Origin of the sequence: Bartonella pachyuromydis (assembly GCF_039543065.1) — a bacterium.
Taxonomy (GTDB): Bacteria; Pseudomonadota; Alphaproteobacteria; order Rhizobiales; family Rhizobiaceae; genus Bartonella; species Bartonella pachyuromydis.
This window is the reverse complement of the sequence record NZ_BAABJA010000004.1, coordinates 57,672-115,342: the sequence shown is the minus strand read 5'-3', so window position 1 is coordinate 115,342 and position 57,671 is coordinate 57,672. Positions and strand designations below refer to the sequence as shown.

43 protein-coding genes, 1 tRNA gene and 1 other RNA gene (2 of these 45 cut by a window edge) are annotated in these 57,671 nt (G+C 38.0%); 13 read left to right on the top strand and 32 right to left on the bottom strand.

Going from position 1 to position 57,671, the window contains the following annotated elements; all coding sequences use genetic code 11:
- The 24 genes from ligA to ettA form a co-directional block, all read right to left on the bottom strand.
- Positions 1-2,086 carry the 5' portion of an NAD-dependent DNA ligase LigA gene (ligA, locus tag ABD917_RS04390; RefSeq protein WP_345118889.1) on the bottom strand. Its footprint begins 65 nt before the window's first position, so the window shows 2,086 of its 2,151 coding nt (coding positions 1-2,086); it begins with the start codon at positions 2,084-2,086; the stop codon falls past the left edge of the window.
- Positions 2,087-2,210: 124 nt separating this feature from the next.
- Entirely contained in the window at positions 2,211-3,872 is a 1,662-nt protein-coding gene (recN, locus tag ABD917_RS04385; RefSeq protein WP_345118888.1) for a DNA repair protein RecN, read from the bottom strand.
- Between the two features lie 6 nt (positions 3,873-3,878).
- Positions 3,879-4,772: an outer membrane protein assembly factor BamD gene (locus ABD917_RS04380; RefSeq protein ID WP_345118887.1), complete on the bottom strand. Its 894-nt coding sequence runs from the start codon at positions 4,770-4,772 to the stop codon at positions 3,879-3,881.
- 170 nt (positions 4,773-4,942) lie between these two features.
- Positions 4,943-5,815, bottom strand: a complete 873-nt coding sequence (gene lpxC, locus ABD917_RS04375) for a UDP-3-O-acyl-N-acetylglucosamine deacetylase (RefSeq protein WP_345118886.1) — start codon at positions 5,813-5,815, stop codon at positions 4,943-4,945.
- Positions 5,816-6,028: 213 nt separating this feature from the next.
- Positions 6,029-7,798: a cell division protein FtsZ gene (gene ftsZ, locus ABD917_RS04370; protein WP_345118885.1), complete on the bottom strand. Its 1,770-nt coding sequence runs from the start codon at positions 7,796-7,798 to the stop codon at positions 6,029-6,031.
- A gap of 70 nt (positions 7,799-7,868) precedes the next feature.
- Complete coding sequence (ftsA, locus tag ABD917_RS04365) at positions 7,869-9,170, bottom strand: cell division protein FtsA (protein WP_345118883.1); 1,302 nt, start codon at positions 9,168-9,170, stop codon at positions 7,869-7,871.
- Positions 9,167-10,078: a cell division protein FtsQ/DivIB gene (locus ABD917_RS04360; RefSeq protein ID WP_345118882.1), complete on the bottom strand. Its 912-nt coding sequence runs from the start codon at positions 10,076-10,078 to the stop codon at positions 9,167-9,169. Before ABD917_RS04360 ends, ftsA begins: the two co-directional genes overlap by 4 nt.
- Positions 10,066-10,986, bottom strand: a complete 921-nt coding sequence (locus tag ABD917_RS04355) for a D-alanine--D-alanine ligase (RefSeq protein ID WP_345118881.1) — start codon at positions 10,984-10,986, stop codon at positions 10,066-10,068. The genes ABD917_RS04360 and ABD917_RS04355 overlap by 13 nt, the downstream gene beginning before the upstream one ends.
- 241 nt (positions 10,987-11,227) lie before the next feature.
- Complete coding sequence (gene murB, locus ABD917_RS04350; protein WP_345118880.1) at positions 11,228-12,205, bottom strand: UDP-N-acetylmuramate dehydrogenase; 978 nt, start codon at positions 12,203-12,205, stop codon at positions 11,228-11,230.
- A complete protein-coding gene (gene murC, locus ABD917_RS04345; RefSeq protein ID WP_345118879.1) occupies positions 12,183-13,610 on the bottom strand; it encodes a UDP-N-acetylmuramate--L-alanine ligase in 1,428 nt (475 codons plus the stop codon). The genes murB and murC overlap by 23 nt, the downstream gene beginning before the upstream one ends.
- A complete protein-coding gene (gene murG / locus ABD917_RS04340) occupies positions 13,594-14,730 on the bottom strand; it encodes an undecaprenyldiphospho-muramoylpentapeptide beta-N-acetylglucosaminyltransferase (protein ID WP_345118878.1) in 1,137 nt (378 codons plus the stop codon). Before murG ends, murC begins: the two co-directional genes overlap by 17 nt.
- Complete coding sequence (locus ABD917_RS04335; RefSeq protein WP_345118941.1) at positions 14,723-15,877, bottom strand: FtsW/RodA/SpoVE family cell cycle protein; 1,155 nt, start codon at positions 15,875-15,877, stop codon at positions 14,723-14,725. Before ABD917_RS04335 ends, murG begins: the two co-directional genes overlap by 8 nt.
- Positions 15,878-16,010: 133 nt before the next feature.
- Complete coding sequence (gene murD / locus ABD917_RS04330; RefSeq protein ID WP_345118877.1) at positions 16,011-17,411, bottom strand: UDP-N-acetylmuramoyl-L-alanine--D-glutamate ligase; 1,401 nt, start codon at positions 17,409-17,411, stop codon at positions 16,011-16,013.
- 4 nt (positions 17,412-17,415) lie between these two features.
- Complete coding sequence (gene mraY, locus ABD917_RS04325) at positions 17,416-18,486, bottom strand: phospho-N-acetylmuramoyl-pentapeptide-transferase (RefSeq protein WP_345118876.1); 1,071 nt, start codon at positions 18,484-18,486, stop codon at positions 17,416-17,418.
- Positions 18,487-18,502: 16 nt separating this feature from the next.
- The gene (locus ABD917_RS04320) at positions 18,503-19,930 is read right to left on the bottom strand and encodes a UDP-N-acetylmuramoylalanyl-D-glutamyl-2,6-diaminopimelate--D-alanyl-D-alanine ligase (RefSeq protein ID WP_345118875.1); all 1,428 of its coding nucleotides are present in this window, start codon (positions 19,928-19,930) and stop codon (positions 18,503-18,505) included.
- Positions 19,927-21,378, bottom strand: a complete 1,452-nt coding sequence (locus ABD917_RS04315; RefSeq protein WP_345118874.1) for a UDP-N-acetylmuramoyl-L-alanyl-D-glutamate--2,6-diaminopimelate ligase — start codon at positions 21,376-21,378, stop codon at positions 19,927-19,929. Before ABD917_RS04315 ends, ABD917_RS04320 begins: the two co-directional genes overlap by 4 nt.
- A gap of 23 nt (positions 21,379-21,401) precedes the next feature.
- Positions 21,402-23,144, bottom strand: a complete 1,743-nt coding sequence (locus ABD917_RS04310; protein ID WP_345118873.1) for a peptidoglycan D,D-transpeptidase FtsI family protein — start codon at positions 23,142-23,144, stop codon at positions 21,402-21,404.
- On the bottom strand, positions 23,144-23,548 hold the full coding sequence (gene ftsL / locus ABD917_RS04305; RefSeq protein ID WP_345118872.1) for a cell division protein FtsL: 405 nt from the start codon (positions 23,546-23,548) through the stop codon (positions 23,144-23,146). The genes ABD917_RS04310 and ftsL overlap by 1 nt, the downstream gene beginning before the upstream one ends.
- Entirely contained in the window at positions 23,545-24,591 is a 1,047-nt protein-coding gene (rsmH, locus tag ABD917_RS04300; protein WP_425548546.1) for a 16S rRNA (cytosine(1402)-N(4))-methyltransferase RsmH, read from the bottom strand. Before rsmH ends, ftsL begins: the two co-directional genes overlap by 4 nt.
- Before the next feature lie 229 nt (positions 24,592-24,820).
- An RNA gene (gene rnpB / locus ABD917_RS04295) (RNase P RNA component class A) lies at positions 24,821-25,211 on the bottom strand.
- A gap of 86 nt (positions 25,212-25,297) precedes the next feature.
- Positions 25,298-25,807 (bottom strand): lytic transglycosylase domain-containing protein, encoded by a 510-nt coding sequence (locus ABD917_RS04290; RefSeq protein WP_345118870.1) that lies wholly within the window; start codon positions 25,805-25,807, stop codon positions 25,298-25,300.
- Between the two features lie 905 nt (positions 25,808-26,712).
- On the bottom strand, positions 26,713-27,108 hold the full coding sequence (locus ABD917_RS04285) for a hypothetical protein (protein WP_425548547.1): 396 nt from the start codon (positions 27,106-27,108) through the stop codon (positions 26,713-26,715).
- 1,558 nt (positions 27,109-28,666) lie between these two features.
- Positions 28,667-29,602 carry a methyltransferase domain-containing protein gene (locus ABD917_RS04280; protein ID WP_345118869.1) on the bottom strand — a complete coding sequence of 312 codons (936 nt, stop codon included), beginning with the start codon at positions 29,600-29,602 and terminating at the stop codon, positions 28,667-28,669.
- A 424-nt stretch (positions 29,603-30,026) separates the two neighbouring features.
- Complete coding sequence (ettA, locus tag ABD917_RS04275) at positions 30,027-31,676, bottom strand: energy-dependent translational throttle protein EttA (RefSeq protein ID WP_345118868.1); 1,650 nt, start codon at positions 31,674-31,676, stop codon at positions 30,027-30,029.
- A 162-nt stretch (positions 31,677-31,838) separates the two neighbouring features.
- On the opposite strand from ettA, the gene ABD917_RS04270 reads away from it, so the two are divergent.
- Positions 31,839-32,375 (top strand): hypothetical protein, encoded by a 537-nt coding sequence (locus ABD917_RS04270; protein ID WP_345118867.1) that lies wholly within the window; start codon positions 31,839-31,841, stop codon positions 32,373-32,375.
- Positions 32,376-32,422: 47 nt separating this feature from the next.
- Positions 32,423-33,031, top strand: coding sequence for a bifunctional nicotinamidase/pyrazinamidase (gene pncA / locus ABD917_RS04265; RefSeq protein WP_345118866.1), 609 nt, complete (start codon positions 32,423-32,425; stop codon positions 33,029-33,031).
- Positions 33,032-33,073: 42 nt separating this feature from the next.
- Here the strand turns inward: pncA and ABD917_RS04260 are convergent, their stop codons facing one another.
- Positions 33,074-34,126, bottom strand: coding sequence for a DUF475 domain-containing protein (locus tag ABD917_RS04260; protein WP_345118865.1), 1,053 nt, complete (start codon positions 34,124-34,126; stop codon positions 33,074-33,076).
- A 349-nt stretch (positions 34,127-34,475) separates the two neighbouring features.
- Between ABD917_RS04260 and ABD917_RS04255 the strand changes: the two genes are divergently transcribed.
- Positions 34,476-35,015: a helix-turn-helix domain-containing protein gene (locus ABD917_RS04255; RefSeq protein ID WP_345118864.1), complete on the top strand. Its 540-nt coding sequence runs from the start codon at positions 34,476-34,478 to the stop codon at positions 35,013-35,015.
- A 410-nt stretch (positions 35,016-35,425) separates the two neighbouring features.
- Positions 35,426-35,605, top strand: coding sequence for a YegP family protein (locus tag ABD917_RS04250; RefSeq protein WP_019218905.1), 180 nt, complete (start codon positions 35,426-35,428; stop codon positions 35,603-35,605).
- Between the two features lie 1,211 nt (positions 35,606-36,816).
- Here ABD917_RS04250 and ABD917_RS04245 read toward each other — a convergent pair.
- On the bottom strand, positions 36,817-37,131 hold the full coding sequence (locus ABD917_RS04245; RefSeq protein ID WP_345118863.1) for a hypothetical protein: 315 nt from the start codon (positions 37,129-37,131) through the stop codon (positions 36,817-36,819).
- Positions 37,132-37,270: 139 nt separating this feature from the next.
- The gene (locus ABD917_RS04240) at positions 37,271-37,993 is read right to left on the bottom strand and encodes a hypothetical protein (RefSeq protein WP_345118862.1); all 723 of its coding nucleotides are present in this window, start codon (positions 37,991-37,993) and stop codon (positions 37,271-37,273) included.
- 470 nt (positions 37,994-38,463) lie between these two features.
- Between ABD917_RS04240 and ABD917_RS04235 the strand changes: the two genes are divergently transcribed.
- Positions 38,464-38,778: a helix-turn-helix domain-containing protein gene (locus ABD917_RS04235; protein ID WP_273719838.1), complete on the top strand. Its 315-nt coding sequence runs from the start codon at positions 38,464-38,466 to the stop codon at positions 38,776-38,778.
- Here ABD917_RS04235 and ABD917_RS04230 read toward each other — a convergent pair.
- Positions 38,702-38,884 (bottom strand): hypothetical protein, encoded by a 183-nt coding sequence (locus tag ABD917_RS04230; RefSeq protein WP_345118860.1) that lies wholly within the window; start codon positions 38,882-38,884, stop codon positions 38,702-38,704. The genes ABD917_RS04235 and ABD917_RS04230 overlap by 77 nt on opposite strands.
- Positions 38,885-39,950: 1,066 nt before the next feature.
- Positions 39,951-40,027: transfer RNA gene (locus ABD917_RS04225), tRNA-Ile, on the bottom strand.
- Between the two features lie 171 nt (positions 40,028-40,198).
- Here ABD917_RS04225 and ABD917_RS04220 point away from each other — a divergent pair.
- A complete protein-coding gene (locus tag ABD917_RS04220; RefSeq protein WP_345118859.1) occupies positions 40,199-40,942 on the top strand; it encodes an SIMPL domain-containing protein in 744 nt (247 codons plus the stop codon).
- Between the two features lie 38 nt (positions 40,943-40,980).
- Here ABD917_RS04220 and ABD917_RS04215 read toward each other — a convergent pair whose 3' ends face one another.
- The 3 genes from ABD917_RS04215 to dnaG all read right to left on the bottom strand — a co-directional run bounded on the left by ABD917_RS04215 (position 40,981) and on the right by dnaG (position 46,364).
- A complete protein-coding gene (locus ABD917_RS04215; protein ID WP_345118858.1) occupies positions 40,981-41,442 on the bottom strand; it encodes a YcgN family cysteine cluster protein in 462 nt (153 codons plus the stop codon).
- 631 nt (positions 41,443-42,073) lie between these two features.
- Positions 42,074-44,086 (bottom strand): RNA polymerase sigma factor RpoD, encoded by a 2,013-nt coding sequence (gene rpoD / locus ABD917_RS04210; RefSeq protein ID WP_345118857.1) that lies wholly within the window; start codon positions 44,084-44,086, stop codon positions 42,074-42,076.
- A gap of 340 nt (positions 44,087-44,426) precedes the next feature.
- Positions 44,427-46,364, bottom strand: a complete 1,938-nt coding sequence (gene dnaG, locus ABD917_RS04205) for a DNA primase (protein ID WP_345118856.1) — start codon at positions 46,362-46,364, stop codon at positions 44,427-44,429.
- A gap of 131 nt (positions 46,365-46,495) precedes the next feature.
- On the opposite strand from dnaG, the gene ABD917_RS04200 reads away from it, so the two are divergent.
- The 7 genes from ABD917_RS04200 to carB all read left to right on the top strand — a co-directional run.
- A complete protein-coding gene (locus ABD917_RS04200; RefSeq protein ID WP_345118855.1) occupies positions 46,496-47,713 on the top strand; it encodes a mechanosensitive ion channel family protein in 1,218 nt (405 codons plus the stop codon).
- Between the two features lie 69 nt (positions 47,714-47,782).
- Positions 47,783-49,474, top strand: a complete 1,692-nt coding sequence (locus ABD917_RS04195; protein ID WP_345118854.1) for a Na/Pi cotransporter family protein — start codon at positions 47,783-47,785, stop codon at positions 49,472-49,474.
- Between the two features lie 639 nt (positions 49,475-50,113).
- Positions 50,114-50,365, top strand: coding sequence for a GlsB/YeaQ/YmgE family stress response membrane protein (locus ABD917_RS04190; RefSeq protein WP_345118853.1), 252 nt, complete (start codon positions 50,114-50,116; stop codon positions 50,363-50,365).
- A gap of 832 nt (positions 50,366-51,197) precedes the next feature.
- Complete coding sequence (gene ubiC, locus ABD917_RS04185; protein ID WP_345118852.1) at positions 51,198-51,713, top strand: chorismate lyase; 516 nt, start codon at positions 51,198-51,200, stop codon at positions 51,711-51,713.
- 1,419 nt (positions 51,714-53,132) lie between these two features.
- Positions 53,133-54,329, top strand: coding sequence for a glutamine-hydrolyzing carbamoyl-phosphate synthase small subunit (gene carA / locus ABD917_RS04180; RefSeq protein ID WP_345118851.1), 1,197 nt, complete (start codon positions 53,133-53,135; stop codon positions 54,327-54,329).
- Positions 54,330-55,386: 1,057 nt separating this feature from the next.
- Entirely contained in the window at positions 55,387-56,226 is an 840-nt protein-coding gene (locus tag ABD917_RS04175) for a DUF1460 domain-containing protein (RefSeq protein ID WP_345118939.1), read from the top strand.
- A gap of 591 nt (positions 56,227-56,817) precedes the next feature.
- A protein-coding gene (gene carB, locus ABD917_RS04170) for a carbamoyl-phosphate synthase large subunit (RefSeq protein WP_345118850.1) crosses the window boundary here: on the top strand, positions 56,818-57,671 show its beginning. The gene runs 2,632 nt beyond the window's last position; 854 of the gene's 3,486 nt are visible here — the first part of the coding sequence; it begins with the start codon at positions 56,818-56,820; its stop codon lies off the right edge, out of view.

Genomic DNA, 57,671 nt, shown 5'->3' with positions numbered 1-57,671 from the left:
TAGCCAATTTTGATCCTGCTCTAGGTCCAGCAACAAGAAGATCGGTTTTTTTAGAAAGAGATCCAGAGGTCTTTGCCCCTAATCTTTCTGCCAATGCTTTTGCTTCATCGCGTGACATACGTGCCAGAGTTCCAGTAAAAACAATAACCTTTCCTGCCACGGGTGAGGAATCTGTTAAAAGAGGCTCTTCATCAAGAGGCGTTACTTCTTGAAGCAAGACAGACAAAACCTCGCGATTATGTGCTTCCTCATAAAAATCAACAATTGCGCTGCCTACCTGTGGTCCAATTCCTTCAATATTGGTAAGTTCCAACCAAGCTTCATTCTCTTGTTCATTCTTCTTCTCACAGGATATGATTGCTGCTCTTACCGCTGTCTCAAAAGCCTTATAATTTTGGTAAGCACGTGCAAGACGACGCGCATTAACCTCTCCAACATGACGAATTCCTAAGGCAAATAAAAAACGGCTTAAAGAAATTTCCCGCCGCGCATTAATGGCATCATAAAGTTTACGTACTGAAACAGTACCAAAGCCTTCCATATTTTCCAAACGTACCAGAGAATTTTCTTGGCGCCGTTGTAAAGTAAAAATATCAGCTGGTGTCTGAATACGAAGCGTCTCATCTTGAACATGAAAGAAAAACTCCACCTGTTTTTTTCCAAGTCCCTCAATATCAAAGGCATTGCGCGAAACAAAATGACGAATACGCTCAATCGCTTGTGCTGGACAAATAAGCCCCCCCGTACACCGACGCACAGCTTCTCCTATCTCACGAACAGCATGACTCCCACAAGCTGGACAGATATGAGGAAAAACAAAAGCAGAAGAGTCTTTAGGGCGCTTTTCAGCAACAATATCAACAATTTGAGGAATCACATCACCAGCACGCTGTACGATCACCCTATCGCCTATACGGATATCACGCCCTTCACGAAGGGGTTCTCCTTTATGGCCAATGCCCTTAATATAATCTTCATTATGTAAACTTGCATTGGTAACCACTACACCACCAACAGTAATAGGAGCAAGACGTGCAACGGGGGTTAAAGCTCCCGTGCGACCAACTTGAATATCAATACCCTCTAAAAGAGTCATAGCTTTTTCTGCTGGAAATTTATGCGCTATTGCCCAACGTGGCGAACGAGAGACAAAACCCAAACGCATTTGCAGCATCAAATCATTAATCTTATAAACGATCCCATCAATATCATAGCTTAGAGAATGACGGCGTTCTTCGATATCATGATAATAGGAAATGATCTCTTCTACTGTCTTAAAAACTTTTGTAAAGGGATTGATGACAAAACCATATTCTTTGAGCTTTTCCATCATCTCCATTTGCGTTTTCGCAAACACTTCATTCACTTCGCCACAAGCATAAGCAAAAAATTGCAACTTTCTGCTGGCAGTTATCCGTGAGTCAAGCTGACGCAGTGAACCAGCTGCTGCGTTTCTAGGATTAGCAAAAACCAATTTTCCCCTTTCTTGTTGATTCATATTCAGTGCTTGGAAATCCTCGCGCCGCATATAAACTTCACCACGAACCTCAAGAATATCAGGAAAATTTCCTTGCAAAACTTGCGGAATATCAGAAATCGTTCGTGCATTTGCCGTGACATTTTCACCAACAGTTCCATCACCACGTGTTGCAGCACACACAAGCCGTCCCTTTTCATAGCGCAAAGATAAAGATAAACCATCAATCTTTGGCTCTGCTGTTATTTCCAAGATTTGTGTTTCTGGCAACCGTAAAAAGCGACGAACACGCTCAATAAACTCACTGACATCTTCAGAACTAAAGGCATTATCAAGTGAGAGCATTGGCTGTGCATGAACAGATTTTTCAAACTTTTCAGAAACCAGTGCTCCAACTTTATGTGAAGGAGAATCGGCACGAATGAGTTCAGGAAAGAGAGCTTCAATTTCTGCATTACGCTGGCGCAAAGCATCATATTCTGCATCAGAAATTTCAGGTTGGTCATCACGATTATAAAGCACATCATGACGTGCAATCTCTTTTGCTAACCACTCCAACTCACTTTCTGCTTCAAAAGCAGTAAGGTTTTTAATTTCATCCTTATTCATAATAATCTATACTAAATGATGGGCGATACCCATAAGAATCTTAATTCTTTTTCTCAAACAAAATCCCCATAAATACATGCTCTCTCACAAATTAATGGATAAGCAATATTTTATTGCTCAATCTTTATGCGAGAAGTTTTTGAGCAGCTGCACGCGCCTCTTCAGTAATCTGTTCTCCAGCCAACATACGGGCAATTTCTTCTGCACGCTCATGCTCTTCCATTTTATGAACAGCTGTCACAAAACAACCTTTATCACCATTTTCAACCTTTGAAATAAGAAAATGACTATGCGCTTTTGATGCAACTTGGGGTGCATGTGTAATAGCAAAAACCTGAATTCTTTCCGATAAACGCTGTAATCGTTGCCCAATAGCAGCGGCAACAGCTCCTCCAACGCCTGTATCAATTTCATCAAAAATCAGTGTAGGTGCCGATCCACGATCGGATAATACAACTTTTAATGCCAATAAAAAACGAGACAACTCACCACCAGAAGCAACACTCAACATCGGCCCTGCACGTGTTCCAGGATTGGTCCGAACAAAATATTCAACGCGGTCTATTCCTTCTGCACTTCGTCTTTCAACATCACTTTGCATTTCAACAATAAATTCGGCCTTTTCTAATTTCAATGCTGGCAGCTCAGCCATAACGCTTTCAGACAAATGCTTTGCTACTTCTTGACGTTTCATTGATAAAGCTTGTGCTAATGTATCATAATTTCTCTTTGCTTGGCCCGCCTCATCTTCCAAATGCACTAATGTGGTCTGAGCCTCTTCAAAATCAGCCAGTTCAGCATTCATTTTATCGCGCAACTGCACCAATTCATCGGCAGAAACCTGATATTTACGCGCAAAACCACGAAGAGAAAAAAGACGCTCTTCTATCCGTTCCAATTCATCCTGTTCAAAATCCAATGCCCGCACCGCCGCCTCAATTCCTTCTTGTGCCGTTGAAAGTGCACACAATGCCTCATCAATAGATTTTACCACAGGTATGATAAGTTCTTGCGCCTCAGGGATCTTTCTCTCCAAACGCCTCACCAAATTAGAAAGGACCGGAATTGGTGATTTTTGACCACTTAAAAGGTCATCAGCTTCCTTAATATCCGTGGCTATTCTTTCTAATTTAAGCATATCTGCACGACGAAGAGAAAGAGCAGCCTCTTCACCAACTTGAAAATCAAGCTTTTCAAGTTCTTCCACACAAGAGCGAAGATACTCAACCTCACGCGTTGCATTTTCTACTTTAAGACGCTGTTGTTGCAAACGCTCTTCACATTCATGCCACACCCGATAACATTGACGCACATTTTCCGTCTCATCCTCAACCCCACCAAAAGCGTCTAATAATTGACGATGTGTGGCAACATCAACAAGCGCGCGATCATCATGTTGTCCATGGATTTCAACCAACTGACGGCCAACACTACGCACAAAAGAAACACTTGCTACTTGATCATTGATAAAGACACGACTACGACCATCTCTTGATTGCACACGGCGTAAAATAATATCGCCTTCATCATCAAAACCATTTTCACGAATAAACCGACGCACAGGATGCACAACAGGGACATCAAAGACAGCTGTCACCTGCCCGTGAACGGCACCATGACGTACCAGAGAAGCATCACCACGTCCCCCCAGAGCCAGCGACAGAGCATCCAGTAAAATAGATTTTCCAGCACCGGTTTCTCCAGTTAAAACAGACAAACCAGCTGTAAAATGAATATCGAGCGTTTCGATCAAAACAATATTATGAACCGAAAGCTGTATTAACATAGAGAATCAACGTACCCTATTTTTTTCACCACCTAAAGCACGTGAGATCCAAGAAGATTTATGCTCCTGTGGTGATATACTGTTCTTGTGCAACAAATTATAAGAAAATTTATACCACTCACTTTTGGGATAATTACGTCCTAAAATAGCCGCTGCTGTCTGCGCTTCTTCTGTTAAACCAAGAGCAAGATTAACTTCCGTTAAGCGAAAAAGTGCTTCTTCAACTTGATTTGTATCGGAATACTCCTCAACAACTGTACGAAATCTTCTACTTGCCGCAAGATAACGCCGTCCTTCTTCATAATAACGACCAACCTGCATCTCTTTACCAGCCAATTGCTCTCGTCCAAAACGTATTTTATCTTGAGCATCCTTGACATATTCAGAATTCGGATAACGCTCTATGAGAAGCTGCATAGCAGCAATAGCGCGTTTTGTATCGCGTTGGTCCCGTGTAACATCAGGTATCCGACGGAAAGAAGAAAGACCTATAATGTAATAAGCATAAGCAGAATCATCCGCCCCTGGATAAAGAGTAATATAGCGCTGAGCCATATTAATTGAATCATCATATTTGCCGAGTCTATAATTAGTAAAAGCCCCCATCACTAAAGCTTTACGCCCAAAATCCGTATAAGCATACTGTTTTTCAATGGTAAGAAACTTCTTAGATGCATCGCTAAGTTTTCCACTCTCAAGACTTGCGAGTGCCTGATTATAGAGGACATCTGGTGGATCCATTTTTAAAACATACGCAGATGGATCAAGGGTATTTTTCTCTTTAAATAAACAACCCGCTAACAGGCAGGTACTCCCCAAAAGCATCACTCCCAATACCTTGGGTACAACGTTAGATTTCCTATATGCCATATTTTCAATACATACATGAGATTTTATCATAATCCTTCCGGCCTCCAGAGAATGTCACCTTGTCGCAAAAATTATTTATTAAAAATTTTTATACCATACCAATTTAAAATCTACTAACCAATTTAATAGTTTAAAATGAATCATCCCCTTAAAAATCAAACAAACTTTAAGGAAATCTTTTCACTTTACTTAGCCTCACCCTATAAGTAACCTTTTTCGTAGCATGATTCGTCTGCCAAAACAGCTTTCACCAATTGCGAATTCATCCTATGTCCACTACAATAGGAGCGAAATAGTCCAATAAAAGGCGCGCCAAGTAAAGCAGTATCACCAATCGCATCAAGCGTTTTGTGCCGCACACATTCATTTTTCCAATAAGGACCATCTAAATTCATGATTTTGTCATCAACACCGATGACAAGGGAATTTTCCAAAGATGCACCTATCCCTTTGCCAGAAAGCCATAATTTTTCTACGTCTTTGATAAAACCAAAAGTGCGTGCACGTGACAACTCATCTCGAAACCCTTTTGCGGTAAGATCAAAGCTGAAGTGTTGTTTCCCAATAACAGAAGAAGGAAAAGAGATCGTTATATCAAAACGACGCCCATCAAATGGCAAAAATTCTACCATATCATAAGCCCCTTCAATCCGCAGTGGCTTTTTTATAATGAAATATGAACGCAAAGCACCCTGCTCTACAATGCCAACTTCTTCAAAAGCTTTACAATATTGCCAAGAAGAACCATCCAAAATAGGTATCTCATGATTCGACACTTCAATAATAAGATTATCCAAATTATAAGCAACGATTGCAGCCATCAAATGTTCAATGGTTTCAATTCTAAACTCTCCATGCCCAAGCACTGTTGATAATTCAGTCGCTCCTGTTTGCGATGCATGTGCTCGAAATATTTGTTCTTTTCCCTCTAATCCACAACGCTTAAAAACAATACCATTGCCCACATCAGCTGGACAAATCTTCACCACAGATAAACACCCGCTATGAACACCATACCCCTTAAAGGTCACCGCTTTTTTAAGAGTAGACTGATATTTTTGTACCAACGTCATTACATCACTTTATAAATATTTTTTACATTTCTAAAGACTATTTATAAAAGGATAAAAATGATATTCATAGCAAATAATAAACCCGCCTGTTACTAAGCGGGTTCATAAAAAAGAGTATCTTCCTCAAAACATAGTATATTCTATTCCATAAAGCTTTTACACTTCATCACAGAAGCAAAAAATTCCTCTTTTCCTCTCGTCATTTTTTGTCGACTAATTGACCTGACGACGCAAAAATGCTGGTATCTCCAACTGATCTTCTTCATTTATAAAATTACGTTGATCTTGCGGCACATGAGAATGCAACCCACCAGAACGACGTGGAATATAAACAGACGCATCTTGAGAAAGCGCCTGAGAATTTTTATTATAAACCTGTGTTTCTTGCTGCTGAGAAGATTTTACAGCAGGTTCCAGTCTAGCCTCTGGCTCAGCTTCCTCACGATGTGTTAAACTTTGTTTCAAACGCTGCCAAAGATTGCGAGGTCCCTGTTCGCTAGCCCCTGATCTCTCATGTTGACTATGCGCAACAGGAGGGAAATCCTTTAACTCAGGCATACGCATAGGTGAACGTACCTGCGTTTGTTGCGGCTGTTTTTGTTGCACTTGCTTCTCTTTCTGCTGTACAATATCTGCCATCCCATCAAGAACAGGTGCTGTTGCCTCCATGCTCACTGGTGCAACCATAGATGGCTGAGAACCACGACTTACTTGCACACGTGGTGCATTCGACATCTGTCCATGTACAGCACTTGCTCCATAAGAAGAAACGTTTGCACCCCGTGCGACAGAAGCATCTGTAGGCTGCGCAAAAATCTGACTTTTAGGACGAAACTGTTCTCCTGTTGATTTACCTTTTTCTATTTCAAGTGCTTCTATCACTTCTACCATTGACTCAGAACGCAAGGGAGGTGACTGAACATGAAAAGAACTCTGCGCCATTCCAAGATCATTTTTGCGAATTGGAGCTGCTGGTCTATGATTTTGAGGATGAGAAGGTTGGATCACATCACTCATCTCGCGATCAATACCCGTTGCAACTACAGATACACGAATAACACCCTCTAAAGACTCATCATCAATAGCTCCAAAGATAACATTTGCATCGGCATCCACTTCTTCACGAATACGATTAGCAGCCTCATCAACTTCAAAGAGTGTCATATCACGACCACCTGTAATAGAAATGAGTAAGCCACGAGCACCACGCATAGAAGTATCATCCAACAGTGGATTGGCAATAGCAGCTTCAGCAGCATTCAAAGCACGACCTTCACCAGACGCCTCACCAGTTCCCATCATTGCTCGTCCCATTTCATGCATAACAGAACGAACATCAGCAAAATCAAGGTTAATAAGTCCCTCTTTAATCATAAGGTCGGTAATGGAAGCAACACCAGAATAAAGCACTTGATCAGCCATAGCAAAAGCATCAGCAAAAGTTGTCTTTTCATCAGCAATACGGAACAGATTTTGATTAGGAATAACAATTAATGTATCAACAGACTTCTGTAATTCTTCAATACCAGCCTCTGCCGTTTTCATACGGCGTGCACCTTCAAACTGAAATGGTTTTGTTACCACACCAACGGTCAAAATACCTTTTTCACGTGCAGCACGAGCCACAACAGGCGCCGCCCCAGTTCCAGTACCTCCACCCATACCAGCCGTAATGAAAACCATATGAGAGTCTGCCAAATGGTCAATAATTTCATCAATACATTCTTCTGCAGCCGCTTGCCCTACTTCTGGCAAAGCACCGGCCCCTAAACCTTCTGTGACTGCCGCCCCAAGTTGGATAACACGTTCAGCCTTTGACATAGCCAAAGCCTGCGCATCTGTATTTGCCACAACAAAATCAACTCCCTGAAGACCCGCATTAATCATATTATTCACGGCATTTCCGCCGCCACCTCCAACACCAAAAACGGTAATGCGTGGCTTTAATTCCGCGATATCTGGCCGATGCAGATTAATCGTCATTTCATTTTCCTTCCCATAAAACACCGCCAGCCCAAGCGATGAAATTTAACTTCCTTTATTACAAACTTAACTAAAAACTCTCACGCAACCACTGACCAACACGCTGAAAATACCCACGCGTGCCCACCGATGAATAATTCACTGCAGCCTTCATTGTTTTTTCTTCAAACCCCACCAATTGTGGGTAAATTAACAATCCAACAGCAGATGTAAACGCCGCCCCTTTTGCAAGAGAAGGAAGCCTCGAAATACCCAAAGGCCGCCCGATACGAACATTTCTTCCCAGTATAGTACGTGCCATCTCTGGCAATCCTGTTAATTGGCTTGCTCCGCCAGTTAAAATGACACGCTTGCCAATAATGTGAGCAAAACCAGAACGATTTAAACAATCACGTACCATCTCTAAGATTTCTTCAACACGTGCACGAATGATACGACCAAGAACAGCACGAGGATATTGTGTTTCACACTGTTCGCTCCCTATCTCCGCCACATTAATCATATGCCTCTCATCAGCACTTGAAAGAAGCGCTGAACCATAGACAACTTTTAAACGTTCTGCCTCTGTAAGAGACATAGAAAATCCACGCGCAACATCAAGAGTCACATGATGCCCACCAACTGCTAGTGCATCAGCATGGACAAATTTTCCCTCAAAAAATACTGAGAATGTTGTTGTTCCGCCACCAAAATCAATACAGGCTGCTCCTAAATGCGCCTCCTCATTCATCAACACGGCAAGACCACTTGCAAAGGGCGTTGCAACCATTGCTTCGACACTCAAATGCGCACGATTAATGCAAGTTTCCAAATTACGTAAAGGTGCAGTTTCCGCTGTCACCACATGCACATCCACGCCAAACGATTCCCCTGTCATTCCAACAGGATCAGAAATTCCTTTATCTCCATCCAACACATAAGAAACTGGAACTGAATGCATAATATGACGCTCAGCATCAAAAGCTTTACGCGAAACATCTGAAAATGCCACACGTACATCACGCTGCGTTACTTCACGTCCATTCAAATGCACCATGCCATTGATAAGAGCACTTTGTAATCGACTTGAAGAAAAATTGACAATGACTGAATCTACTACCAAACCAGCCATTTTTTCTGCTGCATCAACCGCCAGCCTTATAGATTGCTCTGCCGCCAACATATCCATCACAATACCAGATTTGATACCGCGTGAGCGTTGTACGCCAAAGCCTAAAATCTCCATAGAGTGTGTACGACCATGCAAATAATGCGCATGTTTCAAAGGACGCAAACAAGCAATAAGACAAACAATCTTACTTGAGCCGACATCAAGAACCGTCAAAAAACGCGTTTTACGTCCTCCCAGATGTTGTGGTCTGAGTAGTATCATAGGCTCCCTACCTTTCGTGCTTTTAAAATACGCTCTTCTTCTACTACAGCGGCACGACGACGCTCCAACGCTTCATCTGACAAAGAAACTGTAATGCGATCAGAAAGACGCAGATCAATCTTGAAAACATCACGAGAAAAAAGATCCTGTATTATACCTGTCTGAACCAAAGAAGAAAGTCTTTCAAGCGCGCCCTTTTCAGGCAACATAACGCGCACTCCATTATCCAAGACAAGGTCCCAACGCCGATCACCCACACGCACAAAAGCACGAACATGACTGTAAACTTCTGGATATACAGACAGCGCTTGAAGAAACATTTTAGCAGAATTTTGCGCTCCCTGACCAACGACAAGAGGCAAATTTCGAACATTTCCCCCTTTGAAGGGTACAATAACGCGACCTGTCTTATCAACAACATCCATCATACCATCATGTTGCCAAATTGCATAAGGTTCACGCTCCACAATAGAAATACGTATACGATTGGGATAAATCTTCTGAATATTAGCCGATTGAACCCAAGCTTGTTGCTCTAAAAGAGAACGTGCCCTATCAACATTAAAAGCAAATATGGATTGCGCAGGTTCAAGTTCTAAAATTTTTAAAACTTCCTGTTTTACTAAACGCTTATTACCACTTATATCGACATCGGCAACAAAAAAACCAACATCCGATACCGCTGCCTTCATCACCATACCCATCTGACCACTTGATGAAAGCCCGTAAAGCATTGTAACAAAGAAAAATAATATAACAGCAAAAGAACCAAAATGGCGTGGAACATGAACGTTAATAAAGAAAAACTCAAACATAAACCGAAGAAAGCGGCGATAAAGTCGTGGCAAAGCTGGCACTAACGGCACCTCCATCGGAATACTTCTTTTATTAACATTCAACGCATACATGACGCGTCCTCCACCATCCACTGAACAATATCGCCGTAAGTACGACCACTTGCTTTTGCAATATCAGGGACAAGAGAAGTCGATGTCATACCGGGCTGGGTATTAATTTCAAGCCAAACCAATTCTCCTGTTTCTTCATTAAAACGAAAATCAGAACGACTAACACCTCGACAACCTATAGCCTGATGTGCTGCTAAAGACATTCTTTGCACATTTTGGTAAATATTTGATGAAAGTTGCGCAGGACAAATATGAAGAGAACCACCAATTTTATATTTTGATTCATAATTATAGAATTGAAAGTGTGGATCAGGGAGAATTTCACAAACATCCAGCACTTCATTTCCCAAAACAGCACAAGTAAGTTCACGACCAGAAATATATTTTTCAACCATCACCTCATCTGCATAACTCCACTCAGTCGTTACAATATGACGTGGCGGTGCAGGCTCATTTTCCTTCACAATCACAACCCCAAAACTTGATCCTTCGCATACAGGCTTAACCACATAAGGAGGCTGCATAGGATGCTCACGCCCAATAGCAAAACGATTCATAACAACAGAAGGCGCAACACAAACCCCAACGTTTGCAGCAATAATTTTCGCACGCCCCTTATCCATCGCCAATGCAGATGCCATTACTCCAGAATGCGTATAGGGAATTTTTAAATATTCAAGAATACCTTGGATACAACCATCTTCACCAAACAACCCATGCAACGCATTGAACGCGATATCAGGTTGTAATTGTTCAAGAACAGAAGCGATATGGCCATCGACATCCACCCGACTTACACGATACCCTTGCGCTTCAAGAACATCAGCGCAAGCATTACCTGAAGATAAACTTACAGACCGTTCAGAAGAAATCCCTCCCATTAATACAGCTATATGCTCATCCTTCATAACAACTTGCCCTCTTATGTCTACTATATATAGACTACATAGAAATCACTAACACCATATACGGGAAATGCTAAGATTTATCCTTGCGAATCAATATCCTAGCATTTTACATAATGAATCAGACTGAAGCGCATGACGCAAGAGTTTCTTTGTTAATTTATTGATTCTTAATGGATTTTTTTCATTATCTCTTTGAAATGACTCAATTTTTTATTAGCAATTTTTTTATACACTGAATCAATTAATGAAATGGGTCAAAAGAGGAAATAATACGGCCTTGTTCAAATTGACCAATACGTTGTATTTCCCATTGTAAGAGGTGAGCTGAATGAGAAAAAACACGAGCACGCACTGTCTCTCCCAAAGCTTCAAGATCATACCCTGTTGCTTGCCCAGTATTGATCATAAAGTTACAGTGCATTTCACTCATCTGCGCTCCACCAATCTGCAAACCACGGCACCCTGCTTGATCAATAACACGCCATGCAGATGTATTTTCAGGATTTCTAAAAGTTGATCCACCTGTTTTTTCACGAATAGGCTGTACTGTTTCTCGATGCAGTGCAACTTCATCCATAGCAGCACGAATATTGTCGTGCTTACCTAGTTCACCTTCCAACAAAGCAGCCGTAAAAATAAGATCTTCAGGAACATCACAATGGCGATAAGAATAGTGCATATCCTTAAATTTTAAAATATGACGCTGTCCTCTACGATCCAATGCATAGACCTCTATGACACGAGCAGCTGTTTCAACACCATTAGCTCCTGCATTCATTTTAAGAGCCCCTCCAAGACCACCAGGAATACCGTAATAAAAATGAAAACCTGCAATCTCAGCTTCTAACGCTGCTGCTGCTAAATGTTTGTCGGCCGTAGCAGCCCCAACCAAAAAGCCCGTAGGAGAAACTTGCTGTATTTTCCCGAAACCTTTGGCCGAAAGACGAATAACAACACCAGGAATTCCTCCATCACGCACTAAAAGATTAGATCCAATCCCCACAATTGTTACAGGAATAGTTTCAGGCAAATTTTGCAGAAAAAAGATTAAATCCGCCTCATCGGCAGGCTGATAAAAAAGCTCTGCCTGTCCCCCAGTGCGAAACCATGTCACCTTACGCATATCCATATTTGGCGTAAGTTTTCCTTTTATTCCGCAAAGCAGCGGTTGTAATCGCGCTAACAGCGCCTCACCATCAATCTGTTGAAAGTTCATCATTTCCATCAAGTACCGCCAACTGATGAGGCAATGCACAAGCCCATTGGGTAATACTGCCAGCACCAAGAAAAACAACATAATCCCCCGACTGAGCAAATGTAGAGATAAGAGAAACCACATCTTCCAGACAATGAATCAAACGCACATCACGATGACCCGCCATTTTAATATGTTCTACCAATTCTCTAGCACCAAAACCAGCGATTGGCTCTTCACCAGCAGCATATACAGGCGCAATAAGCACTGTATCTGCATCATTAAAACAAGCAGCAAAATCATCAAATAAATGACACAAACGTGAATAACGATGGGGTTGTGCAATGGCAATTACGCGTCCTTTTGCACTCTCACGAGCAGCACGTAAAACAGCTTTTATTTCAACAGGATGGTGCCCATAATCATCAAATATTTCAATGCCATGCCAACTCCCTGTTTGCGTAAAACGCCGTTTTACTCCCGCAAATTCTGCTAAGCCCTTTTTTATAGATTCATCTGCAATACCAAGTTCATGAGCAATTGCAATTGCCGCCGTTGCATTAGAAACATTATGCTGCCCAGACATGGGCAAAATCAAATTTTTCAACTCAGTCTTTTTTCCTGTCTTGCGAGAACGAATAAGAACATCAAAATGCGTCTTTTGACCATCCATCGAAAGATTAAGAAAACGGACATCTGCTTGTGGATTAGCGCCATAAGTGATCACCCAACGATCATCAATACGACTAGCCAACGACTGAACCTCTGGATGGTCAAGACATAAAACAGCAAAACCATAAAAAGGAACATTTTCTACAAACTTCCGAAAAGCCTGACGCAGAGCCGCAAAATTTCCATAATGATCCAAATGCTCAGCATCAATATTGGTAATAACCGCAATATCAGCAGGCAATTTTAAAAATGTACCATCACTTTCATCGGCCTCAACAACCATCCAATCACCCTCCCCCATACGAGCATTGGTGCCATAAGCATTAATAATACCACCATTAATCACCACCGGATCAAAACGACCGGCATCAAGAAGTGCTGCTATCATTGATGTTGTTGTTGTTTTACCATGTGTACCTCCAACAGCAATTGCCCGACGAAAGCGCATAAGCTCTGCAAGCATTTCCGCACGCCTCACCAATGGCAAATGCCGCTCTTTTGCAGCAATATATTCAGGATTTGTTTTTTTAATGGCTGTAGAAAACACAACAACCTCTGCATTCCCTAAATTTTCAGGATGATGACCTATATGAATGGGAATACCTTTTTTCCGCAAACGTTCCACATTGGCACTATCAACTTGATCTGATCCTTGAACTTTATAACCAAAATTATGAAAAACCTCCGCAATTCCACTCATGCCAATACCACCGATTCCAACAAAATGGATAACTCCTATATTAAGCGGCATTTTCATCAAAAAACTCCTCTTTTATATCTGATACTGATCTCCCTGCAATCAATGCTTCCGCCATATCAGCAAGGCGAAGGGTTGCACGAGGTTGCCCAACTTTTTTTGCAGCAAGCGCTTGCTTTTCCAATAAGTACGGCGCACAACAGGCTTCTGTTAAAAGAGTAGCAAGTTTTTGTGCGTTCAAATCTTTTTCTGATACAATTTGAGCCCCCCCCACACGCGCAAGCAATGCTGCATTTGCTGCCTGATCGTGATCTAAAGCATGGGGATAGGGAATAAGCAAAGCAGGCCGACCAATAACAGCTATTTCACAAACAGATGAAGCACCGGCACGTGATAAAATGAAATGAGACCGCGCCATACGCTCAGCCATATCATCAAAAAAAGAGGCAACTTCTGCTTGCACACCCATCTCGTGATAGATTTTTATCAATTCTTCAGCTTCACCTCGAACTTGCTGAACAATTCGTAAACGTTTACGTATCTCTTCATCCAATAAAGCAATTGCTGCAGGGACAATTCGTGAAAAAGCAGAAGCTCCTTGGCTTCCACCAAAAACTAACAAATGAAAGGGCTCTTCATCCAAAGAAGGACGATAAGGGACTTCTGCTGCTTGAAGAACAGCTTCACGCACAGGATTTCCCGTCAAAAGTGTTTTATAAGCGTAAGGATTATTTTGCGACAACAAACCACCTGCTATTGTATACACAAAACGTGCCAACATCCGATTAGCACGCCCCATAACAGCATTTTGTTCATGAATAAATGTTACTCGCCTCATAAAGGCAGCAATAACAACAGGAGGAAAGCTAGGATACCCTCCAAATCCTCCCACCAGAACAGGATGCAATCTATAAAAAAGCACCAAAGACTGCTTCATTCCCTTCAACAGAGCCCAAAATGTTTTTATCAATGCAAAAGGATGGCGGCTTGTAAATGTTGCCGATGAAATAATATGTATGTGCTCTTTATCAAAGCAGCGTATAAAACATTGAGCCCTTCCATCCGTTGCCAAATGAACATCATATCCACGCTGTCTTAATTCAACAGCAAGAGCTTCGGCAGGGAAAAGATGCCCACCTGTACCACCAGCCACTAAAACAATAACTTTTTTATCAGTCATAAGCAGTATCCAAAACAGAAGGAGAAGAAAAAGCTGAAAGGCGAGCTTCTGGCCAGCGACGTGTTAAACCAAGCAAAATCCCCATTGAAAATGCAATTGCCACCATAGAGGAACCACCATAAGAAATAAACGGCAGTGTCATACCTTTGGGAGGTATCAAATGAAGATTAACGGCCATATTAATCGCTGATTGAAAGCCAATCATCATCGCTATGCCAGTAATACCAAGACGTATAAATGAATCACGCGTATTCATCGCTATATATAATGAACGTATAACGATAAAGCCAAAGAGCATCATAATAAAGAGACAAAGGATAATACCGTATTCTTCAGCAGCAACAGAAAACACAAAATCTGTATGACTATCAGGAATCATACGTTTTACCGTTCCCTCTCCCGGACCTTGCCCAAACCAGCCACCATTTAAAATAGCCTCACGTCCGACATCAACCTGAAAGGTATCACCTTCACCTGTCAAGAAACCATTGATCCGTTCGCGTACATGGTGAAGAGAAAAATAGGCAAAAACAATTCCTAGCAGTCCTAAAATAGCAAAGAGGAAAATAATACTAAGAGGCACACCAGCAACAAAAAACAAACCACCCCATGTTATACTGATTAAAAGTGTTTGACCAATATCAGGCTGGAGAACGAGAAGCACACAACAAAAAGCATAAAGTACTGTGGCAAGCGTATAGCCAAGAATACCTCTACGCCGTATCTGTTCTGAAAAAAGCCAAGAAGACATCACCACAAAAGCGGGCTTCATAAACTCTGAAGCCTGTATAGAGAATCCAAACAGAGGAATCCAGCGTCGTGCTCCTTTTAATTCTGGACCAAAGAATAAGGTTGCAATCATAAGAACAAGCGTTACAATGAGCAAAACAGCACATAAACGGCGAATATTACGAAGTGAAAAAAAAGAAACCGTAACCATCGTAAAAAACGCTGGAATACTAAAAATGATATGCCAACGAACAAAATAAAAATTATCAGCTATACCAATTTTTTTTGCGATGGTGGGACTTGCTGCAAAAGAAAGCATAATGCCAATCCCCATGAGAATCAAACAAGCAGCAAAGATAGAGCGATCAATCGTCCACCACCAATTCGCAATTGGATCTCTATCTGCACGCGTAACCATCATACCCACCTTATCTTTTTCACAATTCTCTTCAAAATGATATGGTTCCCTCACTCCTTGAGCACACACTTCAAAAACTGAATTACACGAAAAAAGATTCCGGAGTATTAACGTAAAAAAGCTTTTTAAAAATTCATGCTTCTTTTAACTGCATAACAAAAGAAACAAATGCTTCTCCGCGTTCTTCATAATTTTTAAATTGATCATAGCTTGCGCAAGCCGGTGAAAAAAGAACAACAACCTCTTTCGCCTTACACCGCATGGCATCAGCAGCAGCTTCACGCACTGCATTTTCTAAAGTTAAGCTCATTGAAAAAGGAAAAGAACATCCAATAACATCAACAAACTCTTCAGCTGCACTGCCAATTAAATAGGCTTTACGAATTTTATGAAAAAAACCTCTAAGAAAATCAATTCCACCTTCTTTTGCCTGCCCTCCAACAATCCAAAAAATATCCTGAAAAGCAGAAAGTGCGGGAGCAGATGCATCAGCATTAGTTGCCTTACTATCATTAATAAAGAGAACTGCCCCCATTTGACGCACCTGCTGCATACGATGAGGTAACCCTTGATAACTTGCTAAATGTTTATTCATATGTGAATCAGTTATTTTTAAAGTCTGCAATGCTGCTAGTGCCATAAGAGCATTTTGCGCATTATGACAACCGCGCAATACAGTCATAGATGCGAGATCTGCCAATATCTGGCGTTTTCCTTGACAAACAGAAAAGAGCTTCGTTCCATCCGCATAAAAACCATTTTCTAGCCAATGTTCCTTGGAAACTGCTTCAACATGATGACCTTCATCAAGCAATTGTTGATACAAAGCCTGACAGGGTTCATCATCCACTGAAATAAAAGCATGAGATGCTCTAGAAACCAGATGTCTTTTGGCTTGCACATAATGCGCAAAACTACCATGGCGATCAATATGATCAGGTGTTACATTCAATAAAAGCCCAATGGTCGGCTGAAGAGAGGGAGAAAGATCAATCTGAAACGATGAACATTCAATCACATAAATACGTTTTTTAACAAATGGCTTGAGCATCAATATTGCTGTTCCAATATTTCCACCCATCTGCACATCATAACCCATTTGTTCTAACAAATGCGCAAGCAAAGCTGTGGTTGTCGACTTCCCATTTGTGCCGGTAATAGCAATCAATGGAACATCTTCATCACAAAAACCATGATGCTGTAAAAAATGATGACGCGCACGCACAAATAATTCAATATCACCAATAATTTCTATATTCGCTTGACGTGCTTTTTCAACAACCCAATGAGGCTTAGGATAAGTTAAAGGAATGCCAGGGGCTAAAATCAATGCAACAAACTCCGACCAATCTTCATGATGAAGATCTCTCGTTGGAATATTTTGCTGAAAGGCTTCTTGTATGCTAGAAGGATTATCATCCCAAGCAATCACTTTTGCACCACCACGTATCAAGGCTTGTGCGGCAGCCAGTCCGGATCGCCCTAATCCAAACAGAGCAACTTTTCTTCCTTTATAACATGTAACAGAAATCAAAACTTTACCGCAATTTAAGTGTTGAAAGACCAATCAAAGCAAGAACAATCGAAATAATCCAAAAACGTATTACCACTTGGCTTTCCGTCCATCCCTTTTTCTCAAAATGATGGTGTATAGGGGCCATAAGAAACACGCGCTTTTTGGTTAATTTGAAATAACCAACCTGAATAACAACAGAAAAACCTTCTAAAACAAAAAGTCCACCAATAAGCGCCAAAACAATTTCATGCTTGGTTGCTACAGAAACACTGCCTAATAGTCCGCCAAGAGCCAACGAACCAGTATCCCCCATAAAAATAGCCGCAGGAGGTGCATTAAACCATAAAAAGCCAAGCCCCGCACCAACAACAGCACCCAATAAAACAGCTAATTCACCTGTTCCTGCAACATAACGAATTTGTAAATAATCAGCAAAATTAATATTACCAGAGAGATAAGCAATCAAAGCAAAAGATAAAGCAGCAACCATGACAGGAACGATAGCAAGCCCATCAAGACCATCTGTTAAATTAACCGCATTACCCGTTGCAACAACGACAATAGCAGAAAAAGGAATAAAAAACCAACTCAAGTTGATGAAATACTCTTTTACAAAGGGCAAAGCTAATCCCGGAGAGCCAACTTGTAAGAGTATAAAAGCAGCCAGTGCCGCAACAAGAAACTCTAAACTCAACCTTGCCTTACCAGAAAATCCTTTATGTGTTTGTTTTGTAACTTTAAGATAATCATCATAAAAACCAATGGCCCCAAAAGAAAGCATAACAAACAGCGACACCCAAAAATAAATATTTGATAAATTACACCACAAAAGCGCTGATACCACAATGCCCGTTAAAATCATCAACCCACCCATAGTAGGTGTTCCCGCCTTTTTAAAATGCGTCTGAGGTCCATCAGCGCGAATGGGCTGCCCTTTCCCCTGCCGTAATTTAAGAGAGGCAATAATACTCGGGCCAAACAAAAATACAATAAGCCCTGATGTAAGCATAGCTGCTATAGTGCGAAAAGTAATATAACGAAAAACATTGACTCCTGGAAGCCAATCACTAAGCAAAGATAAAAACAGCATCATGATACAAAAAACCTATCTAATTTGAGAGAGAAACCGTCTTATAGCGATCAAGCAGTGCCCTCACAATATCTGATGAATAAAGACTATTGGATGACTTAATCATAAGCAGATCTCCATTAGAAATTTCGGCAAAAATAAGCGGTACAATTTTTTCAACATTTTCAGCATAATAAACCTTCACAGATGCAGACAGATCAGAGGCTAAAGACTTCATTTCCTCACCAAATAAAAAAATGGGATTAGCACCAGAAAGATATACTGGCTTTACCAAATCACGATGAAGTCTTTCACTATAAGCACCCAACTCGAGCATATCACCCAAAATAGCAATGCGCCGACCACAATCCCCTAGCGGCCCTGTAGCAAGCAAATCAAGAGCCGCACGCATAGACGCAGGATTTGCATTATAACTCTCATCAATTAAAGAAAATTCGCCCCCACTTGGCAAAGCTAATCGATAACGAACACCACGCCCCTTTTGAAGAGAAAAACTGCTTAAAGAAAGCAAAATAGCTTCCAAATCAACACCAAGGGCATCACAAACAGCAATAACAGCCAAACTATTTTGTACAATATGCCGCCCAGGAGCTCCGATTTGAACTTCTCTCTCTTGCTCAAGAATACCGATAGTTACAGAGGAACTATCTGTTAGAAGACGTACCTCTCGAGCCTGATAATCTGCATTTTGTGTCTCACCAAAGCTTAAGATTTTTTTCACACTACATTGCTTTGCTTTTTGCACTAAATAAGAAAAGAAATCACTATCTGCATTTAAAATAGCAATCCCCTCCTTATCCAATCCTTCAAAAATTTCAGCTTTTGCATCGGAAATTTCCTCAAGATTTTTGAAGAACCCCATATGCGCCGCAGAAATATGCGTAATGAGAACAACATGTGGACGGACCAACTGAACCAAAGGACGGATTTCACCCTTATGATTCATACCAATTTCAAAGATACCATAATCACTCTCTTCAGGCATGCGCGCCAAAGTAAGCGGGACGCCCCAGTGATTATTCAAAGAAGCAGGATTAGCATGAACTTTCCCAACAGTTGTCAAAACTTGTTTGAGGGCTTCCTTTGTTGTTGTTTTTCCCACAGATCCTGTTACCGCAATAATTTTAGCCTTTGAGCGCTCGCGCGCAGCTTTCCCAAGTTTTTCTAAGGCTTGTAAAACATCAGCAACAACAATAAGCGGAGCAGATATTTTTTTCATATCTACCAAACGATTTTCCGCAACAATAAGAACGCCAGCACCTCGTTCATAAGCCTGCAGAGCAAAATCATGTCCATCAAGATGATGTCCCTTAATACAGAAAAAAATATCGCCTTCTTCTAAAGTACGACTATCGATAGAAACTCCAGAAAAAGTTTCTGGCAAACATCCTACTACATAGCCACCAATGGCGGCAACAAGTGATTGTTTATCCCATAAAATTGTCATTTGATTCGTTCCTGCAAAGCATCAATTACTTTCAATCTATCCGAAAAAGGATATGTCTTTTTCCCTATAATTTGACCATTCTCATGACCTTTTCCAGCAATGATTAATGTATCCCCTGCTTTCAAAAGCCCAACTGCATAAGTAATAGCTTCACCACGATCTGCTATTTCAATGGCTTTTGGAACTGCTTGTAAAATATCTTGGCGAATTTTTTCTGCTATTTCCGTGCGAGGATTATCATCCGTTACAATAACAATATCAGCTTTATTCTCTGCAATTTTTCCCATCAACGGTCTTTTTCCTTGATCACGATCACCACCGCAACCAAAAACAAGAATCAAACGTCCTTGTGTAAAGGGACGAACAGAAAGCAATACCTGTTCTAAAGCTTCCGGTTTATGTGCATAATCTATATAAACAGGGGCATTATTTTCTGTCTTTCCAACCAACTCTAACCGTCCAGGTGCACCCTGCAAACTTTCCAAAGAACGAAACACCTTATCGGGAGCAACACCTGTTGCAATTGCAAGTCCCGCCGCCATAAGCGCATTGGCCACTTGAAAATCTCCCGCTAAAGGTAAATCAAATGTATAGATATCGTTTTCCACACGACATTCAACACACTGTTTTGAACGTTGATGCTCAACACGATTAATAGTAATAAACTGCCCTTTACGCCCAACTGTTAAAACACGACGGCGTGCCTTCATAACAGTTTCAATCACCTTTTGCGAATAAATATCATCGGCAAAAATCAGAGCAGGAGCATCTTCGGGTAAAAGCGTATCAAACAGCCTCATTTTAGCACGTAAATAGTCCTCTACGCATGTGTGATAATCCATATGATCACGTCCTAAATTAGTAAAGGCGCCAGCAGCAAAATGGACCCCATCAAGCCGACTTTGATCAATTCCATGCGAAGATGCTTCAAGGGCAGCATGCGTCACACCCTCATGGGCAATTTCAGAAAGAAGACGCTGTAAAATGACTGGATCAGGTGTTGTGAGGAAACCATAATCATTCCGATGAGGAGAAACAACACCCACCGTTCCTATACTGGCGGCACATAATCCAACATGAGTCCAAATTTGCCGAACAAAAGAGACAACGGATGTCTTACCGCTCGTCCCAGTCACAGCAACAACCGTCTCAGGTTGAGAACCATAAAAACGCGCAGCTGCCATTGCTAAACTATGACGAGCATTCCCAACACGTAAAAAGGGAACAGATAAATCCTCAAAAACATCATGACAATCTGTAACAATTGCTCGTGCACCACGCTCTAGTGCATCATGAATATAGTGTTTTCCATCAGCTTGATTTCCTTGAATAGCTACAAAAACATAGCCCGGCAAAACTTGTCGAGAATCTGCAGTTATTCCTGTTATTTCCATTGAAGAAAGCTTTTCATCTTCAAGACATTCTACAAAAACTGTTCCAAACAACATGATAACGTACCTTTATATTAATTTTATCGTTGTTTAACGAATTTCGAACTATTCTTTGCACTCAAAAGAGGCTCGTATTCTTTTTCAAAATCTGGCTTTATTCCCAAAAAACTCGCAGAACGGCGAATAATATTAGCAAGCATCGGCCCTGCATTCATTGCTGCTGTTGCTGAACGCTGTCCATCTTCTGGTTGAGGTTCATCGATAATTGTTAAAACAACATAAGAAGGATTCTCAATAGGAAAAGCTGCAAGAAAACTATTAAAATTCTTTGTTTTAGAATATTTTCCATTTTCAACCTTTTCAGCTGTTCCTGTTTTACCACCAACACGATAACCTTCTACTTTAGCATTACGTCCAGAACCAATACCGCTATTTAATTTATAAAGATAACGCATATTTTGACTTGTTTTGGCCTGTAAAACTTTTTTCGCATGTTGCAAAGCTTGTTCTTTTGTACGCTTTAAAAAAGTAGGGTCAACCCACCAACCATCATTCATAAGAGCAGCAGCACCTACTGCTGTTTGCAAAGGTGTTGTTGCCATACCATGTCCAAAAGAAATCGTCATAGAGTGAATATCCTTCCAATGATGAGGCACGACAGGATGAGCAACCTCTGGCAATTCTATTGTCAATCGATCAAGTAAACCAAGTCGTTTTAAAAAATCACGATGTTTGTCAATTCCTACCGCCAAAGCTTCCTTAGCAGAACCAATATTAGAGGAATAAATAAAAACTTCCCAAACTGTTAAGGGGCGATTTTTTCCATGAAAATCACGAATAAAATAATTTTTACTTGCTTGAAGAGGCTTTGAAGCATCAATAACACTATTCAAATGGAAAAGGCCTGAATCAAGTGCCATTGCGGTTGTAAAACTTTTAATGATAGATCCCATTTCAAAAGTCCCAGCAGTCATTCGATTAAAGCGATCACTTTTCAAAGCATCAGCAGGATTTCCAGGATCAAAATCTGGTAATGATGCCAAAGCCAAAATTTCCCCTGTGTGGATATTTAAAATGACAGCTCCTGCAGCAATCGCTTTATAACGCTTTATGGCCTTAACAAGTTCATCATGCACAATTTCCTGAAGTCGCACATCAATTGAAAGCTGAACTGGATTTAATGATTCTTCCGTTGCAAGACCAGCAGCACGCAAAGCACTCAAGCCAGCATCATCAATATATTTTTCCATACCAGCTATGCCCTGATTATCAACATTCACCATGCCAAGAATATGTGAAACCACAGATCCACTTGGATAAAAACGACGAATTTCAGTGCGAAAACCAATCCCTGGAATACCAAGAGCCATAATCCTTGTCTTTTGCATTGGTGTTAATCCACGCTGTATCCAAGAAAAACTAGACTTTTTTTTAAGACGTTTATAAGTCTCCTGCCAATTAAGATTGGGCAAAACTGTTGAGAGCAATTCTATGGTTTCGTCCACATCAATAATACGTCGCGGTTCAGCAAAGAGTGAATAAGTCTTAATATCTGTTGCCAATAAACGGTTATTACGATCCACAATATTAGGGCGAGCAGTGGGCTGAACAGCCGTTGGCCCTTTTGCTTCTTCAATCTTCCCACCTTCAAGCCCATAAGAAATAAGACAAGCCCCCATAATACCATATAAAGCCAGAAAACAGAACACTGAAAAAAGCAACCGTGAACGACCAGAATACGAGCGATGAACGGGAAAATTATCAATATGGAACTGGTTATTTAAACGCTTTTTCTTTTGCAAAAATGGAAAAAAGAATTTCATCACCGCACGCCTTTTTGTACAATGTTATTTACCTGAGAAGCACGATTATTCGCCAAAATATCTCGCCTTTCCTCCAAGATATTTTGTTTAATCACTTCATCAATTGGATCATCTACACGTACCGGAATATCTTTAAACTCTACGACTTGGCGAGGCTGTATGACCTCTAAACCAAGCTCTTTTTGATAACGTTTTGCAAGTTTTTGCATACGCGAAGGCTCTATCATCACAGCCCACTCAGCATGCAATAAACTTACCGTATTTTTTGCCGCAGCAATTTCATGTTCAAGATGACGGATTTCGCTCATTCGCCTTTGGACATCATATTTTACCTTATAAGTAAGACCTGCCATACAAATCATAATCATCACTAAAATCATATCAAATGTGCGAAAAACTGTCATTTCTTGCCACCCTCAAAACTGACGATTTCAGCTAAACCAAATAACTTCATATCTGCGGCAAGACTCTCCGCCTGTGTGCGTACACCAATACGCAACTTTGCAGAACGTGAACGAGGATTTTTCTGGAGTTCCTCTTCACTTGCTGTGATTACACCTTTAAACAAAGGAAAAAATGTTGCTGGAACCGTCTCTATTTCAGGAAGATAGCGTGATCTTCCCCCCTCTCCTGAACGAGCAGAAAAAAATCTTTTAACCATACGATCTTCAAGAGAATGAAAACTCACAACGCCCAAACGACCTCTTGGTTTCAAAACGCGTTCAGCAGCAAATAAGCCACGCGCAAGTTCACTAATTTCATCATTCACATAAATGCGAAGAGCCTGAAATACACGTGTTGCAGGATGAATGCGCTCTGCACTTTTATGTCCTACCAACGCTTCAATGGCATGCGCAAGATCACCAGTACGCAAAAAAGGCTGAATGCAGCGACGCTTTTCAATCATTCGTGCAATTCGTCCTGCATAGCGTTCTTCTCCTAATATTTTAAAAATGCGTGCTAACTCACTAGCTTTTAAACGATTTACAACATCACTAGCAGTAAAACCTGTCTGAGCCATTCGCATGTCTAATGGACCATCTTTTTGAAAAGAAAAACCTCTCTCCGCTTCATCAAGCTGCATTGAAGAAACACCAATATCCAAAATAACAGCATCCACCTTCTCTTCAACGACGCACTCCAACTTTGAAAACTCCATCTGCACCAAACGAAGTCGTGGAAAAAATTCATTAACAAGTGATTGCCCCGCAGCAATAGCATAAGGGTCACGATCAAGCGCAATAACTTGTGCTCCCGCATTTAACAAAGCACGCGTATAACCACCAGCACCAAAGGTGCCATCAATCACTCTTGCCCCAACCAATGGTGCAAGCCCAGCTAAAACTGGCTGTAACAACACTGGAATATGGCGTTCAGCTTTGTGACCTTTTTTTGTCAAAATAATCCATCTTGATTTATGCTTTTTATAATCAACAGCCTCTCTCATGGAAACTGATGTCAGAATAACTAAAACTTCATCTTCACAATGAAAGAAAATAAAGCCAAAGTTAATCAGACCTATAACTTAACACCTTATACTTAAGGAAATGTTATAATTTTTTAAAAAGCTCTTTTTTAAAAGTGTACACTCTAAAAGCGTGCATTGTATAGAACAGGATTCTACACAACGTTAATTTTGCATAATAATCAATGAAATAAAACACATTCAGTCAAAAAAGATCAGTCGGCCTATAAGCCGGGTTCTGTATAATAAAGCTTACACTCTATATGGCAACCATTCATCTGGGACGGATGTTACCATCCGCCTCGTGCAACCTACCCGAATGACTCGCCTGGAAACCAGCTGCAAGTTAAGCCTTGCGCGTCATTTCTATTTGGTCTTGCTCCCGGTGGGGTTTACCTTGCCACATTCATTACTGAATGCGCGGTGGGCTCTTACCCCACCCTTTCACCCTTACCTATAAAAATAGGCGGTTTACTTTCTGTGGCACTTTCCCTAGGGTCGCCCCCGCCGGGCGTTACCCGGCACCGTCTTTCCATGGAGCCCGGACTTTCCTCACCTGTCGTCTTTAAGCATCAGACAAGCGCGGTTGCCCAGCCGACTGACGCGTTACTTATAAAACATTTTTCATCAAGTGAAAATAGTACCTTTAAGAGATTTTAAAGCAAATGCATTACTTTCAAAATTATTTTTATTTTAATGAAGCCAAATAAGTTTTTACTTTTGAGCAATATTTTGCTGAAATAGCATTCATTTTTTTTGCCCCATGACCTGCATTATATTTAAGAATCGTACCACAGGTACTTCCACCACTGAGTTTATATGCCCGTGCCAAATAACGTATACCATATTCAAGATTGGTCGCAGGATCGTAAAGATCTTGCACAGAACCATTAAAACCCAATCCTCGTGCCGTGGAAGGTTTAATTTGCATTAAACCTATTTCACCGGCAGCCCCCTTTGTACGTGCCTTATAATTACTTTCAACTCTTACAACAGCATGTGCCAAATTAACGGGAACATTATACTTATTGGCAAATTTCTGAATAAGGGATTCATAAGGACGCACAGGAATCTTAGCAACAATATTCACTGAATTTTCACTTGATGCTGCAACATTGAAGACAGTATGGGCAAAACTGATATTAAATACAAAAAATACAGCAAATGCTGCACTTAAAAAGACTTTCAAAAATTGCATTTTCTTTCTCTTCATTAAGACATTCTTAAATCCTAGCCGTAATGACTTTTGCGGAGGTATTTTACAGAAAAAAAAAGCTAAAGAGCGGCTTTAAAATGAAAATATTAAGACAATTTCAAGATACATTTTTATAAAAAAGAAAATTTCTTGATAAACAAAATATATATTTCTTCATTTCATAAAATTTAAAAACACAAAGAAATTATAATGCTATCTTCAAAAGATAATATATTTTATCAATTACTCATACACCTATAACATTATTTATATGCAATAAAAAATTATTTAAAATACCACCGATAACTTTTATACAGTTTTCCTAAAAGCTTTCACTGCGATTAATTGATAATCATCAAAAGTAACATGGAGCAAAAGTCTTTCACCAAGCACTCTTGATATTGCAGAATATTTAATGAAGAAGAAAACATTTCCCTTCTTTCCTCAAACGCTTCTAAACATCCACAGCAGAAAAATTACGCTAGAAAAACCAGTTATCAAAATTGATCATTTTCAATGGAGAAATTTGAACATATATAAACACTTCTCGCTTCTAAGCGCATAATAAAGCTCAGTAATCATTTCTGTCGATTTTTTTATTCTATAAAGGAACGGCTTAAATACCACCGTACGACTTGAATAAAAATTTATATCCTCATTCCCATTTTAATAGTTTACGCAATATTATCATCCATTTATCTCTACATACTCATTCCATCTTTTAGAAATCATACAACAAATAAACATTCTAAAATCTGCGTAAGAAAAAACTTCAAATACTTTATATGATCTGTCTATGAGAGAAAAAATAAGCAGTACAACCTTTCTGTATTTTGTTGCAATTCCACAAACAGCGACAAAACACTTTGTAAAATCGGCTGTAAACACAAAATTTTTAAAAGAAATGACTAAAAATAAACATCCGCAATAGAAGGATGAAAAATAGCTTTCGATAAAACCACAGCAACAACTCCCCCTAATTTCTTGGCTTGCTCATCACTCTGACCACTTGCAGAAGCAAAAGCGATTATATCGTGGCGTATTTTTTCAATTATCTTTTTCCGTTGCTCAGGAGACAGTTTGGAGAGTTGCATGATGATATCGGGAAAAGAAACCGTCAACCTCTCTAAAAGCACCTCCTCTGTAATATTAACTTGAGGAGAAGAAAAAGAGCGATCAGATAAAAATTGATAAACCGAAACACTTCGAGAAGAAAAAATACTGGCAAAGAAAACGGAAAACACAAACAAAACAAAAACAATACGGCGCCCGAAAGATCTCATTACCTCTGACTTAAAGATCATAATAGACAAAATAAAATCCTCTGCCTAATACCCACTGAACTACCAATAAAAAATGAAACTCTCTCACCCTTAAAAACACGATTATAAGCCCCTCCCTCAAAAAACTTATATTCCCCTCAGGCACTACATACCACCACACATTATCCACCTCCCCCCTAAACTTCATCAACAACGCCACTCCTTTAAAAAGCCTGACTGAGGATTTCCTCAGTCAGGCAAGACAATCTAGGGGATCCACGCGGGGGGGGGGGGAGGAGGTTCCCCGATCGTCTTCTCGCATCAACCACTAAGTAACTGATGCAATATCTTTGCTATGGAATAAAATGTTTTAAACAACAAGAAATTCTTATCACCTTGCATGCAAAAAAACATAAAAAAAATTATAAATCGTTTAAAAGTGGAAAAATTTAGGCAAAAAACATTCAAAATGATCCAATTTGAGGCAATTTTATTTCAATAAGAATCAATAAAGATCTAAGACCATCATAATTTTCAATATTTTTTTAGAAATTTTCGTGACTATAAAAAAATTTAAAAGCATGAGCGTTTTTTTTGAACTTTACCTATGGCTCAGAAAAAAACTATAAAAACCGTAAACACTTGCTCAATAGCCTTTATCACAACAATCAAAATATAAGCCTGCCCTTTTAAGGTAATATAAAGAATGACAAACTGAAACGTCATTTATAGCGAATCATTCACTATCACTATCTAGGATGGTGATAAATTATTTACAACTGGAAGAAAATTCGAACATATTGTCATAAAGGACTATAATTCATAGAAATATTTTCTTTCTATCGACTACAGCACTAACTCTCTTACGAAATAATAAAGGAGCCATTCTATAGCTAAGAATGACTCTATTCTGTTCTTTATGAAGAGGATGAGCCAATAACTTTTTTGCTACTTACGTTTTTTATGAAATCATACCTTTCATAAAGAACTATAGCTGATTATACAGCTCACTCACATATTTTCTCAAAGGGATATTTGTCTTCAAACCTATCTCTTCGCTCTGTTCATAAAAGATGCAATACTAATCTATCGTAATCAGAAACTTTATACTTAATGAAACTATAAGACAGCAACATTATGACCTTTACCGACGATCATAATATTTGCTCGTGCATCGCAATAACGCTTCAAGAAGTATATTTTACGTCTCTCTCTAAAGTTTTATTCATATATTGCCCTCTCTTATGAGAGCTTTAATAAACATTCTTTTAATTGTGCTTCAAAAGGTTTAAAATAAGAAAATACCCCTATATTTGCAGTTTCCATTCAACTTGCAAAATAATGAACAATCACTAATAAATTCAATATATTAATTAATAAAGTACTGTATCAAATATTAAATGATTCCCCTAAAGCCTCATTTCTATAAGAATATCTTGAGTTATTCCTCTCCACGCTCACCTCTTAAAGCACCTGTAAATCTCATGCAAAAAACAAGATGTGCGGATAAAAGTGATAACTCTTCAAAAACTTACAAAAATTCCACCTTTACAGTCTTTAATTAAAAAGCACGGAATATAGCAGGTTAAATAAAAACGATTTATGCAAAATCTATTTTTTTATCTTTTATATCATCTACGAGTAGACGCGGATCACGTGCAAGCCAAATTATGGGGATAAGCTCCTTATTATTATTTTTCATAGAAGCAAGACAAACCGTTTGTTCTAGAATAAGCCCTGTATTTTCAATCCATTGTTCTATTTGTGCATCTGAAAATCCACAGGATATATGGGTATGACAAACATGTGAAGAAGCAACTTTTTGCTCAACAAAATCTATAATCAGCAAACGCCCATGAGGACGCAAAACACGCGCGGCCTCATGAAGGGCAATTTTCGGGTTGTCAAGAAAATGAAAAGCCCAATGAAGAAGAACCAAGTCAAAAGTTTCATCCCCAATTGAGAGATGCAAAATATTGCTCTCAAGTATAACTTCAACGCCATGCCTATAAAGATCTGAAAACAATTTTAAGACAGAACCTATCTCTACACCAATAGTTAGCATAGCTTCAAAGGGTTTATCGCCAATAATTTCAAGTAAAGCATTTTCCACAACCTGATCGGCAATATAGGATAATCGTAAAGCCTCCCACTCTGCTTTCTGACGTAAAAAACGCTCCTGCGCCACTTTTGAGCGCTGTTTTTTTACCTCCATTAAACGTTCTAAATCACGGGCTAACATCATATCATGCTTTGGCAAAGCTGTAATAACAGCCATCACGATGTCTTTGCCCAAACAATTATGACAAAACGTAAAATAATTCTCTCCTCTCTTCTGACAAGATCTAATAAACAACGCCTCGCGTAATAAACGGAGATGCTGTAAAATACGCGATTGTGACTGCCCCAAAATAAAAGTAAGATCAGAGATCGTTAAATCTTCATGACACAACAGCGCCAAAATACGCAAATGGTTTACATCTGCCATCGTTTTCAGCAGCCTAATCATTGCATCTAAACTTACTCTCTTTTTCATCAATATTCCCTAACTCAGATAAACATTTATTCTGATGAATAGGAAATCAAGTAGTGGGCATAAGGTTGCATAAGGCTGTGCGGATTGTTTTCTGATAACATGAAAACGCCCCCTTATTAAAAACTGAACAGTGTTCCTCACCACCATTTTCCTAAGACAGTTAAGTAACTAATATTGCAATTACAAAACTCCATATGAAAACTTATAACTCACCATTATAATATGATAAGTATTATATTCCTATATGTTATCAGCATCTCAAACCTAATAAACTATACTGTGAAAGAAAATAACCAAATTTCTAGTTTTTCTTTTTATCTCAGATGAAATGAACAATAATTCTACACTATGGGATACGCGCTTGTTTTGAAAACAAAGACAATACGAGCCACTACCACCATAAGCTTAAACAAGATAAGAAGTTTTAGCGTGTAAGCGGCTTATAATTAACACGCTTAAGATTGAGCGACTCTGCACCAAAACGACGAATCTTATCAGCCTCATATTCGGCAAAATTACCTTCAAACCATTCCACATGCCCCTCACCTTCAAAAGCCAAAATATGCGTTGCTAATCGATCAAGAAACATACGATCATGCGATATGATAACTGCACAACCAGCAAAGTTTTCCAATGCATCTTCCAATGCAGCTAATGTTTCAGTATCAAGATCATTTGTTGGTTCATCAAGAAGAAGAACGTTTCCTCCCTCTTTTAAAAGTTTAGCCAAATGGACGCGATTACGCTGCCCTCCTGACAAATTTGCTACCTTTTGCTGTTGATCTGCTCCCTTGAAATTAAACGCACCACAATAAGCGCGACTATTCATCTCATATTTGCCCAACTTAATAATGTCATTTCCCCCAGAAATTTCTTCCCAAACAGTTTTATCGCCTGCCAATGCATCACGACTCTGATCAACATAACTTATGTGCACTGTTTCCCCAACACGTATTTGGCCTGAATCTGGCTTTTCCTGTCCCGTTAACATTCTAAACAAAGTAGATTTTCCCATACCGTTGGCACCAATAACTCCAACAATGCCCCCAGCAGGAAGCTTAAAAGAGAGATCATCAATTAATACACGCTCACCGTATGCTTTAGAAAGATTATCAACTTCAATGACAACCTGCCCCAATCTTTCTCCAATAGGAATAATAATTTGTGCCTCTCCAGGACGACGTTCTCGTGCTGCCTGAACTAATTCATCATAGGCTTTAATCCGAGCCTTTGATTTTGCTTGGCGCCCTTTTGGGCTAGAAGCTATCCACTCCTGCTCACGTGACAATGCACGCTGGCGTGCAGCCTCTTCACGCCCTTCCTGAGCCAAACGTTTTGCTTTTGCAGCCAAATAAGCAGAATAATTCCCCTCATAAGGAATACCTTTACCGCGATCCAATTCTAAAATCCAACCCGTTACATTGTCTAGAAAATAACGATCATGGGTCACCAAAAGCACCGCTCCTGGATATTCGCGTAAATGCCTTTCAAGCCAAGCAGTTGTTTCGGCATCCAAGTGATTTGTTGGCTCATCCAAAAGCAATAAATCAGGTTTTGACAACAATAATTTACACAGGGCAACACGCCGTTTCTCACCTCCTGACAACTTTACCACACTCTCATTGGCAGGTGGACAACCAAGAGCAGCCATAGCCATTTCCACTTGGCTTTCCAAATCCCAAAGATTTTGACTATCAATAACATCTTGCAGCCTAGCACCCTCATCAGCTGTTTCTTCGCTATAATTCATCATTAACGCATTATAACGATCGACAATTGCCTGCTTATCTGCAACCCCCTCCATCACATTACCACGCACATCTTTGCTTGTATCAAGAATAGGCTCTTGCGGCAAATAGCCACAGCGTGCCCCTTCAGCAAGCCATGCGTCTCCTGTATATTCCTTATCAAGCCCAGCCATAATACGTAAAATTGTTGATTTACCTGCACCATTGGGTCCCAAAATACCAATCTTTGCATCTGGATAAAAAGACAAATGAATATTTTCTAAAATTTTCTTATTGCCATAAGCCTTATTAAGCCCAGCCATATGATAGATAAATTGACGTGCCATAAATCTCTCTTTGGTATTTTGCGGTATTTAAAATTAAGACTTTGAAAAAAGTGCTTTCACTTTTTTCAACTACGCGGTAAAGAGCGCTTTCCTTGTATCAAAAGCTTCTCACTCTATATTGATACATTTTTTCTAATCTCACAAGCCCCACTACGGTTTTGCATGCAAAAAAACACCCCCTCAAAAAATAGAGAACAGTTGTTTTTAGCTGTACCTGAAACCTGCTATCAAACATCACCTCTTTTTTCCATACCAAGAACAACATTGTGTTTTTATCGCATTAAGCCGACTTATCAATGTAATATGCTAACGCCCAAAAAACCAATCCTTTATGCCCCCTCTTTTTTTGTCTTATGGGCTTTACACTATGCAGTACAAAACCCCTCTCTTTTTTCATTAATTTTGTGTTATGGAAAACGATTAACTTCACCTTTTTCCTTGATAAAACTTAAGCTGTGTTTACAAAACGACCGCCGCCTTATGGGATCTGACGTTCCAAGCCTGATGATCATGAAAGCTTTACACCAACATGTAGCGATGAGTAACTATAGTGCACTCTCCATTGGAAAATGGTTAGAGTTCGTAAAAAACTATAGAACTAACTGTAAAAACTTATCTACGCCCCTTTTTTGGCTTGATAATTATAAAAATAACACCAATATCCACCAAATTATCTCAAAACTTCAAAACAAAATATAATCTTTTAAAAGTACCGCATAAAGAAAATTTACTATAGGAATATTTCCATGGAAAAAAAGGCCTTAATTGTCATTGATGTTCAAAATGACTTTCTACTAGGTGGAGCACTCGCAGTACCCCAAGGCGATATCATTTTACCAGCTGTTAATAATCTCATCGACCATTTTGATCACGTCATTTTAACCCAAGATTGGCATCCTCAACACCATTGTAGTTTTGCATCTTCCTATCCTGATAAAAAGCCCTATGATAGCGTTGATCTTGACTATGGTCCTCAAATACTTTGGCCCGATCATTGTGTACAAGGAACAAAAGGAGCAGACTTTCATACATCTCTTAAAGTTGAGAAGGCACAGCTTATCCTTCGAAAAGGCTATAACCCAAAAATTGATAGCTATTCCGCCTTTCTTGAAAATGATCAAAAAACACCAACAGGCTTACAAGTTTATCTCAAAGAACACGGCTTCACAAAGCTTGCTATGTGTGGTTTGGCAACGGATTTTTGTGTAGGGTTTTCTGCTCTTCACGCCAGACAATATGGCTTTAAAGTCAGCGTTTCATTGAATGCCTGCGCTGGTATTGACGTAAATGGTTCTCTCAACACAATGCTTAAACTTATGAACGAATCCGGTATAGAGCTCTTAATGGCCTCTTAAAACACCTTCTTTTGCCATTGCAATATAGAGAAAGCTTTCAATTTATTTAGACACAATATGCTTATTAAGATGATGGCGCTTAAAACGAAGAGAAGAATACAACGCCATTCCAATAATACAAACTCCCACAAGACCCGTTAATACTTCAGGAACCGATATAAACGTTTGTAGATACATAATAACTGCCAGCACCAAAATAGCATAAAAAGCACCATGCTCTAAATAACGATAATGTAACAATATCCCTGATTCAACTAACATAATCGTCATAGAGCGAACATAGAATGCCCCTATACCAAGACCAATTGCAATAATGAAAAGATTGTGAGAAAAAGCAAAAGCACCAACCACCCCATCGAAAGAAAAACTAGCATCTAGCATCTCGAGATAAAGAAAGGCGCCTGCACCTCCCTTGGCAACTGTAGACAAAGCTGTTTTTGGAGCATCTAGAAGTGAACTAACAGCTTCGATTCCTATAAAAGTTAAAAGTCCATAAAGAGCAGCAAGTAAGAAAGTCATTTTATCTTCTGTGACAATCTGTGCTGAAAAGCATAATATCAAAGCCAAAACGATTGCAACATCAACACCAACAAGTGCTCCCAATTTTTGAGCAGGTTTCTCTATAAAAGCAAGCCAATGCACCTCTTTTTCAGAATCAAAAAAATATTTCAAGCCGACCATCATGAGGAACGTCCCCCCAAAAGCAGCAATCCCCACATGCGCACCGGTTAAGATTGCAGCATATTGATGTGGTTCCCATATTGCTAATTTTACTGCTGCAATTGGATTAATCCCAACAGCAATAGCAACAACAAGTAACGGAAAAACGATCCGCATCCCAAATACAGCCACCAAAATTCCCCATATCAGGAAACGACGACGCCATACAGGGTCCATTTTTTCAAGAACACGGGCATTGATAATAGAATTATCAAAAGATAAGGAAATTTCTAAAATTCCTAGAACACAGCAAATAAAAAAATATTTAAAAAAACCGGTCACACTTCCTGTTTCTAGCCAACCAAGCCCCCCCCCCAGCAGAACGCCAACAACTGTGAAAAAAAAAGCCCACCTAAAATAGCCTAATAAGGCCATAATCATTCCTCAAAAATCTATTTCTTTCATTTACCTGTAGTGCACATTGCAAAAATGGTCTCTGTTCATAAAATAACACCAATTTACATGGCGTGCTTATATGGGAATGCTCTTTAGAAAAAACAAGAGAAAAATAAGTGATTCTCTCAATTTTCTTTTAAAAATGGATATCTATTTTAAGTTAATATACAAACGATTCAGTTAAAAGTAACTTTCTATCCACTAAAATTAAAAAAATAAAGAAAAATAAAGCTATAAATATTGACATTATATCATGAGATATTAATACATAGTGTGGCTTTATTAGTCATAAGTCTATACCATGATGATTTACTGAGGGAGATAATTCGTGGCACGTCCTGAAACTGAGTCGAAAACTATATTTGGAAAACGTTTACGTTATGTGCGTCTTGCTTTAGGAGATCCATCGCGTGAAACTTTGGCTAAAAATTTTAGCATGACAAAAAATTCTATCGCTTTTTATGAACGTGGCGAAAGAGAACCTAATCTTAGTGTTTTACAAACATACCGCACATTATACGGTGTCAATATTAATTGGCTTTTAACCGGACAGGGAAAGATGTTTGATACCGAATATACTAAAGGTGATTTTGATTGGAACTATTTTATTAAAAAAATTGAAGGGCTTGAAGAAATTCTTACCAGCGGTAATCGTAGTGAAAAACTAAATCAAGAAAAAATCGATAGTTCTTGCGAGAAATTGCAGCAATACCTGTCAAAACAAGGCTTATCTAATAATCTCAACCCAAAAGCTGCAACCTCTCTGATCGATATGAAAGCAAAAATGGCCAATTCCTATACCCTTAGCTTATTTATTGATTTACTCATTCGCAGCGTATCTCAAAAAGAAATTACAGCTAATCAATAAATATCCTGATCATAAAGAATCAAAAAATATAAGCTTTATCAGTAGGAATAAGAGGTGTTTTCCCTTTTTCAAGGTTTATAGGGATTGGTGTTTGTGCAAATTTTATTTTTATAGTAGAATCGCGAAACGGCTATTACCAAATAATAGTTTTTTCCAATAGAGTGGTGGTATAACATAATTAAAATTTTAAAAATCAGCTTTATAGTATAAAACGCTCATTTTCTTCTTATTGACAAGAAATGTTTTCTTGTTACAAAGATATAGCCCTCATAGAAATTATTGTTTTAAGAGCAAAAAATTTAAGGGGAATATATTGACTACTTATTATAGAGATATACCTTAATACCTATAGTCAGAGTATTTGAATATTTATTCCTGCAAATTATCGGCTATTTTATGAGGTGGGAAGCATGTATTTTGAGGTGTTTCAAGGTGTTCACAATCAGTGGTATTGGCGTTTAATCTCAGGAGATGAGCAAAAAATCGCTTTTTCCAGTAAAGGTTATCCAACAAAACAAGATATCTTGATAAATATTGAGCAGATAAAAGAGATTACGCATAAAGCCCTTATTAGAGAGCTACAATCTTAATGCCATTTATCCTTAAAACAAAGATTTTTGCTGTGTTATTTTAGCCTCTGCGTTACACTTTGATTATGGACAGCATATTGATAATGGTAGTATAGTGTTATTCATGTTGCATAGAAATCCTAAATATCCCAAGATTTTCTCATTCTAAACCTGTTTATATTGAAGCAACCGAAATTGTTCACTTGCGCATCACGAGTGAGGCTAGCGCGTAGATGAAAATTATACAAGAAAGGACTAAAATGCTTCTTATAAAAGCTCTTAAATCTGAGGACTGGAAGTATTTAAGAATAGTATAAGGACTTGCCACCTTTTATAAACGTAAAGATGGCAGTGCCCCCAATAAACCTACTATTCCACTCATGAGTTCTAACATGAAATAGGCTTGAGAACAACTAAAAGATATTTCTTTAAAACAAGCACGTAAACATACATCCACTAACATCGCCTCTTACGTAAGGAACAGCCTCCCATTAAAGCATGCAGTAGAACAATAAAGTGATCGATTTCTCTTCAGAAAGAGAGAACTTCACGGAATTTCTAACATAGACAAAACAACTTAGATAAAGCTTTTTGCAAAAGCCGGCCTATCTCCAACACAATAATCAGACTCCTCTTGAAACTAGAATCGGCAACTTTCTCAAATCTTGTGGATTTTCATGAAAATAACAAATATAAATCACTCATGATCAATATGATTGTTCTGCCTCATATCCAATATTCTCCACGTACAGCCTTCTCTTTCTATTTTTCTATCTGCTGCACCTTATAAAGACACTAAAAACTTTTTTACTTGCTGCTGTTATATCTCTTTTTATGCTTATTTTTACGCTATTTTTTATAAGGCATTTCACTCCCTAAACACACAAACCAACACTCCTATTGTTATTAGCAATAGGGACATCACAAAAAGTTGTATTTTCAATACAGTTACGAAATTATATATTGCATTCTTATAATAATTTTAACAACGCATAATCGTTGTATCACCACCAATGACTATCTCCCCATACATTTTGAATATTTTCATAAACCATATCATGAAAATAAGTTTGAACATTGCTTCAAAATATAATTTCATCACCAATTCAACATCCACTTTTATGACAACGTTCCCCTCTCGCGTTATCTCTAACCTTTTTCATTGCTGTATTAACACCCACCCTACAAAGCTTATCATCCATGAACTCCAATACCCTAGAATGTACACAGAATTACTTTTTCGCATCATCTTCAGATTTAACAGCTTCCTGATATTGCTTTATAATTTCCTCGTACTGCTTAACTTGTTTTTTCAGTTTTTCAATTGCGTTATCGCGCCTTTTAATTACCATATTTTGCTCTCTAATCGCCCTATCACGTTCTTCAGTCATCTTCATAGAATCTCTTAAGAACTCATGCTTTATCTTTCTTGCCTGTTCTTTAAGAACTTGAACTTGATCACGATAATAAAGAGCAAACCGAAACATGACGCCACTAAAAAGCAAAACAACAATCACCACTCCTAATAAAATTTCATTTACGCTCATTTTGAGTTCCTTTAATTGCCATTAAATTGATCACCTCGACCAATTTTTTGTTTCGCCCTCCATTAAAAAAGAATGCAAAAAATTGCTTTCCAAGTGGAACAAATCACACTCTGTCCCCTATTCACTTCATAAAAACACGCTAACAAATAGCACTGCCAACCCCCATAAAGCTGCTTAAATCCATCCCCTCCTGCCAACACCTTGCATGATGTTTATTGATACAAAATGCAAAACCACACATAATTTCAAATAACATGAACAGCGTGATACACTCAGAAAATTCCTCCATAGTGTCGTTTTTTCTTAGCTTTTTTATATCACAGAGAATATATCCCCCTATACAAAGCGCTTTTTCATTACGGAAATCTTCACAGTTACTAACTTCAAGATAACCGTAAACTTTTGCTTTCTTACAAACCGTTGTATAATTGCAAACTAAAGCATTGACATAAATGTTAGATTTTTTGAGAACCTCTACATAGTTATAAACAAGAACACAGCTATTAACATGTACATTGCTACTTTCCTTTGAGCGACAATAAGTCTTTATTTTCTTGTAAACATACAATCCACTCCCCCCCCCTATATGACCATATATTTGTGCATTACTATACACATGGACAATGCTAAAAACAGGTAACATGCAATCTATCTGCCTATGATCACAAACACAGATATCCGAAAAAGAAATATCGTTATAAACTATGGCATCAGTCAAAACATGCCGATTTTTGATAAAACCTATACCATTAATATAATATTTTCCCCAATAATCATCTTCATGACTGAGAGTATCTTCATACTCTGTTAAATTACCCAAATTACTTTTTTTGATGTTTTTAAACTCTCTTAACACACACATGCGATATACCATCTCTGACAGTAACTTAATCTCTTAAAACAAAAGAAAAACCAGTATTCCGCACCCATGAATTTATATTTTCTACAACTATGATCTTTTTCCTTCAGAGAACAGAAATCCATTATATCCACACACCAAATGCAGAAATTTCTTACAAATGCCAATGTTAGGGGATATCTTGATTTATAATGACGCTACGTATACTATCAGTAATATTTCAGGAACACACCGAGTGTATTTCCATATCTGGTTATACGCACCTACCCTGTCACAATCGTGAAACTAAGCAACCATTTTTTATTGATTCGAATCTGAAAGTGTATGGGGACATTTTGTTATTAGTTAAAAACAACTCTGTATCCTTCATAAGCGAAAAGCTACGCATGGGTATTTTCACGCTCCTTATCTCATATATTCTGGATTCGCAGTGTAATATTAACGCTATAGCGTAAATGTGTAAAGGTCTAAAAATGAAAAAGACTGAAAAAGATTGGTTCCAACGCTTAATTGAATTAATAGAGAGTGACGGACGCACAATGATTCAAATAAGTAAAGCAGCAGGCTGTGGGCAAAACTACGTACAACAAATGATAAAGGGAGGAAAAAGACCCTCTGTAGATAAGCTTATGGCTATTCTTAACACACTCGGAAATGCTAGCGCTATATATGTAATAACTGGCTTTAACATCTCCGATGAAGATTTAAAACTTATCGCTTTAATTTCCTCTGGAGATAAAAAGAAGATTGAAGCTTTAAGTATTCTATTGACTGAGCAGAATCTGTAGAATTTTCTACTATTTTCAATATCTCTTGTTTTTGAGTCGTAGACAAAGCCTCCCATTTCACGATAATATCAGATAAAGTCGCCTCAAATTTTTCGTCATTCTTCATAGTTACACTCCATGTAGCCAAACTATATAACGCCGAAACGTTTACGCATATCCCATAATTTAGAAAAAATATTTGTAATAAGCAGTATGGAAGCAGTTGTATACAAACTGGTTTTATAAAATTAGATGGAATTCTTTTGGTTATGTACCATGGTGAAACAGAAAACATCACACGGTCCAGACCTTTTTATAAAAAACTGATATTATCACTTTTATCAACAACGTTAATAATATTATGCAAATCTCGCGATTCGCACCAATAACTTATTAATCTGAAGCTATCTCTAAAAATATTGCTGGTTTCTATATGAAAGAAGGCAAACAATTATTTTAAACGAGAAGCATATCACAATTTTATTCTACACAGCACTACCTGTATTTTTCAAACGATATCGCAATGTAAAAACATAACAACGCGATACGCATCGTTCCTATGAACAGCAGTGCTGCCTACAATTTCATGGCATGCTCTTACAAAAAGTTACCTTCCTCCTAAGTCTACTGAAAATATTGCCGTAGAAATCCATCATGAACAAAAATAGCAATACTTTTAAAAAAGACAACGGATCAAGCCCAAATAATACCTGCATATATATTGTACAAGTATTGACCAAAAGAAGAACAGATTCTCAGTTTTTAAAAAACAGCAACAAGTGTGATTATCATTGACCACATGTTATGCATAAATATTTGTAGACTCTATTCTTTTGTACAGAATTGAATCATAATGATACAGTTTTAAGACGGAAAGATGTGAGAGATAATACCATTTATTTAAAAGCAGCAAGAATCGCATCAATAACAGTTTTTCCACACCTCATGAAGAATGTAATGAAGCAGAAATTATAAAAACCACAAAATAACATATACCGGTTAGTGCAGATGCAGTGATATCGTAAACGAAAAGCTCTTTAGTTAAACGAAAGAGCACATGGTAGTCTCTAGAGCAAAATCGTAGAAAGAGAACAATAAAAGACGAAAAAATTCAGGATAAACAAAAAACAAATCATAAAATCTCAAAATTATAGAATCTCAAAATTTCTACATAATCTATTTGTTTTATAAGATGGTGGGCCCGGAGGGACTCGAACCCCCAACCAAGCGGTTATGAGCCGCTGGCTCTAACCAATTGAGCTACAGGCCCCACACAGGTTGCTTCTCTCTAAACTAAAATGCCCTATGATACAAGAGCCTAGCTAAATTATAACTCATCTTTTTCTCTTTTCTCTTGGTTTTTTCTCCAATGCTCTAATTTCTTTACAAGAACCCTCAGAAATGAGAAAGTAGCAAATATCATAAATATAAAGGAATAGACATGACAAAAACAGTTTTCCATTCATTAAATCACTATAGAATCAAGATAGCGATGATGGCACTCACGCTTCTCATCAGTTCACTCCCTCTACACGCTGAAGAAGGCAAAATGAAAAACCCAACAATTACAGTTAGTGCAACTGGCGAAGGTCAAGCAGCACCGGACATGGCAATTATCACTTTAACTGTTGTGACAGAGGATAAAACTGCTCAACAAGCATTAGCCGCCAATAATAAAATTACGAATGATATTGTAAACGCTTTAAAAAACAATGGTATCCGAGCCAATGATTTACAAACATCAGGCTTATCGATTTATCAATCTAATACCGACAAACATACAGAAAAACAGAAAAATGAAAAACTGTATCATGTTTCAAACTCTTTAACAGTACGTATTCGTGATATTGACAAGGTTGGTAAAATATTTGATCAAGCAATGGCGCTTGGTGCCAATTCGGTCAACGGCATTACCTTTACCAATGCTGATCAAAAGCCATTTTTTCAAGAAGCACGCAAAAAAGCTATTTCTGAAGCTATTGAAAAAGCAAAAACAATAGCACAAGCAGCAGATGTAAAGTTAGGAAAAATCATTAGAATCAATGAAAATGAAAATGATGATCACTATTATCCAAAGCTACACCTTATGAGCCGAGCAGCAGATACAAGCTATGCAGACACAAATTTTTCAGTGGGTGAGTTAGACTATCATGTTAGTGTTACCGTGGTATTTGCTATAGACTAAATTAACTAATGTCATCAGTTATTGTGTGAAATAGTGAATCACTGGCCTTTACAAAGAAGACCAGTGATGTGGTGGAGATAAGCTTCTTCAGACGATAATTCATCCTCATAAATTTCTATCTGTCCACATGCAGAAAATTCTGTTTGATGCACCGTCTGACAATCTCCTGACACAAGCGGATGCCACCATTGAAGTTCTTTTCCCTCATTAATCAATCGATAAGCACAACTTTCTGGTAGCCAGCGAGCTGTTTTAACCGTTGCCACATCCAATGCTATACAATTTGGAACAATTGATTGGCGATGAACATAATTCTGACACCGACAAGTTTCTCTATCTAAAAGACGACAAGCGACGCTGGTTGTATAAATATCACTTGTATCCTCATCTTCTACTTTGTGCAAACAACAACACCCACACCCATCACAAAGACTTTCCCACTCGGCAGGTGAAATTTCTTCTAATTTTTTTACTTTCCAAAAAGGAATTTCTTTACTCATAAATCAACCACATCTTTTTGGAAAAAAAGCTTAAAAAGCAAAATAAATAAATTCGCAACATTGCCTTAAAACAAGCTTTTTAAATAAACTCAATCAAAAACACATATTATTTTGAGCAAACCAATCCATCCGAAGAATAATAATACCTCAAAACAGCTCTTCTAAAAAAACATAAGAAACAATAAAAACATACAAATTAAAATATTTTACAACCTAGAGGAATATAATCTGAATGGAAGCCCTAAACTTTTATGCATCTATGTAAATCACTTGTATGAACGCTTCTCCAGTACAAAAGAAAAGGTATCTCAATCACAAAAAGATTGCTATCTTTCAATATCAGCTATTTTAAAATATCATATCTCTCTAAATAAACTAACCGCTACATGCAGAATAACACCCTTTAGATATCATTCACTTCTTTGAGAAATCACCCCACAATTTATACGCATTCTCCGTGGATTTTGTAAAATTACACAAAGATCACAATCAAAAAAACGTTAGATACCACAAATTTTGCACGCAACACCCTAACGCCTCTCAAAAAAGCATTTCAAAAACAATACGACATGCCTTTTGCCCACATGCATCAAGAAAGGAGACATTTTTGCAAATACAAAAGTTCCTTTATTTAAGAATCGAGAAAACTCCGCAATTTGCGTGAACGACTAGGATGTTTCAATTTACGAAGCGCCTTTGCTTCAATTTGACGAATACGCTCTCTAGTTACCGAAAATTGTTGACCAACTTCTTCCAATGTGTGATCGGTATTCATCCCGATACCAAAACGCATCCGCAACACACGTTCTTCGCGTGGTGTAAGAGAAGCAAGGACGCGCGTTGTCGTATCCCGTAGATTAGCCTGAATAGCTGCATCAATGGGCAATAATGCATTCCTATCCTCGATAAAATCACCCAAATGGGAATCATCTTCATCACCAACAGGCGTTTCAAGTGAAATAGGTTCTTTTGCAATTTTAAGAACCTTTCTTACCTTTTCTAATGGCATAGAAAGCTTGCTAGACAATTCTTCTGGTGTGGGTTCACGCCCAATTTCATGCAAAATCTGGCGCGATGTACGTACAATTTTGTTAATGGTTTCAATCATATGAACAGGAATACGAATCGTGCGTGCCTGATCAGCAATTGAGCGGGTAATTGCTTGACGAATCCACCATGTGGCATAGGTCGAAAATTTATAACCACGCCGATATTCAAATTTATCCACGGCTTTCATCAAACCAATATTGCCTTCTTGGATAAGATCAAGAAACTGCAAACCACGATTAGTATATTTTTTTGCAATTGAAATCACCAGACGCAAATTAGCTTCTACCATTTCTTTTTTAGCAATAGTTGATTCGCGTTCGCCCTTCTGCACCTGTGTAACAATCCGGCGAAATTCACTAATAGAAATAGCAGTTTCTTGGGCAAGATTCTGTATTTCGCTACGCAATCTTTGAATTTCTTTTGCTTCACGCATAGAAAACTCTTGCCATCCTATTCCTGGCAAAGTTGCAATATAATTTATCCAATCTGCATCCAATTCACGACCTTGGTATTCTTTTAAAAAATCCTCGTGACCAATGCCATAACTGTTAGCAATTCGTTTCAATTTTCCTTCATTATGAATCAATCTTTTATTGATATCATAAAGCTGCTCAACCAAAGATTCGATACGGTTTTGATTCAAAGAGAGAGATTTTACTGCTTGAATCAACTCACCCTTTAATTGAATGTATTTTTTCTTCTGCGAAGGTGACAGAGCACCTTCTTTCCGCTCTGCTAAACTGCTTTCAACATGCTGATCTTGTAATTTTCGCAATTTTACATAGGTTTGAGCGATAAAATCCAATGTTTCCATGACTTGAGGACAAAGTTCATTTTCCATTGCAGCAAGTGACAAGTTAACATCATCCTCATCTTCCTCATCATCCTCAACACCTCTATCTGGGATAATCCCCTCGATATTGCGCGTACCAGCAGATGTCTTCTCTTCTTTTATCTTATCAACTTCACTCCGTTCAATAAAAGGGGCCTGCTTCGCTTCTGGACCAGCATAAGTCATTTCAAGATCAATGATTTCACGAAGAAGAATACGCTGCTCTTTTAATTCTTCTCGCCAGATAATGAGAGCTTGAAAAGTCAAAGGACTCTCACAAAGACCCGCAATCATTGTCTCACGCCCTGCTTCAATACGCTTAGCAATGGCAATTTCGCCCTCTCGCGAAAGCAGCTCAACAGCTCCCATCTCCCGCAAATACATACGTACCGGATCATCAGTACGATCTGTTACCTCACGCTTATTTGTTGTCGTTGCAATTGCGTGACTAGAGGCCTCTACTAAATCGCCCCCCTCTACTGTTATTTCTTCATCATAATGTTCAGAATCGACTTCATCTTCATCGTCCACGACATTAATCCCCATCTCGGAGAACATAGCCAAGATATCTTCAATTTGTTCAGATGTAACTTCATCAGAAGGAAGAACTGCATTCAGTTCATCCATTGTCACATAACCATTCTTTTTGGCAAGTTTAACCATTTTCTTGATGGCATCATCAGAAAAATCAAGAAGAGGACTATCCAAACTTGCTTGGCTTGTTACTTCTACGTTATCTTTCTGTTTAACCTTTGTTGCCATACCATAACTCCACCTGAGCACTCCACAGCTTTCATGTGACCAACTTTTCGCGTTCTCACTTAAGCGTACTAACAGTTTCCTATAATATACCTCCTCTTGGAGAAGATTACCATTTGAAAGACTACATTTTGTATACACCCTTCATTCACACAAAAACGCGGGAAAACCCCAGAAGTTTCCCCGACACCTCTCAGCCTTTCTGAGATAATCTCTGTACCCTATAGTAAGAACCAATTTCCCGCTTTTCCTAAAATTCAGTCGTTATTCTTTATAAAAACATCGCTTTATATAACTTCTTCATACTAAGCCTTAGGTGACTGATTCGCATCAAAAAAGCGAATCATTTTATTGTATCTTGCTTATTCCCGTCTATTTTTTCATCTAACCAACTTCCAAATCCTTCAATTAATGCTTCTGTCGCTTGCATCTGCTCTATATCACTTTTTATTTCACGAAACAGATCAAAAACCTCACTGTTAGGATTTTCTACCAGTTGCTCTTCAATATCTTGTAGTCTCTTATGTAGGTGGTATTCTTGAAGATGCAAGTAGACAGCCTGTTTTAATATAGCACGAGCATCTTCAATAGGTGCCCCCATAAAGACCGTACGCATACCAATATTTTGCACAAGATGTTTCATACGTTCCAACAGCCCTTTGTGTCCTCTTGCTTCTAAAAGAGCAACCATTGTCTCCTTATCATGAAGCTGTTGATTGCCAAGAATTTCTAACATAGACTGATGAAAACATACCAATTGTGTATTTTGTAATTCCAACTCAGCCAAAATTTCAAAATTTTCATACCACAATTCAGGATAGTAAGCTAAAAGCAATAAAATAACGGCCTCGCGCAGAGGAATCGATTGCGAAGAGTGGCGCACGATGTTGGAGTTTGCCAAAACGGAAAAAGATTGATCTTTAAATATTCTATTGTGGGGAGACTGCTGATACCGTTCTGTAGATTTTTTTTTCGAAAAAAAGAGACGAAAAAAATCAAAAAGCCGTTTTTTTACATCCTGTAAATAATAACGACGTATATCTTCATCCTTAATGGTGAAAATTTGCTGTTTCAATTGTTTTTCCAGTGCCGCTCGTGCCTCTGGAGTTTCAAAGTTTTTTCCATAAGTAGAACGCCACCATAAAAGCTCAATCAATGGAATTGCTTTTTGTAAAAAAGAAGAAAAAAGTTGTCCACCACCAGCAGAAATAATTTCATCAGGATCTTTACCTTGCGGCAACAAGACAAAGCGTACCGATACCCCTGCCTTCAAGAGGGGCAACACGCGATCAGCAACACGAAAGGCCGCCTTTAAACCAGCGTCATCTCCATCAAAACACAAAATAGGATCAGAATCCATCTGCCATAAAAGTCCAATTTGCGCTTCTGTTAATGCTGTCCCTAAAGGTGCTACCACCCCCTCAAAACCAGCTTTAGTTAGCGCAATGACATCCATATAACCTTCAACCACAAGGATTGAACGAACTTTTTCACCACCAACAAAGCAGCTATTTTTACGAGCTTCTGCTGCATTGTAAAGCATATTTCCTTTATGAAACAGCACCGTTTCAGGGCTATTAAGATATTTTGCCGGTGTATCTTTCTCTAATGCACGTCCTCCAAAAGCCACCACACGTCCGCGTAAATCTGCAATAGGAAACATAATACGATTTCTAAATCGATCATAAGAAGCCGTATTATCTTCAGCCAATTTGAGAAGCCCACAATCTTCCATTTGCTTAGTAGAAATACCACGAGCACCTAAAGCTTCTTTTAAAGCTGTACGTCTTATTGGAGCAAAACCAATGCGAAAACGTTCTGCGATCTTTGGCGTTACACCACGTGCATCAAGATAACGACGTGCTTGCATCCCTTCTTTATCATATAAACTCTGTTGAAAAAAATCCGTGGCTATTCTCATAACGTCATAAAGATCAGCCTTTTCCATCTGACGTTTATGATTTTGTGAATCAAAAACAGGGAGCTTTACCCCTGCCAAATCAGCCAAACACTCTACACTTTCTGAAAAGTGCAATCCATCAAGTTCACAAAGAAAAGTGAAAATATCGCCACTTATACCACAACCGAAACAATAATAGCGACCTTTACGATCATCACAATGAAAACTGGGCGTTTTTTCACCATGAAATGGGCAACAACACCAAAAATCTCCTCGCGAAGGCTTGCTTTTTTGAGGATCAAACACCACCCTTTGTCCAATAACTATTGAAATTGGTAATCTTGCGCGGAGCTCATCAAGGAAATCAGGTGGAAAGCGCATTATCTCTCACAAAGTTTTAAAATTCTTTTTTGCATATTTAATGACTTTAGAGCATAATTCCAAGACTTCCCCTTAAGCGGTTAAAAGATTAAGTTCTAACCGCATATTTTTCAGAAATGGAGAATGAAAAAGTGATCAAATTTCTTATTCAATATCCACTGCTAGAATCTATTGCTTGGCTTATTATCCTTATCATTATTGCGCTTTTAGTCAATTTTTTAGCACGAAACCTTCTCTTTCACGGAGCAAAACGGCTTTCTTCTCTTCTTCCCCCAAAAACAACTGTTGATATTGAAAATACCATTCATTACGTAGCGAACATTGTTGCGGCCCTTACTCTCTCCATTGGTATTAATTTTATTCCAACACTTCCCTCAACATTCAGCACGATTATAAGCAATGTCGCAAATGCCTTCATTATTTTTGTTGTTGTCTTAGCTATTTCTTCTTTTCTTAACATTATTAATATTCTTTATGAACAACAGCCAACAGCACGGTTAAAACCAATAAAAGGTTATATTCAAATCGCTAAAATTGCCCTTTTTACTGTAGCGGCAATTCTAATGGTAGCCACATTAGTTGACCGCTCTCCCCTTATTCTCTTATCCGGTCTTGGCGCAATGGCTGCTGTCCTCATGTTAATTTTCCAAGATACCTTGCTTTCTCTCATTGCAGGTATTCAAATTTCATCTACCGATATGGTACGCGTCGGTGATTGGATTGAAATTCCCAGTCTTAATGTAGATGGTGATGTCACTGAAATCGCACTTCACACTGTTAAAGTACAAAATTTTGATAAAACAATCACAACTGTGCCTATCCGTAAGCTGGTAACGGATCCTTTCAAGAATTGGCGTGGCATGCAAGAAGCCGGTGGACGACGCATTAAACGATCCCTCTTCATTGATCAGTCAACTATTCGTTTTCACACAGAAGAAGAACAAGAATACCTTTCCCGATTTAATTTGTTAGAAAATTATTTCACACAAAAAATACCAGAAATTACTGAATGGAATACACAATTAGATAAGAATCACGATGTGTTAGCCAATACCCGCCGTTTAACCAACATTGGAACTTTCCGTGCTTATGTTGTTGCTTATCTAAAAAAACATCTTTATATCGAACAAAATATGACCCTTATGGCACGGCAATTACCCCCTACCCCAAATGGTTTGCCCTTGGAAATCTATTGTTTTACCAACACAACCGTTTGGCTAGAATATGAAAAAATTCAAGCTGATATTTTTGACCACCTTTACTCCATTCTTCCTAGTTTTGGTTTAAAGATTTTTCAAAATCCAAGTGGCTATGATTTTCGTCATGTATTAGAAGCGAAAGACACCTAAAACGATAAACACAATTTATCAATTTTTTAGATCAACCGTATTTATAACAACAAAGAAAGAAAAAGTATCATGAATGGTTCATTGGTACTCCTTCATCTTGCAGGCGCTATTTCTTTACTTCTTTGGGCTACACGCATGGTACGCACAGGCGTTGAGCGGGCCTATGGAGATAAGCTTAAATACAAAATGCGTTATGTCATTTCAAAACCATTCTTTGCTGTAAGTTTTGGACTTTTTTCAGCAATGGTCTTACAAAGCTCTACAGCAATAACATTGCTTGTTGGTTCTTTTGTTGAATCTGGTTTTGTCTCTGGATTAGCAGGACTTATGGCTGTGCGTGGAGGAGAATTAGGCTCAGCGTTCGTTGTCAAAATTCTCTCTTATGATCTTACAATTGTTGTGCCCTTATGCCTTTTAATCGGCACTTGTATCTTCATGACGACTGAAAAACGTGATTGGCGTCAAATAGGACGTATTGTTATTGGTATTGGCCTTTTGATTTTATCTTTACAAATGATAAGCACGGCGACAGCACCTTTACGCGAGAGCGAAATTTTGCCTAGCATCATTCGTTATCTTTCAACCGATCCCCTTTCTTCTTTCTTACTAGCGGCCGTATTGACTTATCTTTTGCATTCATCCATCGCAGGAATTATTTTGCTGGTCAATTTTGCCAATTATGATCTTATCCATGCTCAACTATGCGTTATCATGGTCCTTGGCGTCAACTTTGGTTCTTCTCTTATAGCACCACTTTTAACACGCAGTGCCTCTCCTAATACCCGTCTTGTTCCCTTGGGAAATTTACTCATGCGTGGAGCCGGTTCAATCGTTGTCCTTATCTTATTTCTCTTCTTCCAACCACCTATCGCATGGCTTGGTCATGACGCCTCTTCTCAAGTGATCAACGCCCATATCATTTTCAATATTTTCATTCTTTTTGCTGGAATACCACTCTCGAAATGGGTTTTAAAACTGACCACTAAAATTGTTCATTTGAGTACAAAAAAAACGCAAACCGATAAAACACTTAATTTATCTCATCAAACAGCTCTTGATGATAGCGTTCTTGAACGCCCGACTTTAGCACTTTCAAATGTCATGCGTGAAGTCATCCATATTTGCGATCTTGTAGATATCATGCTAGAAAAAATCATGGGACTTTATGAAAAACCCGATTCTGATATCATCCGTGAACTCAATCAGCTAAATACTATATTGGATAAAAAGCATATAGCAATCAAACTTTATCTCGCACGATTAGCTGGACAAAAACTGTCTGATGAAGAAGCACTTCAAACACAAGAACTTTTAGGTGCGTGTATAAAATTGGATCAAGCTGGAGATATTATTATTCATAATATGCTTATGCTCGTTAAAAAGAAACAACAAAAAGGTTTACAATTCAGTAGCGAAGGATGGAATGACCTCCTTAGTTTCCACTCCATTGTTCTTGCCAATGCGCATATTGCCTTTAACGTCCTTGTCTCGCGTGACACACATACCGCGCATTTACTGGTACAGAAAAAAGATCAGCTGCGAAATTTAGAAAAAGAGATGAGTCTAAAACATTTTAAACGTCTTCGTGAAGGGGATCTCAAAAATGTAGAATCATCCAGTCTTCATCTTGATACGGTAAGGGATCTAAAACAAATTAACTCCCTTTTAACCTCAATGATCTACCCAATTTTAGAAGCACAAGGACTTCTTCAAAGTTCTCGCCTACGCAATCCTGCTGAGCAACAAACAAGCAAATCTTAATTCAAAAAATGAAAAAGAAATTACATTGATTATGAATTGTGAACATTTAAATATTTGAGCCTAATCAAATGCTTTTGTAAAAAACGCATCACTTCATAGTATCATTATCAATGAAAAAGCCTACAAAACTACAATCGTCTATAAAATTGCAATGCTGATATCAATATTTTGAGAAGTTCAGCCTCCGTAGTGTTTTATAAAGAATAAAATAATCATATCGTTTAAAAGTCTTAAGCATGATTTACTTTTATATTATCAATATCTTATGATACATCTATTTTGTGTATTCCTTAAGCTAGCCTATTTTCATTTTCTACAAAACGAGTAGTAAAAATCATCAAGAAACATCCTAACTAATATAGACCGAATACTGGTAAAATACTGTTATAGATATTATTTTATATAAAATAATTGCTAATTTCAGCAATTTTTAGTATTATGATAAAAATAATCTGTATTTATGCCATAGAGATAACATTTTACGCACAAGATATTCATGTGAGTTGAAAAACAGTAAAGAAAAAGTATAACAAAATTTCCAGAGAAATATCCCCTCATCAAGCAAAGAGGGAGTCTTGAACTTCGCAAAGCTTACTCTAATTAGAACTAACAGTCTAGATTTAGACAAAGGAGGGTATAATGGAAGACGCGAATATTGGCTGGATTGCAGCTATTATTATCGGCGGCCTAGCGGGGTGGGCTGCACAATATCTTATGAAAAGCCAAACGGGAGTGTTCCTAAATATTATTTTAGGAATTATTGGTGCCGCATTAGCGAGTTTTCTTTTTGGTCTTTTAGGAGTAAGCTTTGCAGGTTGGTTTGGCTATCTTATTTCAGGTTTTATAGGAGCCTGCATTCTGATATGGATAGGACAACAAATTCGATCATAAGGCATTTTTAAGTGCCTTTTGGTGCAAAACAAAATAGTTAAAATATTTCCGCAATAACTTAAAAAGTTATAGCGAGGGGAAGTGGTGGTTAGATGCTTAAGCTGCGCTCTTTTGCATCGCCATCATGATGTTGTTAAGCGAAAAACAACACAGTTTTTACAACACAACATCCCTAACCAATATACTCTACAGCCCATTTACAGTGTGAAGAACACTGCCATTATTTATGTGGTAATATTGGCATAATTTCTTCACAATGCACATATCTGTTTTTAATATCTCATTGTTTTAATATCTGATTGCCTCAATAGCTTATCGAGGTTTAAAATTTTGCTAAGTAAATATACCAACCACTATGAAAGCTTCAATTATCTTACTATAAAACGAGCGCAATCGTTTCATCATTAATTATAAAAAATAACCACGATGCTCCAAAGACCTATAGCATAACATCTAACTTCTCTGCATTCCACCAACGCAATCATTTTATCAGAAAACTAAAATAATTTTTTTGAATTTTGTAAATAATAAGGAAACTTTTCCTAATATCAATGGAAATAAAACTAAGAGTATAAAGAGGATATCCTTCTCATTTTCCTTTCATTTTCTTTGTTCTTATCTTCTCGGTTTCACGCATTATAGATATTAAAATTCCGTCTACAACATACTTTCATAAAATATCTTTTCTAATATCCCTTGCTGAAATTTTTCTTTTCTCTTCTCGCTTAAAATCTTGCTGCTTTAGCATTTTCACATTACAATGGAAAACATCTGTTTATATCATCCTAGTGTAATATCATACGAAATACAATTTGAGATGTGGAGTGAAGAAATGTCTAATTTGAGAGATTCCATCATCCCACCTCTAAAATGGCTCTCTGATCAAGATCCTCTTGTACCAGAAAATATCCGTAACTGGCTCATGGAGCTTGGTTCGATGACACTTCGATTAAAAAAACACTGTACCAACATACGTATTGAACCACAACGTGAGTGTTTTATCACGCGAGATAAATTGCAAGATGAGGCAGAGCATTTGCCTCTGAGTGCACGTTACTGGCTACGTGAAATCATATTGATGGGAGATAATCAACCTTGGCTTCTTGGTCGTACTGTAATCCCCCAAGAAACCCTCCTCGAACAAAACCAAGAACTGCTGCATTTGGGCACGACACCATTAGGGTATTATTTATTTAACAGTGGCAAATTGACCCGCGATTACATTCACATCGGCCAACAAGGGACACTCTGGGCACGCCGCTCTCGCTTGCGATTAACAGACAAACCATTGTTACTTACCGAACTGTTTTTAACAGCTTCACCACTCTACATACCAAATCCTATATAAATATAGCAAGTACCACCCTTCTTTACCATGCTCAATTTATTGATTTTACATGCCTTGTTTAAGAAAGGAGAAGCGCATTTTTCAACTTGTTTGAACAGCATATTACCAATAAGGATTTCATTTTTGCGATGCTGTTTGAATCATCTTAACACAAAAATAATTGCAGCTTAAAAAACAAGTGTTTTTAAAAATTTTCTTACTTCATCATAATCACCAAAACACAACGCAAACGCACCCTTTATTAGCTGTGAATAGAGCACCTGTATTTAAATAACATATGAAAGAATCATTTCCTTTTCAAATGCAGTATCCCTCAACAAAAAAATCTCTAAAATATTCCAAAAAGCAACAACACATCCCTCCCCCACCAAACCAAACACATATATGAAATCTTTGTTCTAAATAGCTTATTTTCTCCAAAAGCTTCTGTATTAAAGATAATAAAAACTTTGTAAAAAGTGAAAACACTTCTTAATCCTTGTGATGAAATTAAATACTATAAAGGAAAATAGAATCTCTATAGAAAAAGGCGTTCTTTCTCTCCTATCAGTAAAAAGAAATACAAACTTGTTTATTTCAAAACAATTCTTCGTGATAATTTTTATGGAAGAATGTTGCGTATCAATATATTCTTCATACGTTCTCTACACGAAACAAACTGCTGGGAATAAAAAGCACACACCAATCCAATCTTCTTCGTAAATTGATAAGATTTATCTTTAATTTTTACAACACTATTATACACTTCAGAAAAACTTATCTGCTCCCCATAACGCTTCTAGAATCATACTACAGTTCTACCGATAACACAGAGCTTTTCTTCGGCTATTATCCATAACAAAACTTCACAAATTACTCAGGAAATTTTGCTTTCTTCAAATTCATACAGAGGGAATACACCTATAATTTTCATTTCCGCGTATTTTTCTCTACCAATTTGAAGTAACAAGATTTTTATAAATGTACCTTTCTCCCTCGCATTATTCAAACATTTCAGCCCAAACAAATGGTATCGAATGATTATCCACTTCTAGATTTCCTTTCCCACGATTAATATTATAATCTCTCACCACAGCATACATAAAACAATGTTAGCAAAAGATGCATCACCTTAAGCACTCAAAGCATTTTGAATACTGTACCAATTGTATTATTCAACATAAATTTATCATCAAAGATTATTCAAAAAGATAAACACCCCCCAACCAATTTTCATATGCCTTACAATGCATAAAAAAATAATGAGCATCCAAGCCTTGGAAAATCTAAAACAGGACTTTACCTCTTGAAAGAATATACCTATACTCTCTGTTCTAAGTAGAACACTCAAGAATAATATACACAACAGTTGTTATGGTTGTGCTTTTTATGTAACGTTGATCATTATACCTTTCAGAAAATAAATTATGGATGCATACTATGGCGCAAACTGTCACATCTCTTAATCCTTGGAGTGTAAACAAACCTACAGCCCTCTTAGTATTAGCCGATGGAACTGTTATTGAAGGTAAAGGAGCAGGTGCTATAGGTATTGCTGAAGGTGAGGTATGTTTTAACACCGCTATAACAGGCTATGAAGAAATCCTCACAGATCCATCCTATACGCAACAAATCATTAATTTCACCTTCCCTCATATAGGAAATGTCGGAACAAATAGTGAAGATATTGAGGATCTCACTCCTCCCAACTGTCATGGTGCGGTTGGTGCCATTTTTAAGGCAGATATTACCCACCCCTCTAACTACCGTGCCAATGAAGACTTTAATAAATGGCTCAAAGCGCGTAAAATTGTTGCACTTTGTGGTATTGATACACGCGCACTAACCATTCTTATTCGTGAAAAAGGTGCGCAAAATGCTGTTATTGCACATAATCCTGAAGGGAGTTTTGATATTCCTTCTTTGCACAAGCGCGCAAAAAAATGGTCTGGTCTTGTCAATCTCGACCTTACAAAAGAAGTTACATCCATATCATTAAGGCAATGGGATGAAAAACCATGGGTATGGAATAAAGGATATAGTACAAATACTGTACATAATCTTCACATCGTTGCCATCGATTATGGTATTAAACGTAATATTCTGCGTCTTATGGCGACACAAAATGCACGTGTTACTGTTGTGCCCGCACAAACAAGTGCAGAAGAAATTCTAACAATGAAGCCTGATGGTATTTTTCTTTCCAATGGACCAGGTGACCCAGCTGCTACAGCACAATACGCTATTCCAACAATTAAAACATTGATTGACCGCAATCTACCACTGTTCGGTATATGTCTTGGGCATCAACTTCTTGCTCTCACGGTTGGTGCAAAAACTGTAAAAATGCACCAAGGGCATCATGGTGCCAATCATCCTGTTAAAGATCTTAACACTGGAAAGGTTGAAATTGTCTCAATGAACCATGGTTTTGCTGTAGACGCGACATCTTTACCGCAACATGTTCAAGAAACACATATTTCCCTTTTTGATGGTTCAAACTGTGGCATTCGAATCATTGGAAAACCGGTTTTTTCTGTTCAATACCACCCAGAAGCTTCTCCTGGTCCCCAAGACAGCCACTATCTCTTTCAACATTTCTGTGATCTTATTATGGACTATAAAAAAATAGCTTAATGGAAATATTGACCCCCTTAGATTTTTTACCTCAAATTGTATTTTCTTGCTAGCCACATGCCAGCTCCGCTCATGCCGCACAAGAAAGTGATTTTGATTGCTTCAACATAGGAAAGATTTGAAATGAGAAAACTTTACGATATTGGAAGCTCTCATTCAACATATAAAACAATGAATTATCTTTATAAGTCAATGTTGTGTAGTCTACTACAGACATTCCAACAGACAACGCACTCCAATCTTAACAATTTTTCGCAATGAATGTCCAAATACTGAACCATACAGTTTCAGAAAACCAATAAAGAAAAAGACTAACAACACCAAGAAATAGTTGGATATTGCCTTAGTAGTAAAAAAGCACCTAAAAAATTTGCACATTTAATATCAAAAGAGCCCCGTTCCCTATAGAAAAACTCTATTCTATCAGATCTCTTCATATAACAGCATAGAAATTATTTTTTGTCTTATGCAAACAAACATTGTGCAGATAAAGCATGAAAAATCTCAATAAAAAGACAGAATTTTTCATACTTAAAACATTATAAGACGGTAGATGATCCATTGCAAAGCTGAAGCTGTTAAAGCAGCAGATGAGCCACATTTCTCTTGCCAATATTGCCACTTTCAAGAAGCATAGCTAAATGTTAGAGATTAGCTTATCATCTATAAAAACTGAAATCTCTTCGTGCGATTTCTCCATCCATGAAAATGCTCTAAAGTTAAAGAATGCATTGTAAAAACAATTTGTCATCTCAAAAAGCTCGTCACACTTCAAACACAACACAAAATTTTGTATATAAATGTAAATTTATATAAAAGTAATGAAAATTTTTATTTCATACGCATAAGTATTTTTCTTCAAAAACAAAACATATCACAGAAACATAATTAGATCATATGCAAATTGTGTACTCTCAAGCACCGTGATCATATTTATACTATAATTGAAGTTATTATATGCTATCATGAATCTCATGATAATTATGATCAACATAAGGAAACATCACTTTCCATAACGACGAGCTGGTAAGCTATTAATTCAAAAATGATGCATAAAATACGAAAAATATTCCTATTAGTTTCAATCTTAATCTTGGCTACCGGATGTGATATTCAAGTTTCTGATACGAATAAAGATATTGCAGAAAATAAAGTGGAGACACAACAAAAGACCAGAGTAGACTTGGACTCGTATACTTTAGAGAAACTAAATGAGCTTCTCAAAAAACGCTCACAAGCAAACCACCAAGAAAGAGGTGAAATGATTGGCTCACTTTCTGAAACCTTTTTAGGAACACCATATCAGGCAAACATGTTACATGGCTCAGAAAATACACCGGAAAAACTGATTATTGACTTTAGAGGTTTAGATTGCTTCACTTATCTGGACTATGTTGAAGCGTTACAGAAATCAACATCACAAACAGAATTCATAAATAATGTCATACGAACACGTTATGTTGATGGTAACATTAGTTTTTTAAATCGGAAACATTTTTTTACTGACTGGGCTTATAGAGAATATAAACTCGCCACTGACATTACTGCCCAAATAAGCCCTAACGCAGTTAGCACTGAAAAATATCTCAATAAAAAAGCTGATGGTGGAAACTATCTTCTCGGACTTCCCATTGTTAAACGCAATATAACCTATATCCCAAGCAACTTTATTGATGAAGAGGTTATAAGCCATTTACAAACGGGTGATTTCATTGGTATTTACACCGAACTCTCTGGATTAGATGTAACGCATGTAGGTTTCTTTATCATGACAGATCATGGCCCTATGTTACGGAATGCTTCCTCACGAAAAGAGAATAAAAAGGTGATTGACTCGCCTTTTATGGATTATGTCGCAAAAACACCAGGAATTATCGTTTTAAGAGCTCTCCAATAATCTGTAAAGCATTCCCTATTATTGCCAATAACTGTACTGAAATTATTAAGTTAAATAGTAAAACTTGTGTAATTTATACAAATAAAATATTTTTTAATTATATCCGTATTGATAAAATAGTAATTTATTATTAGTTTTCAATCATAATATTAATAATTATGCTTATAAAGAGCATATAAATTTACAAATAATACTTTAAAATTATAATTTATCACAAAATATCAAATCATAATTATAAATATTTAAGTCAAAATTAAATAAGTTATATTTATTGCATTGTATAGTGTAAAAGTTTTATTATATTAAGTTCTACTATCATATAACAACTTAATTATATTTCATTATAAATTTTCCTTTAATATTTAATATTTTCTCTATATCATAGTTTTAAAAAAGCTTATACTCTTACTACTCATATAAAGTTGATCATCCTGTAAAGAAGCTATTAATCTCCAACTCTATGAGAAAAAAAACATGGAAAAGACATTTTAGTACTTACTTTCTTTGTCACTTCACCTATAAAACTATTTTAGCCTTAAAATTTAACTGTCTGCCGCAACCGCATACGGATATTTATCATAGGAAAAAACCATGCCAAAACGTACAGATATAAAATCTATTCTTATCATTGGAGCAGGACCTATTGTTATTGGACAGGCATGTGAATTTGACTATTCAGGCACACAAGCCTGTAAGGCGTTAAAAGAGGAAGGTTACAAAATTATTTTAGTTAACTCTAATCCTTCTACCATTATGACAGATCCAGATTTAGCTGATGCAACTTATATTGAACCCATTACTCCTGAAATTGTTGCACAAATTATTGCTCGAGAACGTCCCGATGCCCTTTTACCGACCATGGGAGGACAAACGGCCCTTAATACTGCTTTATCATTAAAGCGTATGGGAATTTTAGACCGCTATCATGTTGAAATGATAGGGGCAAACGCTGATGCAATTGATAAAGCAGAAGATCGTGCTTTATTTCGCCAAGCGATGGAAAAAATTGGTTTAGAAACGCCACGTTCTATGTTAGCCAATGCAACGGAACTTAAAGAAGAAAATCGCCAACTACATGCAAAGGCGCGCGATGAACTTAAAGAAAAACTGTCTGGTGATGCACTTGATCAAGCACTAGAAGAGCTTGAGCGGGATTGGCGACAAACAGAGGCTGATCGTAAACAACATTATATCGCACATGCAACGGCAAAGGCAGTTCAAGCGCTTGATATTGTTGGTCTTCCAGCGATTATTCGTCCTTCATTCACTCTTGGTGGTACTGGTGGTGGTATTGCTTACAACCGCTCTGAATTTTATGAAATCATTGAACGAGGACTTGAAGCTTCACCTACCACAGAAGTTTTAATTGAAGAAAGTGTTTTGGGATGGAAAGAATATGAGATGGAAGTTGTTCGCGATAAGAACGACAACTGTATTATTGTTTG

What these genes read in the sequence shown, in the direction of transcription:
- ABD917_RS04230 (WP_345118860.1), bottom strand. Translation starts at nt 38,884, where the DNA reads ATGAAGAATGACGAAAAATTTGAGGCGACTTTATCTGATATTATCGTG.
- murC (WP_345118879.1), bottom strand. Translation starts at nt 13,610, where the DNA reads ATGAAAATGCCGCTTAATATAGGAGTTATCCATTTTGTTGGAATCGGT.
- dnaG (WP_345118856.1), bottom strand. Translation starts at nt 46,364, where the DNA reads ATGCGCTTTCCACCTGATTTCCTTGATGAGCTCCGCGCAAGATTACCA.
- rsmH (WP_425548546.1), bottom strand. Translation starts at nt 24,591, where the DNA reads ATGAGAGAGGCTGTTGATTATAAAAAGCATAAATCAAGATGGATTATT.
- ABD917_RS04215 (WP_345118858.1), bottom strand. Translation starts at nt 41,442, where the DNA reads ATGAGTAAAGAAATTCCTTTTTGGAAAGTAAAAAAATTAGAAGAAATT.
- ABD917_RS04260 (WP_345118865.1), bottom strand. Translation starts at nt 34,126, where the DNA reads ATGGCCTTATTAGGCTATTTTAGGTGGGCTTTTTTTTTCACAGTTGTT.
- ABD917_RS04360 (WP_345118882.1), bottom strand. Translation starts at nt 10,078, where the DNA reads ATGTATGCGTTGAATGTTAATAAAAGAAGTATTCCGATGGAGGTGCCG.
- ABD917_RS04240 (WP_345118862.1), bottom strand. Translation starts at nt 37,993, where the DNA reads ATGTGTGTGTTAAGAGAGTTTAAAAACATCAAAAAAAGTAATTTGGGT.
- ABD917_RS04355 (WP_345118881.1), bottom strand. Translation starts at nt 10,986, where the DNA reads ATGAAGGATGAGCATATAGCTGTATTAATGGGAGGGATTTCTTCTGAA.
- ABD917_RS04270 (WP_345118867.1), top strand. Translation starts at nt 31,839, where the DNA reads ATGCAAAAAAACACCCCCTCAAAAAATAGAGAACAGTTGTTTTTAGCT.
- ABD917_RS04310 (WP_345118873.1), bottom strand. Translation starts at nt 23,144, where the DNA reads ATGAAATTCTTTTTTCCATTTTTGCAAAAGAAAAAGCGTTTAAATAAC.
- murG (WP_345118878.1), bottom strand. Translation starts at nt 14,730, where the DNA reads ATGACTGATAAAAAAGTTATTGTTTTAGTGGCTGGTGGTACAGGTGGG.
- mraY (WP_345118876.1), bottom strand. Translation starts at nt 18,486, where the DNA reads ATGATGCTGTTTTTATCTTTGCTTAGTGATTGGCTTCCAGGAGTCAAT.
- ABD917_RS04280 (WP_345118869.1), bottom strand. Translation starts at nt 29,602, where the DNA reads ATGAAAAAGAGAGTAAGTTTAGATGCAATGATTAGGCTGCTGAAAACG.
- ABD917_RS04290 (WP_345118870.1), bottom strand. Translation starts at nt 25,807, where the DNA reads ATGCAATTTTTGAAAGTCTTTTTAAGTGCAGCATTTGCTGTATTTTTT.
- ettA (WP_345118868.1), bottom strand. Translation starts at nt 31,676, where the DNA reads ATGGCACGTCAATTTATCTATCATATGGCTGGGCTTAATAAGGCTTAT.
- carA (WP_345118851.1), top strand. Translation starts at nt 53,133, where the DNA reads ATGGCGCAAACTGTCACATCTCTTAATCCTTGGAGTGTAAACAAACCT.
- ABD917_RS04250 (WP_019218905.1), top strand. Translation starts at nt 35,426, where the DNA reads ATGTATTTTGAGGTGTTTCAAGGTGTTCACAATCAGTGGTATTGGCGT.
- ftsZ (WP_345118885.1), bottom strand. Translation starts at nt 7,798, where the DNA reads ATGACGATTAATCTGCATCGGCCAGATATCGCGGAATTAAAGCCACGC.
- ABD917_RS04315 (WP_345118874.1), bottom strand. Translation starts at nt 21,378, where the DNA reads ATGTTGTTTGGAACAGTTTTTGTAGAATGTCTTGAAGATGAAAAGCTT.
- ABD917_RS04320 (WP_345118875.1), bottom strand. Translation starts at nt 19,930, where the DNA reads ATGACAATTTTATGGGATAAACAATCACTTGTTGCCGCCATTGGTGGC.
- ABD917_RS04285 (WP_425548547.1), bottom strand. Translation starts at nt 27,108, where the DNA reads ATGATCTTTAAGTCAGAGGTAATGAGATCTTTCGGGCGCCGTATTGTT.
- ftsL (WP_345118872.1), bottom strand. Translation starts at nt 23,548, where the DNA reads ATGACAGTTTTTCGCACATTTGATATGATTTTAGTGATGATTATGATT.
- ABD917_RS04380 (WP_345118887.1), bottom strand. Translation starts at nt 4,772, where the DNA reads ATGATAAAATCTCATGTATGTATTGAAAATATGGCATATAGGAAATCT.
- recN (WP_345118888.1), bottom strand. Translation starts at nt 3,872, where the DNA reads ATGTTAATACAGCTTTCGGTTCATAATATTGTTTTGATCGAAACGCTC.
- rpoD (WP_345118857.1), bottom strand. Translation starts at nt 44,086, where the DNA reads ATGGCAACAAAGGTTAAACAGAAAGATAACGTAGAAGTAACAAGCCAA.
- ABD917_RS04220 (WP_345118859.1), top strand. Translation starts at nt 40,199, where the DNA reads ATGACAAAAACAGTTTTCCATTCATTAAATCACTATAGAATCAAGATA.
- ABD917_RS04195 (WP_345118854.1), top strand. Translation starts at nt 47,783, where the DNA reads ATGAATGGTTCATTGGTACTCCTTCATCTTGCAGGCGCTATTTCTTTA.
- ubiC (WP_345118852.1), top strand. Translation starts at nt 51,198, where the DNA reads ATGTCTAATTTGAGAGATTCCATCATCCCACCTCTAAAATGGCTCTCT.
- ABD917_RS04245 (WP_345118863.1), bottom strand. Translation starts at nt 37,131, where the DNA reads ATGAGCGTAAATGAAATTTTATTAGGAGTGGTGATTGTTGTTTTGCTT.
- murB (WP_345118880.1), bottom strand. Translation starts at nt 12,205, where the DNA reads ATGATGAACTTTCAACAGATTGATGGTGAGGCGCTGTTAGCGCGATTA.
- ABD917_RS04190 (WP_345118853.1), top strand. Translation starts at nt 50,114, where the DNA reads ATGGAAGACGCGAATATTGGCTGGATTGCAGCTATTATTATCGGCGGC.
- ftsA (WP_345118883.1), bottom strand. Translation starts at nt 9,170, where the DNA reads ATGATACTACTCAGACCACAACATCTGGGAGGACGTAAAACGCGTTTT.
- ABD917_RS04335 (WP_345118941.1), bottom strand. Translation starts at nt 15,877, where the DNA reads ATGGTTACGCGTGCAGATAGAGATCCAATTGCGAATTGGTGGTGGACG.
- lpxC (WP_345118886.1), bottom strand. Translation starts at nt 5,815, where the DNA reads ATGACGTTGGTACAAAAATATCAGTCTACTCTTAAAAAAGCGGTGACC.
- ABD917_RS04235 (WP_273719838.1), top strand. Translation starts at nt 38,464, where the DNA reads ATGAAAAAGACTGAAAAAGATTGGTTCCAACGCTTAATTGAATTAATA.
- pncA (WP_345118866.1), top strand. Translation starts at nt 32,423, where the DNA reads ATGGAAAAAAAGGCCTTAATTGTCATTGATGTTCAAAATGACTTTCTA.